Origin of the sequence: Clostridium lundense DSM 17049 (genome assembly GCF_000619945.1) — a bacterium.
Lineage (GTDB): Bacteria > Bacillota > Clostridia > Clostridiales > Clostridiaceae > Clostridium_AO > Clostridium_AO lundense.
In genome coordinates this window covers 403,700-461,370 of record NZ_JHVC01000001.1, presented here as the reverse complement: position 1 = coordinate 461,370, position 57,671 = coordinate 403,700, and the positions used below count along the sequence as shown (strand labels likewise).

Genomic DNA, 57,671 nt, shown 5'->3' with positions numbered 1-57,671 from the left:
AGTTTATACAGTTTGATTCTTCTTCAATTTCAGCTATCTTTTTAGTTAAGCAAAGAACTCCTGATGTTCCCTTTGCTGCTGGTACATCTAATGAATACATTGCCATACCCATCATAGGACCACCAGATATAACCTTTAATGGTTCTTCTGAGAATCCACCTGCAAAATCTACTAATTCTCTTACGGAAGTTCCGATTTTGAATCTAATATTTTTTGGTTCTTTTATAGCATCACCAGTAACAGTAACAACTCTTGATGTTAAAGGTTTACCATTTACAACTGCATTGTAAATTTCATAGATTGTATCTACGTTTTGAACTATACAACCTGCATCTGCTGGAAGTCCACCTGATGGTACTTCTCTCTTAGTGATGGCATAAATTAACTGTTTTTCAGCTCCCTGAGGATACTTTGTTTTAACAGTTGCTACTTCTATATTTGGTATATTTTTAACAGCTTCCTGCATAACTTTGATAGCATTCGCTTTGTTATCTTCTATACCAATATATCCTTTAGCAGTTGGGAATAATTTTAAAACAATTTTTAATCCCTCAACGATTTCATTAGTTTTTTCAAGCATCATTCTGTGGTCACATGTTAAATATGGTTCACATTCAGCTGCATTTACAACTATGAATTCTATCTTTTTATCTGGTGGTGGGGCAAGTTTTACATGAGTTGGGAAAGTAGCACCACCCATACCTACTATTCCTGCTTCTTTAATAGCGTTAAGGATTTCTTCATTTGAAAGCTTATTATAGTCTTTCTTTTCAGTTGGAATTTCCTCATACTGTCCATCATTTTCTATGATAACAGCTGTGGACTTAACACCATTAAATAATGTAACTGGAACTACATTTTTTACAGTACCAGATACGCTGGCGTGGATATTAGCTGAAACGAATCCCTTAGCTTCACCTATTTTTTGTCCAACTAAAACTCTGTCTCCTTTTTTAACTATTGGTTCAGCAGGTGCACCAATATGCTGTGACATTGGAATAACAATATCTCCCTGTGGTAAATACTCTTCTATTGGCTTATTTTCAGTATAGTGTTTACCATGAGGAGGATGTACTCCGTTTTTAAATGTTAATAATTCCATAAAGACCCTCCTATCTATTAATCTTCAATTAAATTACCAATATTAAATTTGGTCAATTTATAATAACGCCCAACTTCAATATTAAATTGTTATGCGAATCATGTCAAGAGTTTTTAAATATTTTTAAAATTTATACACTGGAATGTAAAGCATATATTATTAAAGATATTATTATTCTACAAAAATGTGCAAACTCTTCTAATGTATATTAATTTGAATATAGATTTTGTCATATGCAACCGTGAGAATAATCTATTATTTCTAACTATTTAAATTATTGTGGTGAACAATTCTATTTCCTATATAATTATGTCAAATGACCATTATATTACTATAATATCTATATAATAGCATCAGTAACTTTCAAAAATATTTTTTGATAATTGAATGTTTTATTTAATGTCAATTTCATATTTTTATATCTGTTTCTCCAAATTTTACTGCATTACCACCTAAATAAATAGATTCCCCTTTAATTAATATTTGAATTATTCCTTTTTTATCTACTATCCATCCTTGTTCAACAGTAAACTTCTCCAAATCATTCTTCCAGTACTTTTTTAAATATGATCCTAATGCACCAGCAGCCACCCCTGTGATTGGATCTTCATTTACTCCAAACAGTGGATTAAATTGTCTAGTATGAACTAAGTTCTCTTTATTCACCGTATCAAAGGTAAAAGGATAAAATCCTTTAGTATTTGTTATCTGCGAAATTTTCTTTAATTCATCAAATTTTGGTTTTATATTAAATAAAGCTTCTCTATTTTTTACAGGAATCATAATTTTAGGAGTTCCTATAGAAGCAGATTTTATAGGTAAAGAATAATCCCTTTCTTTCTTAGTAATACGCAAAGCTTCTAATAATATATTCTCATCTATATCTATATCTTTTATAGAAGCTTTGGCACCTTCCATAAATATTTTATCTCTATCAATTATCACATTAAGCTTACCTGACTTTGTATGCATGTATACTTTTCCTTCAATATTCTCCTTAATATTTATATATTTAAAAGCTGATATAGTACCATGACCACAAAGATTAGTTTCAACCTCTGGTGTAAAGTATCTTAATTCATAATTAAAATTATCAATTTTTCTTATAAAAGTTGTTTCTGAAAACTGCAACATATTTGCTATTTTAAGCATTTCTTTATCATTTAGTCCCTCATTTAATACAATACCAGCGGGGTTCCCCTGATCCTTAAAATCTGTAAAAGCCTTAAACAAAAATGCCTTAACCATAATAAAACATCTCCTTTGTAAAATATAACTCTTCATTACATTAATCCACATTTTAATATATTAGTCAATATTTTTAATATACCAATTCAATTTAAGTCTAAAAAGTGTTATAATACCGTTGAAAATACATTTAGTTTATAAAAATTAAATATTTTAAGATTGGAGAATAGCATGGATACTAATAGAATTCTTTATATAGCAGCTTTTGCCGGAGAAATAATGCTCCAAAGCGGAGCAGAAACCTATAGAGTAGAAGAAACTATTCTAAGAATTTGTATTTCCTATGGCTTAAAAAATGCAGATAGTTTTGTAATTCCAACAGGAATAATTATATCTGTTACAGATACTCATGGTAATATTACTTCTAAAGTCATAAGAGTTAACATGCGAACTGTGGATTTAGACAAAATATCACAAGTTAATGATTTATCCAGAAAAATTTGTACTGAACAATTAACTTTAGATTCTGTTGAAAAGTCACTAACACATATACTTAACAATAATAAATATAGTAATAAAACTTTAATTATTGCTTCTTCCATAGCATCCGGATTCTTCACATTACTTTTCGGAGGAAACTTTAAAGATTTTCTTGTTTCATTATTTATAGGCGCTACTATTAAATTTATTTCTATAATATTAAGTAAAATAGAAACAAATACTTTTTTCATAAATGCTATTGGTGGTGCCACATCTTCTTTCATTGCTCTTTTAAGCACATCTTTAGGTATAGGCAACAATACAGACAAAATAGTTATTGGATCACTAATGCTTCTAGTTCCTGGTCTTGCAATAACAAATGCTATAAGAGATACTATAGCTGGTGATTTAGTAGCAGGCTCAGCTAGGGCTATTGAAGCATTTTTAGTAGCCATTGCCATTGCTGTGGGCAGCGGTATTATATTCACCTTATGGATAAAATATTTTGGAGGGTCTTTTATATGAATTGGGATATAGTTATTTTTTCCTTCTATTCATTTATTGCCTGTTTTGCCTTTGGAATAATTTTTAATATAAAAGGAAAGAACCTTATATTTGCTGCTGTTGGCGGTGGCTTAAGTTGGTTTATCTATTTAATATCACTAAAAAGTAATATGTCTAACAATTTATCCTTTTTCAATGGTACTGTAGTTGGCGCTATTTATTGCGAAATAATGGCTAGAGTTTTAAAAACGCCTGTTACTACTTTTATGATTTGTACCATTATTCCATTAGTTCCTGGTGGTGGTATGTATTATACCATGCTTGAAACTATTAGAGGTGATATAAATAAATCTTTAAGTACAGGATTAAATACTCTTATAATTGCTGGAGAAATCGCCATAGCTTTAGTATTGGTATCCTCTATTACAAGACTTATAACTTACAAAAAAAGAAATAAATGAGCAAAATAATTTTGCTCATTTAATAAACATATTTAATGTGCTTAATAAATCTTCCACTTTATCTTGAGGTTTTCCATCTTCTTCTTCGATAAAACATTTTTTTGCATAGTTTTCTAATACTAACGTTCCTACTTTATTAATAGCTGCTCTAATAGCTGCTATTTGAATTAATATTTCTTTACAAGTAGCCTCATTGTCCACCATTTTTTCTATTCCTTTTACTTGACCTTCTATCCTTTTAAGTCTATTTAAAATATCTTTTTTTACTGCACACTCTTTTGTCATAATATCACTCCTATATAAAAATACCCTTACCTGGTATATCTGAATTATATCATTTATTGTACCCCTATTCAATGATATTTATTCTAATATGTAATAAAATGAATAACATCCCTATTTGAAACATATTATTCATATATAAATATGTTTTAAGGTGAGATCTATAAATGAGTAAAAAAAATTATATACTATTAATTATTATAAGTTTCTTATTTATTTTTACTTCCTGCAGCAATGTTTCTATATTAAATAAGAATAAAAATAAAAAAAATAATTTTTATTATACAAATATAGTTGCTAAAAATGTAACACTAGAACACAATTATAAGTGTACTATAGTAGATACAAACTTCTATAAAGAAAAAGAACTAAATAGTACAGACTGTACTGTTGTAACTAATTTTGTAAAAGCTTTAAATACAAAATACTTTATATCTAAACCAAAAAATTTACCAAATAAGCCCATTTATAAAATGTTTTTAACATTTAAAAAGGATAAATTCGTAATAAACGTATATAATCAAAAATATGTATCAATCCATCCTTGGGATGGATATTATGAAATGGATTTTATAGACATGAGTAATATTCCTTCATCTTATAATTTGTTTAATCTTTGTAATTATATCATTCCAAGATAAAAAGTGTAATGCACTTTTTTATCAAAGTACAGAGCATAGATTCTATAATCTATGCTCTGTTATCTTTACTCTAAAAAGCACTTCACACTTTTTTATTAAGCTTCCATTAAAAAAGCGTAGTATCCTCTCATTGTTTCATATATATCCGCTTTACTTGATACTTCCCAAGGAGCATGCATATTATGTAAAGCTACTCCGCAATCTATAACTTCCATTCCATATTCCGCAAGAATATAAGCTATAGTTCCTCCACCACCTTGGTCAACTTTTCCTAATTCTGAAGTTTGCCAAGATACATTATGCTTTTCCATTATGCTTCTTATTTCTGCTATAAATTCAGGGTTAGCGTCGTTGCATCCAGATTTACCTCTAGCTCCTGTATATTTATTAAATACTATTCCTCTTCCAAAATAAGCTGAATTTTTCTTTTCCATTACTGATGGGAAGTTAGGATCAAAAGCTGCACTAACATCTGAAGATAACATCTTTGAGTTTGTAAGTGCTCTTCTTAATTTTAGTTCATTATATTCACCACAAAGATCCATAATTTCTGCTACAGTATTTTCAAAGAATCTTGAATGCATTCCTGTAGCTCCGACACTTCCTATTTCTTCTTTATCTACTAATAAAGTAACACAAGTTTTATCTGCAGACTGCATTTTCATCATAGCTTCAAAAGAAGTATATGAGCAAACCCTATCATCTTGACCATAAGCCATTATCATGCTTCTATCAAGACCATAATCTCTTGCTTTTCCTGCTGGAACTACTTCTAATTCAGCTGATACAAAATCTTCTTCTTCTATCCCGTATTTTTCATTTAAAAGTCTTAACACATTTAACTTAACTCTATCTTTAGTTTCCTTATCCTCTGCTGGAATGCTTCCAACTAAAATATTTAAATCTTCTCCTTCTATACCTTTTGCTAGCTTTTTGTCCATTTGATCTCCAGCTAAATGAATTAAAAGATCTGATATTCCTATAACAGGATCATTTTCATCTTCACCTATCACTACATCTACTACTGTACCATCTTTTTTAACTATAACTCCATGTATTGCAAGAGGTAATGTAACCCACTGATATTTTTTTATTCCACCATAGTAATGAGTTTCAAATAATGCTAAATCTGAATCTTCATAAAGTGGATTCTGTTTTAAATCTAATCTTGGAGAATCCACATGAGCTCCTAATATTTTCATTCCTCTTTCTAAAGTTTCTTCCCCTATTAAAAATAATGCTAAAGTTTTATCTTTATTATTAGCATATACTTTATCTCCAGCCTTTAGCTTATCTTCACTTTTAATAACATCTTCTATATTTTTATAACCATTTTTTTCTGCTAAGGCAACAAATTCTTTTACACATTCCCTTTCTGTTTTACATCTGGACATAAAATCTTTATATCCTTCAGATAGAGAAAATACCTGATTCAAATCATCCTTTGAGTATTTTTCCCACGCATATTCATATTTTTTTGTTAAGCATTTTTTATTTTCAGCCATATCTTCTGCTCTAATTTTTTAGAGCATCTTCACCTCCATGTCAAATTTTACTATATACATTTTATCACAAAAGAACTATTTTTATAACCATTTTTTCCTTACAAATAACCAAATAAGAGAAATAGTTATTAAAAGCATAATAATAACTACATAATAGTATCCATAATCTGAGTTAACAAATGGAATATGTTTTACATTCATTCCATACATACTTGTAATTAAATTTAAAGGTAATGAAATGGTGGCTATTATAGTAAATATCTTCATAAGTTCATTAGTTTTATTAGCTATTTCTGATTCAAAGGCTTCTCTTACTAAGGCTAAATCCTCTACTAAACTTTCTAAAGCCATCATCAATTTATCTATTTTATTATTTAAACTTTGAAATTGATTCATAAATTCGTTATCAATTATTAAATTGTCATTACTTATTAAACTATCACCAATATATCTTAATGGATTTAAATATTTTCTTATTTTATATACTTGTCTCCTTAAACATATTAGATCATTTAATTGTTCATGCTTGGGATTTTTTAACACTCTTATTTCTATTTTATCTGCCTCGGCCTCTAGTTCTGATATAACTTGATAATTTTTAACTATAATTCTATCTAAGATATAATACAGAAGAACAGATGGATGTGGACTCTGTTTAAGCATACAGCAATTTTTATATCCATTTAAATCATTAAATAAATCCTTAATTAAATCTAAATCTTCCTTAAAGGAAGTTATTATGTAATCTTTCCCTAAAAAGATATATAACTCTCTAGAATGTACTCCTTCATCATAGTAATCTAATATGTTAAACACTATAAATATGTATTCCTGTAAAAACTCAATCTTTGTAGCTTTATCAAAATCCTTACAATCATCAATGTTTTCTTTTCTTATAGAAAAAACATTTCCAATACTATCCAATTCATCAACATAACACCATATCCAATATTTACTTTTTTCAAATTTATCTTCATTTTGTATCTCATTAAAATTATCTAAAACATCAAATACTTTCATTAATAATATCACCCATTAGATATTATGTCATCAATCCTTACATCTAATTCACCCATAGGAACCTTATCTATTATTTGCACATCATAAGCTATGGCAACTTTAGGAACGTCTTTTCTAACTTTGACTAAAAATCTGTCATAAAACCCTCCTCCATATCCAATTCTGCCACCTTCCTTATCAAATACAGCTCCTGGTATTAATACTAAATCTATATCTTTTTCTAAGATTTTAATATTCTCTTCACCTGGCTCTAATATTCCATATTTACCTGGTTTTAAATCAGAAAATTTATTAATTATAGCACCATACATTCCATCCTTTTTAGATATTACCTTAGGAACACTAATGACTTTTCCATCTTCTAGTGCCTTTTTAATTATTTTATGAGTATCCACCTCTGTTTTGTAGCTAACAAATATAAAAATACTCTTTGCTTCTTTATAATATTTACTCTCTATTACCTTTTTAAAAATTTCTTCATCATATTTTTTTCTTTCACTTAAAGAAATAGTATCTCTTATTTTTAATATACTATCCCTTATTAACTTTTTATCTTCCACTTTTCTCTCTCCTTAAAGCCTCTTCATCCATTCTTGAATTTATAATATCCACTGGTGTAGTATCTGAATTAAGTGTATATCTATAATTTACTGCTGCTGCTTCTATTATTACTGCAATATTCCTTCCTGGTCTTATAGGAACTGTCATCTTTTTTATAGGTATATTTAAAATTTCCATAGTTTCGTCATCTACACCAAGCCTATCATAATCATGATCATTTTTCCACTGTTCTAAATTCATAATAAGTCCTATAGTTTTTACATCCAATACTGAACTTAATCCATATAAAGCTGGCACATCTATAATACCCATGCCCCTAACCTCCATCATGCCGGATGTAATATAAGGTGATCTTCCCATTAGTCTTCCATCTATTTCTTTAATATCTACTGCATCATCAGCTACTAATCTATGACCTCTTTTTATAAGTTCTAATGCAGTTTCACTTTTACCAATACCACTTTCTCCAGTTATTAAAATACCAATACCATACACATCCACTAATACTCCGTGAAGCCTGGTTTCCGGTGCAAGTCTTTCATCTAAGTAATTGGTAAGCTTACTTATAAATCTAGTAGAAATACTTTTTGTTCTTAAAACCCATCTATTATATTTTTTAGCACTTTCAATAAATTCCTCGTGAGGCTCTAATTGTCTAGTTATAATTATACATGGAGTTTCAAATTGAAAAAACTTCTTAAGCCTCTTTTTCCTAAGCTCTGAATGCATTACATCTAAAAAACTCCACTCAGCTTTTCCTATAAGCTGAACTCTATCATTAGCAAAATAATTATAAAAACCTGAAAATTGAAGTCCTGGCCTATTTATATCACTAACAGTTATCTCTATATTTTCTTTTCCTTTATTTATAATCTCTAATTTTAAATCCTTTATAATATCTTCTACAGTTACCGCCATAGTTTTCCTCCCATTCTAGCAATATATTTTTTATTATAACATAATTATATTATTTACACTTATTGTGTATATATTAATTAAAGGAAATATAACATATTAGTAGAATTGTTCTATAAAGGAGATGGTAAAATGAAAATAGCTATTATTGGTGGGACTGGTGTGTGCAATAGTTTTTTCATGGATAAGAATGAAAACATTGAATTAAATACTCCCTATGGAAAGGTTCAATTAACAAAAGGTTATAGAGGAGATAAAGAAATTTTCTTTTTAGAAAGACACAGTAAGGGTCATAAACTAATTCCTTCAAAAGTCAATTACAAGGGAAATATATATGCATTAAAATCCTTAAATGTAGATTATATAATATCTACCGCAGCAGTAGGAGGCATAAATAACTGTAATGTAGGCGACTTTATCATATTAAACGATTTTATTGATTTTACTAAAAATAGAAGCTGTACATTCTTTGATGATGTAGACTCTGGAGTAGTTCATGTAGATATGACTGAACCTTACTGTAAAACTTTAAGAGCTATGCTAATTGAGGCATTTCAATATGCAAAAGCGCCACTTGTGAAAAACGGTACATATGTATGTACAGAAGGTCCAAGATTTGAAACTCCTGCAGAAATTTCTATGTATAAAAAATTAGGAGCTGACGTGGTGGGAATGACCAATGTACCTGAAGTTATTCTTGCTCGTGAATCATCTCTTTGTTATGCTACAGTCGCCCTAGTTACTAATTATGCATCAGGTATATCCAAAACAAACCTTACTCATAAGGAAGTTAGTGAAAATATGTTGAAAATGATAAATACCTTAACCAATGCCTTCAGCTACCTAATAGACCACGCAACCATAGATAAGCTATGCACTTGTAATCATGCTTTAGATGAATTAAATACATTAAAATAAGGCTATGAAAAAATCATAGCCTTTAATTTATACTATTAGATTACTTCTTAATAACTGATGATGAGCATTTACAAATCTAATAGTTCCTGTCTTAGAACGCATAACAACCGAGTGAGTAGCTCCCCAGTTATTTTTTGAATAAACTACTCCCTTTAACAAATCGCAATCTGTAATACCTGTAGCAGCAAAATACACATCATCACTTTTCACTAAATCATTTATATATAATACTCTATTTACATCTTCTATACCCATACTTTTGCATCTTTTTATTTCTTCTTCATTTTGAGGTACCAATTTAGCCTGCATGTCCCCTCCCATGCATTTTATAGCCGCTGCAGCAATAACTCCTTCTGGAGCTCCTCCTGTTCCTATCATTAAATCAACACCTGTATCTTCAAATCCGCAAGCAAGCACTGCTGCTATATCGCCTTCAGAGAAAAGCTTAACTCTTGCCCCTACTTCTCTAGCATCTCTTATTATATCCTCATGTCTTTCCCTTTCTTGAACAATAATTGTAAGCTCAGATACATCTTTATTTAATGCCATAGCTACATTAATAATGTTATCTTTATTAGATTTATTTATATTTATTGCTCCCTTTGCACCTGCCCCTACTGCAATTTTCTTCATATACATATCTGGTGCATGTAATAAACTACCTTTAGGCCCCATAGCTACTACAGCTATAGCATTAGGCAATCCTTTTGCTATAAGAGCGGTCCCATCTAATGGATCTACTGCTATATCCATTTCTATCATATCTTCTTTTCCTATTCCTAGCTTCTGTCCTATATATAGCATAGGAGCATTATCCAACTCTCCTTCTCCTATAACCACTGTTCCTCTTACTGGCAACATAGAAAATGCCTTTTCCATTCCATCCACTGCTGCTTGGTCTGCTGCAATTTTATCTCCTCTTCCCATATATTTCGCTGAACAAAGCGCTGCTGCCTCTGTAACTCTTACTAATCCCATAGCTATATCTTGATTTATCATTATGAGTACCTCCCAAAACATTTATATAAGATAAATTAACTAATTATATATTTAATGTGATACAATATTATTAAAATGATAACATTTATTACGTAAATATTATATCACATTTGTGGATTTAAACAAGTTTTTTTAATTATAGCTGCATATATTCTGTATTAATCTACATTAATAGTTGAATGTGCTATCTAAAAAAAGCTAAAAACATAATGTTTCTAGCTTTTTTAACTGTTTATTTTAAATTTTTTCTTATTTTCACTCCTAATTCATAGGCTTCTTTTAATTTTTCTTCATTTTTTTCTACAGGCATAGTATCAGTATTAACAGCATATACTTTTTCCATATCTTTTGCATCCATGGCAGCAAAAGCATGCTTTAATACAGCTTCTAAAGGCTGGAACATATTTATCCAATAAACTCCACCAGTGCTTAATACTACGGCTTTTCTATTTTTTAAATTTTCCCTATCTTTTCTTATATACTTCTTACTCCAATAAATCTGTAATCTATCAATAATGGCTTTCATTGGTGCAGTTACCGAAGAAAAATACATAGGACTTGCTATAACAATAACATCACTATCATTTATCTTAGCATATATCTCCTGCATGTCATCTTTTATAGCACACTGTTCCTTTGTATAACAATACTTACAATCTACACATGGAGACACTTTTTTATCATAAACATTAACGATATCAACTTCTCCCCCGATGCCTTCTATAAATTTATTAACTAAATTATAGGTATTACCCTTTTTATTAGGAGAAGCAAAGAAAATTAAAGTTTTCATAAATTTTGCCCTTTCCTTACACAGTTAATTTAAAATTCTTATGAATATTATCTTATAAATTCAATTTTTCTAATACTTCTTCAATCTCTACATCCTTATTCTTTGGATAAAAAATTGCTATAAATTCTGTATAATCTGGTTCTTCTGCATCAATCTCATAAGATGTAAATTGGGCTTCTAAATCTAAATCTTCCATTAAATCTTCAATTATTTGTCCTACTGTATCAATAGCCAATTCGCTTAAATATGGTATAAAGAATTCATTACTCCATTTTTCACTTTCTCTTTCTTCTTCGCTTTCATCATCAGCATAAGCTTCTGCTGCACTGATCTCATCATCATCAAAGTCATAATAAAATCTTAATGCAACTACTTCTTTATCATCATATGATAACTCCTCCACCTCGCTAAGATCATTGTCTAATAAATATTCTACAACTGCATTTCTATCCATATTTTTTCCTCCATCCTTTTATTTTAAAGAAGGGCTACAAACTTTTCTACAAACTCATCTGCTCTTTTAAAATCTTCTTTACTTGGAACAAACTTAAATTTTAGTCCTTCTTCTACTACATTTAATTTTAAAGACCTTAGTCTCTCTGTGATCATTGGTACACCTTCACCACTCCAGCCATAAGATCCAAAAGCAGCAACTGCCTTACTTCTATTAACAATTGGACTTACTTCAGATAATACATCCCAAACAGGCTTAACCGCATCTTGATTGATAGTAGGAGAACCTATAATAAATCCTGCTGATCTTTCTATAGCACTTATTACCTCTTTAGTTCCCATAGTGGTAATCTCATGAACTTCTGATTCAACACCTTTTTCTATTAATCTATTATTAATATGCTTTGCCATTGCTTCTGTATTTCCATAAGCAGAAATATAAAGCACTACAACTTTTTTCTCATTTCCTTTAGATAAAGTAGACATTTTTCTATATAACTCTAGATATCTATGAATATTTTCCTTACTATGAACTGGACCATGACTAGTTCCTACTAAATCAAAATCTAATCCCTTTATTTTGTCTAATCCCATTAAAACAAATTTCTTAAAAGGCGACATTATAACATTATAGTAATACACCATTTCATCTTCATAGTCTTCTTTTTCTCCTGCTACTATATCCTCTTTTGGGCTATAATGACAGCCTAAAAAGTCACAGGTAAACAATATTTTTTTATCTTCAACATAAGTAAACATTGTATCTGGCCAATGTAAGTTAGGCGCTTGAATAAATTTTAATGTAGTTTTTCCTAAAGATAATTCTGTAGGAGCTACTAAAATATTTAACTCCTTATTTGTTATATCTTTAAGATAAACTGAGGCTGCCTTAGAGCATATAATTTGAGCTTCTGGATAATCACCAATAAATCTTGCCAGTATTCCACTATGATCTAACTCAGTATGTTGAACTATTATATAATCAATTTTTCTGTTACCTATAACTTCTTTTATATTTCCTATAAATTCTTCATAGTATCCATCTTTAACCGTATCTACTATAGCCACTTTTTCATCATCTATTAAATACGAATTATACGTAGTTCCTTGTTTTGTTTCCATTATTATATCAAAAACTCTTAACTCTGGATTCTTTACTCCTATCCAGTATACATTATCTCTCAGTCTTATACTACTCATCTGCCACAACCTCCTTATTTTTTATTTTAAATTTTACATTTTTATTTTAACATATTTTTCAAAAATAATCTAAAACAATATTTTTTTCTAACTGCTTCCCAAAAATTCATATCAAGCTAGATTTGCTTCCATTATAAAAAATATATTCATAATGAAGTGCCCTAGTTAAAGCTACATATAAAATTTTTCTATCCAATTCATTATCACCATAGTTATCTTCATTGCAATTATATATTATACTACAATCAAACTCTAATCCCTTGGTCATATAAGCTGGTATTATTATCTTACTGTTAGTTATGGACTTGCTGGTATCTTTAACTACATCCCATTTATTAGAACTATATTTATTTAAATGAGTTTTTAGTTTTTTGCATTCATTATAGTTTTTACATATGATAGCTATAGTATTCTTTCCTTCTTCTTGTACCAATTCTACTATCTCATCTAGCTTTTCACTAAACTCCCTGTTATTTTTAAACTTTGCAACTTCTACATCTTTACCATGCCTAAAAACTGGTATAGCAGACTCTATACCCTTGACTAAAACTTTTGAAGCAAAATTAATTATTTCTACAGTAGATCTATAGCTCTTGTTAAGGGTTATAAAATTCACTTCCTCATTAAATACATTATGGATAACCTGTGGCCAATTATTTATTCCCTTATAAAAATATATTCCTTGAGCTAAATCTCCAACTAAAGTTAATGAATTTAATTCCACCATATGCTTCAATGTAGCCATTTGAAATTCACTATAATCCTGAACCTCATCTACTACTATATGCTTATATTTAAATTTTTCTGGCACATCTTCTATTTTAAATTTCAAATATAACATTGGTGCTAAATCTTCACTATCTATTATACCTTTACTTGAATTTTCTATTATCTCATTTAAAATTTTTTCAATGATATCTTCACTTATAAATAAGTTGTCTTTAGGTACGAATTTATCTATATTCTTTAAAAAATCTATATATAGATTTTCTGTTTTTACCTCTTTCCACTTTTCAAAATATTCATTGAAACAAACATTACTCATCTTTACTATATCTTTTCTCTTATTATCTCTCTCATCATATATTTCTATTAATCTTTTTCTTCTTTCTTCTCCATCTTCCATTTTGTTTTTAACTCTTGCAACTTTATATTCATAATAAAAATTAACCTTATCTAAGATATTACGTATTTTATCTTCTATCTTTAAAGTAAAATATCTTTTTATTTCATCTTTTCTAATATTTATAGGCATTTTTTTCAAATCTTCAATAAAAAGTCTTTTTATTTCTTCCTTATTAAATAACACATAATCATATACTTTAATATCCTCTATTTTTTCCCCATCTTCTTTTTCTATGTATTCAATATAAATATCTATTAAAGCTTTAAACTCAACACTTCCTTTTATTCTACTTATAGTAATTAATTCTTCCAATTCATTTTCTTCTTCTAAAATTTGAGACAATTTATTATCTTTTGTAATTATCTTTTCTTTTATATTTAATATTTCACAAACAATTTCTTCATATGTATTTTGTTTTATACTATCTACACCTAAGTTTGGTAACACATCGGAAATGTAATCTAAGAAGACTTTATTCGGAGCTATTATTAATATATCCTTAGATAGTAATTTTTCCTTATATTTATACAAAAGATATGCTACTCTATGTAATGCTACAGTTGTCTTTCCTGAACCCGCAACCCCTTGTAGTATAAGTGGTATATTTTTCTCACTTCTTATTACTTCATTTTGTTCTTTTTGAATAGTAGCTACTACTTCCTTTAACTTACTACTTCCACTTTCCTCTAAATTTACTTTCAAGAATTCATCAACTAATGCACTACCTTCTTCATCATTTCCTCTAAGTATTACTTCATTTATTCCTTCATCAAAAGCGTCTATTAGTTTTTCTTCTCTTATTATAAACTTTCTTTTTAAGGAAAGTTCTCCTATAACCAATCCCATAGGAGCTCTATAATAACATTCCCCAAAGGTTCCACCATAATATAAATCTGCAATAGGAGATCTCCAGTCTATAACCCTCTCTTCACCAGTATTTCCATCTCCTAACCCAAATTTTCCTATATAATAGCTTTCTACATCCCTCTTTTTCTCTCTAAAATCTATTCTTGCAAAATAGGGGCTTTCTTTTCCATCAGAATACTTTTCTAAACTTTTAGAAGTTATCTTATAAAGCTTTTCAGCAGTTTCTAGTTCCTCATTATATTTTCCTTTAGATTCCCTTCTTAAACTATCTATTCTTCCTTTTAAATTACCTTTATTTTCTTCTACTCTTCCAATTTCATGATTCATCCAATTGATAGTATCTTCTAAATACTTTTCTTCTATTAATCTTTCTTTTTCTTCTATTGCCATCCATTCCACCTCCATGAAGCACACTAATGTAATATTGTACTTTTTAGGCATATTTATGTCAATACTAAAAAAGAAGCTTTGCCCTATTTTTCATACAATAGGCAAAGCTTCTTTTTTAAACGCTTTTTATTAACTTCAAATTTAAAGCTTTAGATAGAGCTTGTACTATAGCAAAAGCTATTATTCCGTCCACAATATGATGAAGGGTAGAACCTACTCCTACAGTAATAATTATCTTCTCTAAAGTAATACCAAAAGGTATCACAATTAATGCTTCTAACATGCCATGCAATGGTGCAGTTATAGCTACCATTTTTCTATAGCTTACTCCTTTTTTAATAAGTATCGCTCCTACAACACCAACAAAAGTATGCATAAAAGCTCTTGCAGCCACATAAGAACCTTTCGTTATTAAGAAACCTATTCCTGAACCTATACCCACCATTGCAGCAGATGCTGGACCTAAAAGTATAGCTAAAAATAATGGAACATGAGCAGCTAATGTTGCTGTAAATGGCCCTAATTGTATTGATAGAAAACCAAAAGCTATTGGTATTACTATTGCTAGAGCAGTTAATAGAGCAGAATATACAATCATTTTTGTATCTTTCATAATTATACCTCCGTATTTACTAGTGTATATACAGAAGTATACATTATATTTCATACATTGTAAATATGTTTTATAAAATAAAAGAATATTCTGTTTAATAACAGAATATTCTGAACGTTTTTATTATACTAATTCTTTACTATACAACCTCACAACATTCATCTTCTTCTAATGCTCCTATATCATAGAATGTCCAATTTCCATTTAAATCTTCATAAGCCTTACAATATATGCTGCCTTTTTTAAAGTCGTATCCTATTTTATTAAGCTCTTCATGATTCTCTTTACTATTTCTTACATCCTCTAGATCTGATAAACTTACATCTATAATATTACCCTTATTAGTTTGAATTAAAGCTCTAAACTTTGGAAAATTAGTTTCTTCTTTTATATAATATAAATCCACTATCTTTAAAACCGTACATTCTTCTAAGGATAGCTTGTCTTTATATAAATTCCATCCCTGTGCTAATGATGTATAATCACCTACTTTAAATACGCTTTCTCCTATCATACATGCTTTTACTTTATCTCTTGCTGTCATCTTGACCCCTCCCCAATTTATTGATTTCTTTGTTAATATATTTCTATGATGATATTATTATACTATGCTTGTTAAATATTTGTCAATAACATTAATAAAAATTTTCTGAATTTTTTTATATTAATACAATTTTATTCACAATAACTTGTATTTCAACAAATATATTACAAATTATATGGCGTTTTTAGAAAATTGAAGTCATAAATATAAGGTTGAGGTAGAACTACCTCAACCTTATATTTATCTATTCTTTTCTTCCATCATACTTTTAACTTTCATTAATCTTGTAAGATTTCCTCTTTCATTTTCATCCAACTTCATTACTATATATTTTATTGTTTCTTGGAGTTGTGGTATAGTCATGTATTCTAGAGCATTTACTCTTCTTCTTGTCTTCTCTATTTCATCTGCCATAAGTTGACATGACTTTTCTACTTGGGCTAGTTCCAAAAGCTTTGGAAGTATACCATAAAGCTTCTCTATAGCTGTATCAAGCTCACCTGAGGTATTAACAAATCCATATGGATAAATACTTCCCTCATCTTCTTCCATTTTTCTTTTAAATTTCATAACCGGAACATTTACGCTCATTATATTTTTCCTATCTACCTCCAAGGATATGCTTTCCTTAGGGAAAACTATAGCTTCTTCCAAAAACTCAGAAGACATTACAGCTCTAGCCATTACAAAATTCTTAAGAGATTTTTGTAATTCATGTTCTACACTTTTTCTTATTTCATTATTATATTTTATTAAATCAATAAATCTTCTCATTAATTCGTCTTGTTTGTCTTTTAAAAGCTTATGTCCTCTAGTAGCTGTTACCAACCTTTTTTTTAATTTTGTGAGCTCCATTCTTGTAGGGTTAACATTTAATCTCATTGCTAATCATCCCTTTAATTATTCAACTTTATTGTTGTTTTCAGGTAAATATTTTTCTAAGTACTCATCTCTAATTCTCTTAAGCTCAGTCTTTGGTAAAATAGATAACAGCTTCCACCCTAAATTCAAAGTTTCCTCTATAGTTCTATTAGTAGTAAATCCTTGGGAAACATATTCTTTTTCAAAGGCTTCTGCAAATTTAGCATAAAGTTTATCTGCATCAGAAAGTGCTGACTCACCAAGTATGACCGCTAACTCTTTAGCCTGTTTACCTTGTGCATAAGCTGCAAATAACTGGTTCATGGTATCTGCATGATCCTCTCTAGTTTTATCCCTACCAATACCCTTATCTTTTAATCTTGAAAGGGAAGGTAATACATCTATTGGAGGCATAACACCTTTTCTATATAATTCTCTACTAAGTATTATCTGCCCTTCGGTTATATATCCTGTTAAGTCAGGAATTGGGTGTGTTTTATCGTCTTCAGGCATAGTTAGTATTGGTATTTGTGTAATCGAACCTTCCCTTCCCTTTATTCTTCCAGCTCTTTCATATATGGTAGCAAGGTCTGTGTAAAGATATCCTGGGTATCCACGCCTTCCTGGGACTTCTTTTCTTGCAGCAGATACCTCACGTAAAGCCTCACAATAATTAGTCATATCTGTAAGTATAACCAGTACGTGCATTCCTCTTTCATAAGCTAAATATTCTGCTGTAGTAAGTGCCATTCTTGGAGTGGCAATTCTTTCAATAGCAGGGTCATTAGCAAGATTCATAAATAATACCGATCTATCTATTGCCCCAGTTTTAGTAAAATCATCTATAAAAAATTGCGCTTCCTCAAATGTGATTCCTATAGCTGCAAATACAACTGCAAATTTTGAATCAGCTTTTAGCACCTTTGACTGCCTTGCAATTTGAGCAGCAAGTTGAGCATGAGGTAATCCTGACCCAGAAAAAACTGGTAGCTTTTGTCCTCTAACCAATGTATTAAGACCATCTATAGCTGATATTCCTGTTTGAATAAATTCAGAAGGATAATTTCTAGATACAGGATTTATAGGAATTCCACTTATATCTCTTCTCTCTTCTGGTATTATCTTAGGGCCATTATCTTTAGGTCTTCCTAGTCCATCAAAGACTCTTCCTAACATATCTTCTGATACACCTATTTCAAGTGGTCTACCTAAAAACTTTGCTTTACTTCCCTTTATATTTATACCAGCTGATCCCTCAAATAATTGAATTAATGCCTTATCCTGATTTATTTCAAGAACTCTACCACGCCTTATTTCCCCTGTTTGTATTTCTATTTCTACTAATTCATCATAAGTTACATTTTCCACTCCTTCAACTAGCATCAGTGGGCCTACTACCTCTCTAACTGTTCTATATTCCTTAAGCACTTACGATCCCCCCTTTGCTAATGAGTTCATCCATATCATTTATAAGTTCCTCTGATATATTGTCCATAGCAGAAATTTCATCTTCTGATATATATTTTGCTCTAGCAATTTTATCTCTTATTTCTAAATTTAATATATCTTTTAAGTATACCCCAGCTTTTAGAGCCCTTTCAGCTTCCTCTCCAAATTTTAATACAAGCTTTAACATTTTATATTGTTTTTGTAACGAAGCATAAGTATCCACATCATGAAAAGCATTTTGCTGAAGATAGTCTTCTCTTATTGACTTAGCTACTTCAAGCTTTAATCTATCATCTTCAGATAATGCATCTATACCTACAAGCCTAACTATTTCCTCTAAGTTTGCTTCATCCTGAAGTAATGACATAGCTTTTATTCTTAGACTATTCCAGTCATTAGCTACATTTTCATTCATCCACTCTCCTATTCTGTCTATATAAAGTGAATAAGAGTTTAACCAATTTATTGCTGGAAAGTGTCTTCTATATGCCAGTTGAGCATCCAATCCCCAGAATACTTTAACTATTCTTAAAGTAGCCTGAGTTACAGGCTCTGATAAGTCTCCACCTGGTGGTGATACTGCACCTATAGCTGTAAGAGTACCTTCTCTTTCATCTTTTCCAAAGCATATGACTTTTCCTGCCCTTTCATAAAACTCTGCAAGTCTTGATCCAAGATAAGCTGGATATCCTTCTTCTCCTGGCATTTCTTCAAGTCTACCAGACATCTCTCTTAATGCTTCTGCCCAACGAGAAGTAGAATCTGCCATTAAAGCTATAGAATAACCCATATCTCTAAAATATTCTGCTATTGTGATCCCTGTATATATAGAAGCTTCTCTTGCTGCCACAGGCATATTTGAAGTATTTGCAATAAGAACAGTTCTCTTCATTAATGGCTCTCCTGTTTTAGGATCCTTTAACTCAGGAAATTCATTTAAAACGTCAGTCATCTCATTTCCACGTTCTCCACAACCTATGTAAACTACTATTTCAGCATCTGCCCATTTTGCTAGCTGATGTTGAACTACTGTCTTACCGCTACCAAATGGACCTGGTACACAGGCAGTTCCTCCTTTAGTTACAGGAAAAAATGTATCTATTACTCTCTGTCCTGTAACCATTGGCTCTATAGGATTCAATTTTCTACTATATGGTCTTCCTCTTCTTACAGGCCATTTTTGCATAAGAGTTAATTCTTTTATTTCTTTATCTGTTTGTATCTCTCCAATTTTATCTAGTACAGTATAATCTCCTTCATTTAAAGAAATTATCTTTCCCTTCACTCCATGAGGTACCATTATCTTATGATCTATAATTGAAGTTTCTTTAACTATTCCTATTATGTCTCCAGTTTCAACTTCATCCCCCACAGTTTTTATAGGGGCAAAATGCCAAATCTTCTTTCTATCTAACGCTGGCACATCTACTCCTCTACTGATAAAATCTCCTGCCTCTTCTTCAATAGCATCTAGAGGTCTTTGTATTCCATCAAACATACCTTCAATTAATCCTGGTCCTAATTCTACACTAAGTGGAGCACCAGTAGTTACTACTGGAGCACCTGGCCCAAGACCAACTGTTTCCTCATATACTTGGATTGAAGCTCTGTCTCCCCTCATTTCAATTATTTCACCAATAAGACGTTGATCTCCAACCCTAACCACATCAAATAAATTTGCTTCTTCCATACCTTCAGCTATAACCAAAGGTCCCGAAACTTTTACAACTCTACCAGTCTTCAAGTCCATCTACCTACCTTCCTATAAAATATTCACTCCAACAGCCTTTTCTACATTGTCGTTAATTCTTTTCATTCCAATATTCAGTGAACCTTGATTACTTGGAATGAGTATAATGGCAGGAAGAATCTCTCTATTGTATCTCTCAATGGTTTCTTCCAAATCTTTAGCTACTTGTTCAGTAATAAATATAACACCATATCTATTTGCTGCCATAGTATCTACTGTTTTTTTAGCATCTTCTACATCATCAACTGGAAAAACATCAATACCTATAGCTTTAAATGCTAATACAGAATCCTTATCCCCTACAACTCCTATTTTATACATAAACATCACGCAGCCTTTCTCTTATAACTTCTGGTGCTATATTATTTAATTTTCCAACCATTATTATTCTGAGAATTTTTATTTCAGTTTCCTTGGCAATTATGTAACCTATTAAAGGTTCCACTCCAAAGCTTACATATTTGGCTTTTTTAACATATTCCATAAGATAATTTTCCGAAAGCTTTTCAAAATAACTAATATTGCCTGTATCACTATAATAGTCTAAACCTGACCTTATAATTTTTTCATAAGGCGTATAAGATAACTTATTAACTATACTATCCACAGATTCTAGTTCATAGCTAATTAACAGTTTTTTATCTATGGTTCCGCCTTCTATTAATATTTCCTCTAAAAACTTTCTTTTTTTATTTTGTTTTTTAGCCCTTAATAAAGTTTTTATATTAGTTAAATCTATAGAAACTTTTAAATATTCACTAATAAACTTTTCATTAATTTCTTTAGCTTTAGAAAGCATCTCCTCATACATAAAGCTATCTAATATTATATCTATCTTTTGTGGGTCCTTTTCTTCTTCAAAGGATTTTTTCGCCCTCATAATTCCTTCCCTCATAAAGGAACTAAGATCTTTATAATCTTCATTTAAAATAAATTGTTTTAGTTCCTCTTCTGGGATAGTTCCAACAGGAATTAAAAGATAGGATAAATCCTTATTAAGCGCCTTTCCTTTCATCATTACCTTTATATTATGATAATCATATCTTAAAGCCATAATATGAATAATACTTTTTTCCGGAGATAAGCTATACATAAGATCATATAATCTTTTTAATTCATCGCTTAATAATATCTCATAATCTTCCGGCTTTTTTATATTAACCATATAATTCGAATATTCAGTCTCCGAAAGTACTTTTAAGGCCTCTTCTGAGGAAGAACTATCTATCATTCTGTCTATTTTTGCTTTATCAAGGAGCTTAGTTTCAAATACCCTAATTCTAGCAATTGCATGGGTAAACTGTAAATGTTCCATTTAACTAACCTCCTAACTAAATAGCATCTTTATTATACGAGGCTCTAATTCGTCCCTCAAAGAAAATATTAAAGCTTCAAAGGTATTATTAATCTCTATACCATTTTTTGATAGTATAAATCCACCAATAAAATCTCTTTTTTCTGAGCTAATTTTTATTTCACCTTTTCTGCCATTTTTCTTTAGCTCTTCATTTACTTTATTTATTAGCTCTTCTTTTATATATTTATCATTACTAGACAATATTAAATTCTCATCACCATCTATATTAAGTGATAATAAACTTTCTTTAATAAAGTCTAAATATACTTCCTGAGGAAGTTTATTTAATTTATCTAATGCTTCAACATATACTTTTTCTATTACTTGCCCTTTTGTTTCTAACTTTCTATTGCGAACAAACAAATGGGCATTTGAAATAATTCTTTCTTTTCTACTATTTCCTTCTATATGTGCTTTTTTAATTATTTCTTCTTTTTCTTTTTCTGCTTTACTTACTTGTTGGCTTATAATATCTTTCTCTTGCTTTTTAGCCCCTTCAATAATCTCTTCTGCCTTACCATTGGCATCTGACATTATTTTAGAAATTAAATTGTCTAAATTAGCCACGGAGAATCCTCCTTTACCATTTATTTAAGTCACTATTTATTAATACATTCCTATAAAATTATGAAAACTTATAGCCTTATTCCAACTATCATTATTATAGAAGTAACAAGTGCAATAACTGCATATGTTTCAACCATTGCTGCAAACAATACTCCTTTAAACATGTGCTCTGGTTTCTTAGCTAGTATTGATATACCTGCTGCTGCAGTTTTAGCCTGTGCTATAGCAGATTTCCAACCTGCAAATGCTATTGGTAATGATGCTAGAAATATAAAGAAGCCTGCTCCAATTGGTACTACCTTTGCTCCTCCACCAAGTATTCCTATTTTGTTTAGTATTATAAGGGTGGTAACAAAACCATAAAAGCCCTGTGTACCTGGTATAACTTGTAAAATAAGTGCCTGACCAAATTTGTCAGGGTCTTCTGTTATAAGTCCCGAAGCAGCTTCACCAACTAATCCAACACCTCTTGCTGAACCAATACCTGGGAGAGCTGTAGCTAAAAAAGCACCTAATAGTGCAAATAACATTCCTCCGTTTTGTACCATAAATTCCATGAAAGTTTTAAAACTCATTTAAAATTCCTCCTAATCCTTTATTATTTTATTATATTTATATATTTATTTTTAGCTTTGAATGGAGTAAATTGTTTACCCCCTCCGCTATAAAATTTTCCAAAAAACTCTAAATATTGAAGTCTACATGCATGAACATATGCTCCTAGAGCATTTATTGCAAGATTAAATATGTGTCCTCCAAGGAATATAATTATTCCAAAAATCCATGCAAATATGCCCTTTCCTAAGAGACTAATCATTAAATTAAATGAAGATCCTATAAGTCCTGTAGCAAGCCCTAGAGCCAAAAGTCTTGAATAGGATAAAACGTCTCCTAAATAACCTGTTATTCCATATAATCCAAACAACCCGCCAGCTATTTTGCCTACTATTCCCTTATTACTTCTTCCTTGAGTAGCTACCAGTCCTATTGCTCCAATAATAGCCATATATTTTCCTACCACAGCTAAAGATGAGAAACCACTAGAAGGTCCTGTTAAAAGTAACATTATTCCTGTAAGTGTTAAATACCAAAATCCTACATCAAATAATGCATCCATTACCTTACCAGATCTTATTAACTCATAAGCTTTTATTCCTAGACCTACATATAAATGTATAATACCCATTATTCCTGCTAACAAAAGAACCGATATAGGGTTTGCTGCTGGATCTAACCACAGGGGCTTTATTCCTCCAGGGAAAAATAATTTTGGCGCATCTCCAAAATAACTTCCATAAATCATTCCCCATATAACAGTAGATATACCTATACTTTCAAATAGCCTCATAAACTTTTGAACTGATTCGTCTAGTGGTAACAATCTTAATGCTAAAGCTGATGCTATAAACATTATTGCACCATATCCAGCATCGGATAACATCATCCCAAAGAATATAAAAAAGAATGGTGCCAATAATGGTGTTGGGTCCACCTCATTATATTGTGGCAAACTATATATTGAAGTAATAATCTCATAAGGCTCCACAATACTATTATTTTTCAGTAATATAGGTACATTATCTTCAGGGGATGGTTTCATAAATTCAATAGAATACTCATTGCCACAACATTGTTTTATAATGTCTTCAAATTCTATTTTCTTTTCTTCTGGAGTCCACCCTTCAAATAGTAGCACTTTATCAGTTTTTAAAAAGTTTTCCCCTACTCTTGCTTTGTTTTCTTCCATTTTGTAATATTCATATACTATTTCTAATTCTTCTATTTTATCTTTATATTCTTTTATTTTGTCTACAATATGTAGCTCTTCTTTCTTATAATTTTCTATTCTCTTTTCATAATCTTTTATTATATCTCTAGGAGTGCCACTATACTTTAAATCAACTTTACTTAATCCATACTGTTTAAATAAGTCTTCCGATTGTTCTGCAAACATTTTATGGTATATTATTAATAAATTTATTTCATCTTTTACTACACCTAATTTTTCAATATATGACACACTTATATGATTATTGAAATTTTCCAAAAACTCATCAGCTACATTTTTATTAATAGTACCTAAAAAATAATTTGACGAATGTATACTCTTTAAATCATCAAAAGAAGCATCAAGTTTTATCCAGGGTCTTAATATCTCTATTTCACCTTCAAGTCTGCTAATTTCATTTTTTAATTCATTCAATCTAACATCGTATTTTTTCAAATTTTCATATGTAACTAACCAATTAATTTTTGAACTTAGCTCTTTAACCTCATCGTATTTTAAATTTTTTTTACCCTTTTTTATGGCTTTAAATCCCTTTTCTCTCTCTATAAATCTATTCATAAATTCCAAAGAAAACTTTACCTTTACTAATTCTTCATCAATTTCAGAAGCCTTTTTATGGTCACCAGCACCTTTTAAAAATTCTAATTCCTCTGTAATTTTTTCTTGGAGATTTATAAATTGCACTCCCTGAAATTTTTGTAAATTCTCAAGAAGTATTTCCTTTTGTGAATCAAAAGCCAATAATGTAAACTTACTCATTTTAACTATTGCCATTTATATTCACTATCCTCTCAACCACTAAATTAACAGCCTCCTGAATCTTTTCCTTAGAAATACTAATTATTTCTTGTACTTCTTTTTCTCCAGCTTGCTTTATTCCCTCTGCTTCTTTTTCACCTTCCTCTATAGAAGAATTTATAATCTTTTTTCTTTGTTCATTAGCTTCTTGTATTATATTTTTATATTCTTCATTACCATTTAATTCTCCATCTTTTATTATATTTTTACTTTGTATTTGAGCATTTTTTATTGCCTCTTCTCCTTTCAATTCTGCATCCTTAATACTCTTTATTGCTTCCATTGTCAAAATATCGCCCCCTTAAATTGTATTTAGTATTTGAGGATAATAACTATTAGTTACTATTATACTACTAATAACGATAACTTATCAATAAGTATCAGCTATTATTTTTATATTTGCGGGAATTTTTAGTATATTTATTTTATAGTTTAAATTATAACTAACTTTATTGAATATTTCAACAATTGTTATAATTTAAGCTATTTTTTCATATTTTATTATTTAATTATACTTTTAACCACATAGTTACATCTCTAATTGTATTTATATCATTTTCTTTGAAAAGTATGTAAAATTCTCCTTGTATAACTTTATCATTATTGATAAAGCTAGGTATATCTATCTTAAATTTTTCAATATGGTAATTATTTATAGTTTTATTCTTTTTTAATATATCGCTACTTATTAGATTATCTTTAATATTTTTTTCACAAGCCTTATCTTCTTCCCTATGTAGAAACTGCGGTAACCACTTTTTCTTATTGAACTTTAAATAATCAAATTTTATAATTTCATTTAAAATTTCATTACTATCACCTAGTATTTCCCTATTAAATTCTAAAAATACTTTATAATAATCTGCGGATGATATGTTTCTTGAAAAATAACCCTTATTATAGAAAAAATTCCCTAAGCTATTGTAAAAGCTATATGCACTATTAAATCTATAAATAAAATATTTTATAATAGTATTGAATTTTCCTGAATTATAATATTTATCTACCATTTCTTCGACTCTTTTTAATTGAATTAATTCTTCATAACTTATATCTCTTGTTTTTAATATTTCATATGGTGGATAAGGTGAATAAACCATTCCCCATTTTTTCTCTTCTTCTCTCATAGAAGAACCTTTTAATAGTTTTAAAAATCCTAACTGAATTTCTTCTGGATGTATAGAATATAAATCATTAAATGAGTTGATAAATGAATCATAACTTTCTCCAGGTAAGCCCGCTATAAGATCAAGATGTTGCTTAATATTTTTAATTTTCATAAGCTCCTCAACCTTTTCTTTTATATCATTAAAATTTGCTGTTCTATTAATGTTTTTTAACACTTCATTATTACTAGTCTGTACACCTACCTCAAATTGGAATCTTCCTTTTGGTGCTTTCTTTAACAATTCTATTTCCTCTTCATTAAGTATATCTGCGGATATTTCAAAGTGAAAAGTTGTTTCTGTATCCTGTTTAATTAGGTATCCCCATATTTGTGAAGCAAACCTTGGATTACAGTTAAAAGTTCTATCTACAAATTTAACTAACTGTACTTTTTTATCCATAAAAAATTTCAATTCTCTTTTTACTCTTTCTATATCTAAAAATCTCACTCCGTGAATAGTAGAAGATAAACAGTACTTACAATTAAAGGGACATCCTCTTGAAGCTTCATAATAAACAATTTTATTATTAAAGTCCTCACCTTCTTCATAAGGGAAAATTAATTTATTCATATCCATCAATTCTCTTTTACCTGTATACAACATTTTCCCATCATTTTTATAAAAAAGTCCTTTAATATTTGCAAGTAAATTTTCACTACATTTATTAATCATACATTCTATAAGTTCCCTATAAATATTTTCTCCTTCTCCCTCTATAACATAGTCACAACTAAAATCTTTTAAATAGCTCATCCCATCATAGGATACTTCTGGTCCACCAAACAATATAACTATATTTTCATCAATAAGTTTTATAAGTTTTGAAATCTTCTCCACATATTCAATGTTCCATATATAGCATGAAAAAGCTATTACATCGGGCTTTTCATTAATTAATTCATGAACTATTCTTTCAATCCTATCATTAATAGAAAACTCTTTTATAATACATTCATAATTTAAATCCTTTGTATAAGCTTTTAAGTATCTTACAGCTAAATTACTATGAATAAACTTTGAATTTACTGCAGTTAATATTACCTTCATATTTCATTCTCCTTAATTTAAATATTATTTTTCTTTTGAGCTTTAATATAATATAGACCTTTTTTTTCTTTTAAATCTGTTACAGTAAAATATTCTCCTAAAAGTTTTAATATAGTTTCTTTGGAGTTATCCTCAAATATATTTATATCTCTTATATTTATTTCCTTTACCTTCTCTTCTGGAAGTAAAATCTTTATTTTATTTATAAAAATCTTACTATATCCCTTATCTATATCCCATATATAAATATAACCATCTTTTTTTAAATAATCATATATATCTTTAAACAAGTTTCTTTTATTAAGTTTAAAGTATAAACTACTTAATGTAAAAAACAGCACACAAGAATCATAATATCCTTTTTCTATATTTTTCTCCTCTTCTTTTCCATTAATATATTCTACTTCTAAATCCTTATTAAAGTATTTATGTACATTATATATCACTCCATTATTATTAACTCCTATATCTAAAACATTGCCTTTAAAGAGTTCTTGTTGTAATTCTAATTCAATTTCCTTATTCAATCAAACTTCACCACCTTTACTTAATAATCTATAAAAATTTACTTATACTTGTTAGTATACATTCTTGCAAAGACAAAAAAATCCTCCAAAATAGAGGATTTTTTATTTATTTTTAATGTTTTTTCTTTTTGATAATTTCATAATAATCTACCATAAGTCCTGCTGTAGTTCTTTCAGCCTCGTGTAATATTGCAGAAGCAACATTACTATATCTCTTCTCTCTATCCATTATACTTAAATTTTTCAAGTAGGTATTATTAGCTAAAAAAGCATTATTAATTATATAATCATCTAATTTTTTATATCTTACTACTCCTTCAGTTGCCATAAATGAATAATCACTCATTAATTTGCTTATAATCCATAACTCAAATCTTCTATGACTTTTTAAAAGTTTATTATTTACATGCTGTGGTACAGTAACATCTTGAACTAAATGGCAAGCAGCACCAAAATAAAACATAGCTGTCTCAATATTATTTCCTTCTAAATAATCTAAAGATTTATTGTAGTATTTTTTGCACTCCATTAAAGCGTCTGAAAATCCGTATAGTCCCTTTCCTTTACTGAAGTGATAAAAATGATTAGAACTTTTAAAATCCTGATCTGCCCAGGTAATACCATTATTAATATACATTATATTTTTCTTATAAAACTCATATTCTTCTATGTAACCATCATTTTTTAATATTTCTAAAGCTTGAATAATAATAAATTTGTGTACCGTACAATAAGTCTTTAAAAATTTCTTTTTTAGGGGATTCACAGCATGAAATAATCCTCTTAATGCACTACCATAGGTTTTCTCTATTTTATTGCTCATTTTTAATATGATCTCCTTTTAAATATATAAAAATCAATTTTTTCACCTATATATTATAATAAATATATTTTCTAAAATTATACTACTATATATAATAAATAAATTTATATTTATTATACTCAATTTACTTTTTTAGTGTTAAATGAATATGATCTTCTTCTACATCTGATAGAATATTAAAGATTTCTGTTATTTTAGAGGAACAAACATCTTGTGAGTATTTATTATAATACTGTACTGCATGCTTTTCCCTTTTGTTTGCTAAATCCATTAAAATTGAATCTTCTTCATATTTACTATAATCCATTTTCTTAAGGATAGGCAATTCTTTAAATCCGCCTAATGTCTTATGAATTTTTGCATGCATAAATTCTATATTAGAAAGAGCCTCAAACATCTTTTTTATTTCTTCATTCTTAGCTAATTTTGAAGCCTTCTTATAAAAATCCCCATTGAATACCTCTAACTTCATAGCATGATCTAATATTACAGAAGTAACTTCATCTAATTCTTCAATAGTTAGATTAACTCTGTTCTCTTCCCCCTTACTTATCTCCTTAATATATATACTATCAGCTCCACAAAATGGACAGTGTCTAATATTATCTAGAGAATTACTATATAAAAATGCCTCTTTATTAAATTCATAGTTCTTATCATTTATTATCATACCGCAAATATTACATATATAATTAATCACTTTATCACTCCCAATTAAAACCGATTATTTATGTATATTTTACATCAAACAAATATAATCTTCTAGTATAAATTAACCACAAAATGTGAAGGAAACATTCTTCAAATAATATTTTTTAGCTTATTCTTAGGCTTTGGTGTTTCTTCATTAGAAAAAGAGAAAAAAGATTTTTTGCTAAAAGTTTTTAACTATATTAATGATGTATTAATATTTATTATAATGAAAGTAATGTACATAGCTCCAATTGGAGTATTTGCCCTTATGGCAGACGCCACAGGTACTTTTGGTTATGCAATATTAAAGCGTATATTTGTTCTTTTCATCGTTTATTTAGGAGCTTTAGCTCTTCATAACTTTGGATTTTATTCATTAAATATTAAACTATTTTCCAAATTGCCTTTGAAAAAGTTTTGGTCTAACATATATAAACCTGAATTAGTAGCATTATCTACAGCTTCTTCTATGGCAGCTCTTCCTGTAAACATGGAAACCTGTGAGACTGATCTTGGAGTTTCAAAAGAAACCGCATCTTTTGTTCTTCCTTTAGGAGCTACTATAAATATGGATGGGAATGCTATTTACTATGCCCTAGTAAGTTGTTTTTTTGCTCAAATGTTTGGAATGCACTTAGGTATTTCACAGTATATAGCTATAATTTTTACTGCTACTATAGGTTCAATTGGACAAGCTGGTGTACTAGGTCCTACTCTTCTAGTAGTTGCAGTGCTGCTTTCTGCTAATATTCCTGTAGTAGGGTTACCAATATTATTTGGTGTAGATAGAATTTTTGATATGTTAAGAACTGCTGTTAACATTACAGGAGATGCTTCCTGTGCTATAATTGTAGACAAACTAAAATAATTATAAATTTAATAATCATTAATCAATTTTAAGAAGACGGCTTAATTATAATAACCTCTATCTAATATTAAAAACTAATTTAGATAGAGGTTATTCTTTATCCAATGACTAATCCTTCAAAAATGTACAAACTCTAAAAGTATATATTGTCAACATCTATTTTTAATGTTTTAGTCTACATTTAATTTTAATTTTCTAATAATATTTTACTTATAATATCCATTCTTAGATTTCCTAGTACATTAGATATTTTAATCTCTATAACTCCATTCTTATAAAATCTATCCTCATTAGCATGTACAATTCTAGTTACTTTTTCCTCTAATTTTTCATACTCCATAAGATCCTCTAAATATAGATCTACTAGATCCTTTAAACATATTGCTAACTCCTTTGGATTTTTATAAAGTGTTCTCATTTTATTTTCCTCCATAGTTTATTTCACTAACTATTTATCTACAAAAAATAATTATATCATATTTCATGATATAAAAAAATAAATAAACAATCTTAATATTTTATATATAATCTAAACTCAAAATATCCCCCTCTATTTCCCAGTTAACTCTTTTAAAAAATTAGGCGATAATGTTTATATTAATTATCATATTATAAGGAGGAATACACATGAAAAAAAAATTCATTGCATTTGCTTTAGCCCTTGTACTATGTAATATACCAATTAAAGCTTCTGCTCTGGTATCCACAACCACTAATTCAAATCTTATAACTTATACCGTAGTAAGTGGTGATTCATTATGGAAAATTTCTACTATATATAAAACTTCTATACAAAATATTATGCAGATTAATAATCTAACTAATACTTCAATAATGATTGGTCAAAAATTAATCATTCCAGATAATAGAGTAACTACAATAAATTATACGGTAGTAATTGGAGATAATCTTTGGTCAATAGCTAATAAATATGGTACAACTATGGATACTATAATGAAAAGTAATTATCTTCAAAGTACAAATATAATGCCTGGCCAAATCTTAACTATACCAGTAAATTCAACTACTGTGGTAACACCTATTGGAATAAGTATGGACAAGCCTCGTTTAAATAACAATTATGGAGATATATATAATTGGGAAAATGGTAGAAGATTATTTACAGTTGATACTATTGGCACTTTAAAAGATTTAAATACAGGAGTGTGCTTTAATATTAAATATTATGGTGGTTCAAATCATGCAGATATAGTTCCTCTTACTAAAGATGATACTGCAAATATAAAAAAGATTTTCCCAACTTGGACTTGGGCAAATAGACCAATGTTATTATGCTTTTCCCAAGGAGGAAAATCCTATGAAATGGCAGTAAGTATGGCTGGTATGCCTCACTCTACAACCAATATATATGATAATGGTGTAGATGGTCATTTTGACTTATATTTTCATAATAGTACGAGCCATAATACAAATGAACTATCACCAAGTCATGAAAAAAATATTCGTTTAGCTAATGGACAATCTTTTTAAAAAGTGCATAGCACTTTTCTAGAGCACAGATAATAGGGAAAATTCCTCTTTATCTGTGCTTTATACTATATAAAAAGTTTTTTCTCAATGTTTTTATTTTGTAATATTTAACTTTTCTCTGAATAAGTATTTATTGTTAATAATTTTTGGAGTTTTATATTATGAAAAAAGACACCTTTTTTAGGGATTCTTTTATATTAACCTTATCTAATCTTACTACTGGAATTCTTGGATTTACCTTTTCTATAATACTATCGCATAAACTAGGTGCTGAAGGTATGGGATTATATGGACTTATAATGCCTATATATAATTTATTTATATGTTTAATATCTGGTGGAATGATTGCTGCTATCTCCAAAGTATCTGCTGAGTTTATAAATAAAAAAGATTATAGAAATTTAAATAAAACTATAGATACATCCATAGTTTTTGACATAGTATGGTCATTAATTGTAGTTTTCTTTGTTTTTATAAACTCTGATTCTATTAGCAAATACATAATAAAAGATATTAGATCCGCTAATGCATTAAAAATAATTTGTCCTGCTATGGTATTTATAGCTATATCTTCTATATTAAAAGGATACTTTTATGGTATATCTAAAATTAAAATACCAGCTTTTATAGATATATCAGAAAAGGCCTTAAGAATAGTGTTTATAGTGGTAATAACTACCATATTGTCATTAAATGAAATAAAGGATACAGTAACTTTTGCATATATAGCTTTACTTTTAGGAGAATTTACAAGCACATTTTTTTTATATTTATTCTATAAAATAAATAGCAATAAAAACCCTTATAGTCCCTATTCCCAAGAAGGTAGAGCTCAATTATTATTTAATGTTCTTTCTATATCTTTCCCTCTATGCTTAAATGGATTTTTATCTACAGGGCTATCCACCGTTTCTACATTGTTAGTACCTAGAAGATTAATTCATGCTGGCTTTGATTATAGTTCTGCTTTATCTACTATAGGCAAGTTTACAGGTATGAGTTTAGTTATAGTTTTTTTCCCAATGCTTGTTGTAAATTCTATGTCAACTATTTTAATTCCAGATATATCTCAAAGTGTTAGCAATAAAGACTATTGGGGCACAGAGGATAGGATCAAGACTGTATTTAAAATAAGCTTTTTATTAGGACTTTCAACTATGCTTTTATGCACAACTATTCCAGATTCTTTAGGTATGTTATTTTTTAAAAGAGATGACCTTGGAAAATACATCTTATTTTCTTCTTTAGCTGCCCCTTTTCTATATCCATCAGCTACTACCTTTGGTATATTAAACGGATTAGGAAAGCAAGGAAAATTGCTTAGAAACTCTCTAATTGTATCCATAGAAGAAATAGTTTTATTGTTTATTTTAGTTGGAATTCCAACCATAAATATATATGGATATGCATTAACTATTACAATTACTTCTTTAACTACTATATTTTTAAATATTTATGAAATAAGAAAAACTTATTTTATTGATATAAATGGAAGTGAAATTTTAATAATTCTACTTACTTCCTTATTAATGTTTTTTGTACTTAATATACTTAAAAATGTGCTTCCAAATAGCCTATATGTATTTAAATATATAGTTATGATAATCACTAGTTTTTCATTAATATTTATAGCAAACATTATGATTAAAGAAAGTAAATAAAAAAGAACTTTACACTTACTTATATAGAAAAGTGAAGAGCAAAAGTGAATAGTGAAGGAAGCTTTTCTTACATTATCAATACTATCATTACTGAAAAGCCTTATTATTTTTATCTATTAGTTAAAAATAATCTTCCTTAACTTTTCACTCCAAATTTCTAGTTCTTCACTTATCTATCTAACTCTTTCCATCATAAACTTTGGTATTACTTTCATAAATTTCGATGGAAAATATCTGAAATCAGCCATAGTAACTCCCCCTGTGAGTATTAAACAGAATAAATAAGCATAAATTCCTAATACTATAGATATAACTGTAGCTAAAGCATTAATTAAATATGCCATCCCCACAAAATTATAAAGTAAATTTATAGAAGTATATGTGACATAAACTACAATACTCATAACTACTGCTGAAAGTGCTGGTTTTAATCCATGACTTAACATTTTAAATTTTATACTTAAAGATTTTTTTAACATTCTACTATTTAAAATTATCGGAATAGTATATCCTATGATGCTACCATATACCGCTCCAAGTATATTAATTTCTGGGATAGATATTAAGAAATAGTTAGCTAATAACTTACATGCTATACCAATAACAGAATAAATAGTGGCAGTATACAGCTTTCCAATACTTTGTAATATAGTAGTTTGAATTTGCATTATAGACATTAAAACAAGTACTATTGAACCATACTTCATTAAGAATGAACCTTCTCCAAATTTCAACATAGAAAATATAGGTTCACTTAAGACTGCTAGTCCAAAAGCAGAAGGAATAGCTATTAAAAAACATAGTCTAAATGCATATTTGATTTTATCTCTTACCTGTCCTTTGTCTTTTAGTGCAGCAGCACTAGATATAGAAGGCAGGATCGCTACTGCTAAAGATGTTACTATAGCAATAGGTACATTTAAAAGTTGCTGGTATTTCACAAGATAACCAAATAAGGTAGAAGCATATTCGTCTGGTATTCCTCCAGCTATAAGTCTTGCCTTTGTGTTTCCTACATCTATTAGATTCCCAGCATAAGTCATACCCACACATATAGTAATTGGTACACCATAGCTAATAACTTTTCTTAATATTTGTTTTGTACTCAGTCTTCTTATTTCCATTTCATTATAGCCTTTAGGCACTTTTATCTTTTTATGCCTTTCATAGTACATTATTAAATAGGCAGCTGACACAAAAGCCCCTAATGAAGTCCCTATAGTTCCACCAGCGCATCCAGCTTCTATTCCATATTTCATAAGTAGCGCTGCAAATATTAATGTGAAAATAGTATTTATAATTTGCTCCATTACTTGAGAAACCGCTGTAGGAACCATATTTCCCCATCCTTGAAAGTATCCTCTATAAGCTGAGGCTATAGATGTAAATAATATAGCTGGTGACAAAGCAAGGATTGATAAGTACGCTTTATCATAATGCACAGACTGGGATAAGAATCTAGCAGATATTATCATTAAAATAGTCATAGAACTACCTATTAATAGTAATATAAATCTTGATATTTTAAAACTTTTTACTGCATCCTTATAATTCTTTACCGCTGTTAATTCAGATATCAGTTTAGATATAGCTACTGGAATTCCCGAATTAGTAATTACATATATAAATACATATACAGAATAAGCTGCTCCATATACTCCATATCCCTCATCTGTTATAATACTCTTTAAAAAAGGTATGTATAGCAAGGATAACACCTTAACTATCATACCTGCTGCCGATAATACAGCAAAACCTTTAGTAGTTGATTGGTCCTTCATTTTTAATTCTCCTTATTCATTAAAACTTAAAAACATCATTTTTAATTTTCTTTAAAACAGGAGGCAGAGTTTCAGCTATTGTTTTATTTTTCATGTAATTAAATTTTTCTGGACAATCTTTAAATATCAACTTGTATGCATAAAGATATTGATAGTCTATACCATATTTATTATAAAAGAAACTATTAATTTTACTTTTACCATATTTGCTATCTCCTACTATAGGATTCCCCAAATGATTTAAATGTGCTCTTAGCTGATGACTTCTTCCAGTTATTAAATCTATTTCAATTAGGGAATAAAGACCACAAGTTTGTAATGTTTTGACTTCCATAGCAATTTTTTTACTTCCATTAACTTTCTTATCATGAATAGTAGATATATTGTTTTCATTATTTTTTAATATATATGCTTCATAAATTCCATCTTTAATCTTTCCAAGTACTAACGCCTGATAATATTTGTTTATCTTTCTTTCCCTCACCATTTCATTTAATAACTTTAAAGCTTCATAATTTTTACCAAATATAACTATACCAGAAGTATTTCTGTCTAATCTATTACAAGAAGCTGGTGTAAAGGTCACTTCATTTTCAGGAATATAGTCTCCTTTATCACATAGATAAGTCAACACATAATCAGTTAAAGTTGGTTCCCCTGCCTTTTTATCGGAATGAACTAAAATTCCTGGCCATTTTTCTACCAATAACATGTTTTCATCTTCATAGGTGATTTTTATTTTATTAAAATCCTCAACTTTAATAAATTTTTTATCTTTCCCTTTTTCAGTTACAATTTCTCTAGTTTCTACTACGTCTCCTAAATTTAAAGAATATTTTTCTTTAATTTTCTTACCATTGACTTTTACATCACCTTTTCTAATACTTTTATAAATAGCACTTAGGGGTACATCCTTTAACCATTTTCTTAAAAACTTATCAATTCTTTGTCCTGCTTCATTATTTCCTATTTCAACTCTCATTTGAACACTCCTTCAAAAAAATTTTGCATATAATTATTGTGATAATTACCATTTAAAATTTATGTTATTTAAAAAGTCAACTGCCAATTGACATTGTATAGCTACACCAATAGGTAAACTATCTTCATCAATATCAAATAAGCTTCCATGGGCAGGATTTACAATCCCTTTTTCTTCATTTTTTACCCCTAGATAATAAAACAATGATGGCCTTTCCATAGAGAAGTAAGCAAAGCTTTCTACTCCCATATTAGGATTATCTAATTTCACTAAATTATCTTCTTTTACTATCTTTGAGGCACTATGTAAAAACAAATCATACATATCATCATTATTATATAAACAAGGATAACTTTCATCTATAGTTATTTCACATTTTCCTCTCAAAGAATTAGTAACTCCTTCTGTTATTTCTAGAATTCTTCTCTTTACATACTCCCTATCTTCACTGGTCATAGTTCTTATAATACCTGAAATAGTAACTTCTTCTGGAATTATGTTTTGCGCAGTACCTCCATTTATAGAACCTATTGTTAACACTGCTGGATGCTGAGGAGGTAATTCTCTACTTACTATAGACTGTAAGTTTACAATAACACTAGCACTTATAAAAATTGGATCAATAGTTGTATGTGGATTTGCTCCATGTCCTCCCTTTCCTTTTATCTTTATAGTAAAGGGATTAGAAGCTGCATTTACTACACTTTTTTTTATGCCAACTTTTCCACAATTAATATTCTCATCTACATGTAGCCCAATAACTGCATCTACCTGAGGATTTTGTAATACTCCCTCTTTTATCATAATTTTAGCTCCCCCAGTAGTTTCCTCTGCTGGCTCAAAAAATAATTTTACATTTCCATTTAATTTATCTTTCATATTATTCAGAATCAATGCTGTTCCCAAAAGTATTGCAGTATGTGCATCGTGACCACAAGCATGCATTTTTCCTTGAATTTGTGAAGCATAGCTACAATTTTTATTATCTTGTAGAGGAAGAGCATCCATATCTGCTCTTATAGCTATAGTTTTTTCACTTTTTCCTTTAATCACAGCACAAATTCCTGTACCCGCAGTTTCTGTATATTGAATTCTATTATTATTTAAAAATTCCTTTATAATGGAAGATGTCCTTTTTTCCTCATAACCAAGTTCTGGATGCATGTGAAAATCTCTTCTCCAATTTATTATGGTATCTTTTATATTATTTGCTTCCTCTAAGAAATCAAAATATTTTTCTTTCATATTAATTCTCCCATCTTGCTTCTATTTGATCACCTGGTTTTAATAAACTATTATAATTTGCACTTTCTCCATTTAATCTTAATACCAATGTTCCCTGAACTCTAGTTAAATCCATATCTATATAATTAAAAACATCTACAAAAACATACTGCTTCTTTCCCTTTAAATTAAACTTTTCTCCATTTATAGTAACTTCAAATTCTTCATCACTATTAGTATTAGTTTTATCTTCATCTATTGTTACTACTTTCTCTATTTTTTCAATTTGATCTAGATTTTGTATATTTTTATCAATAGCTACTTCCTCTACAATAATTTTTTCATCTACTTTTTCATCTACTATTTCATCTACTATTTCACTGTTATTTATTTTATATATTCTATCTCCTTCTTTTATAATATAATCATCATTTAATTCTATTCCATTTAAATAGTATTTGTATTGTACTGAATTTTGTTCAAAATATTTTATAAAATCTCCTAAAGTTTCTGCATTTATTATTTGTACACTATCATCATCTTTAATATCTTCTTCTATACTAACCCTTTTGCCATTAATTATTCCTACGGGCTGAATACTATGTATTATATCATTTAAATAGAAACTTATGGAATATAATTTTTGAATATAATCCATAATTCTAACATGAGGATCCTTTCCATCTCTAGCAAAAGTAATTTGTATATTTTGTCCTTCTCTAATTTCTGTGTCAATATTTTCTAATTTGCCATCTATTATTATCTCTGCATTAGTGGCTAAAGAACCAAATGCAACTCTTTTAATATCATTTAGAGTGAATTTTATATTTTTACCATTCTTACCTATAAGCATTTTAGGGTTAATACCCGCCTGAAGCATGACATCCATAACCGTATGTTTATGTGAATTAAATAAACTTATTATATTTCCATTTAACATAACATCAATAAAGTCATGTCCTAATTTTTTTATAGATATTAATGCAATACCCAATACTGTAACACCGATACTTCCCAAATCATTATTTTTACAAATGCAATTTGTTACAGAATCTCTTCCCTTTATAGCAACCCTCTGAATAGGAATATTTAATTTATTGGCTAAAGCCTCTTTTAATCCCAAGGTATGGGCTCCTCCACCTACTAAAAAAACAGCATTAGGTGATTTTCCTCCATTTAATTCAATAATTTTTTCTCCTATTTCCTGGGATATTTTTTGCACTACTGGTTTTACTATGTTTTTTATTTCCTGGGAACTTATCTCATTTTCCAATCCTAAAATATCTATATATTTTATTGTCTCATTATCTTTACACTGTCTTTTTATACCTTCAGCAGTATTAAAATCTACTAAACAATTCTGTGCTATAATTTCTGTAACCTCATCACCAGCTAAAGAAACCATTCCATAGGCACTTATAGTGTCATCTTTACTTATAGCAATATCTGATGTACCTGCTCCTATATCTACCAAAGCAAGATTTAATAATCTCAAGTTTTGAGGTATAGCTGCTTCCATAGCCGCTATTGGTTCCAAAGTCATATTTACTACCTTTAGTCCCACTTTGTCCATAACTGAGTATATACTATCTACTACAGATCTAGGAAGAAACGTAGCTATTACATCTGCTGCTATTTCCTCTCCCTTATGAGATATTAAATTACTAATTACATAGCTATTTAAATAGTAGTTTATAACACTATATCCCACACAATATAATTTACCATCTGTGTTTTTGTTTATTTCTTCTTCTGCTTTTTTTATACCAGTAAGCTCTAAACTTCTAACTAAATCTTTATCTATTTCTCTATCATATTCTAAATTAATTTCAGTATTTACTACAATAGTTTTTAAAAATCTTCCAGCAGCAGCAATGGATACATTGGATAATTGAATATTTAATTCTTCTTCCAATTTACATTTCACCTTGTTTACAGTCTTTGCTACTAATGAAATATCATGAATTTGCCCATCAATCATAGCCCTTTCTTCATGTTCTATGTATACCTCTCCTATTACATAAAACTTTTTATCCTTTACAGTTCCAACAGTTCCTATAACAGATCTAGTGCCTATATCTAAGGCAAATATTATATCCTGCATATTTATATTTGTATCTATCATAACAATTTACCTCTTTTTTTTACAATTTAAAAGCTCATATTCTTAGAATATGAGCTTAATAAAATTATATAACATTATTTTCAAACATTCAACAAACTACTCCATTAACTTTATCCTACCACAGTTTTCATTTATGTATGGTAAATTCTTCACCACCGCATAAACATACTTAAATTTTGATTCTTCTTTCTTATATAGGCTTTCCATTGTTACTTCATTAAAATATAATATGTTACACCAAAAGTCAATAAAATCCTGCTTATCTACAAAATGATTGATTGCATTATCATGTACGATAAATCCAGTGCTGTATTTTTCAACTATTTGAAGATCTTCAACTTTATCTTTTGAAATAATATCTGTTACATCATCCCACATCTGTTTGAAAGCTATCATAAACTTCCCCTCCTAACATATTTGAAAGCCAGAAAACAAACTCACTATTTAGTATATCATATATTTCTTTTATGTCAATTATATAACATAGTATATACTTATTATTATATTACATTTCTCATATAAATACGTATTTTTTCTGCATTTTTTATTATTTATAATTATCTTTCTTCATATTTCTACATATTTATTCTTTCTTTATTAGATTGTTCAGCTTTATAATATTTGTATAAAACTTTCTAATCATTTTATTAGAAAATACTAAACTTATTTTATCCTGTTCAACCTTATCTACTACAGCTTTGCCAAGATACAAATGTTCCACCCTATCACCTTTTTTATATTCATAGACATTATTATGTGATAAATTACACTCATTTATAAATCTAGAAGGTAGTATATATCTCTCTTTACTTTTTTCAGGTACAAAAACAATTACATTTTCTATAGCTCTAGTAATAGCTACATAAAACAATCTTCTTTCTTCTTCCATATCTGAATTCATATCCTTAGTATATGGTATATTTCCATCATTACAATTTATTATAAAAACATTTTTAAATTCCATTCCCTTTACTCCATGAATTGTACTAATGGTTACCCCTTCTTCTCTAGAACTATTTTTATTATGTACCTTTTTTATATAATTTATAAAATCTTTAATAGAAGAAAAGTCTTTAATACATTCTTCTATGCTATTAATTAAATATAAAAATTCTTCCTTGTCTACTTTATATTTATTACTATAGTATTCAATATAATCAATATATCCTATATTATTTAATATATAGGATATACTTTTCTTAAAAGGAATAAGAGCTAATTTATCTATTTGCCTCTCTAAGAACCTTATTGTCTTTAGATTCATTATAGAAATATCCTCATTGCATACTATATCAAAACAATTATCTCTAACATTGTTATCTAACAATTTATTTATAATTATTTTACTTATATATCTAAAAGGTCTATTTATAATTCTTATAAAACTTTTTTTGTCCTCCTTGTTTAAAGCTAACTTTAAATAAGCAATAATATCTTTATATATAAAATGATCATATATATTAAATTGTCCTTGTAGTAATTTAAAAGGTATATCATTTTTTAAAAAATTATCCATTACAGATATAGATTCAATATTTCTTCTGTATAAAATAGCAAAATCATTATATGAATAACTTTTTTTATTCATTAAATATCTTATACTATCACATATTTTATTACACTGATCTTTTTCATCCCTTACAAATACTAAATTAGTTTCTCCTAAAAAATCATTATACGAAATAATTTTTTTGTTGTTTCTCAAATTATTATTTTTTATAAGTCCTTTGGATAGTTCTACTATACTTTTTCCACTTCTATAGTTTTTATATAAAAATATCTTTTCTCCATGAATAAAATATTGATTAAAATTCACCATACATTCAGGTTTAGATCCCCTAAATCCATATATACACTGATCTTCATCTCCTACTGCAAACAAGGAATTATTTTTATTTAATAGCCTCAATATATTTATTTGTATATTATCACAATCTTGAAATTCATCCACTAAAATATATGAAAATTTTTTTCTATACTCATAAAGAATATTATTATTTTTTTCTAAAATATTTCTGCATCCTATTTGTAAATCATCAAAATCTAATAAACCATTATTATTTTTATAATTTTCATATTCCAAATAACAATTATAAAAAATCTCCTTTGACACTATACAATTAATTTCTTCTATCTTCGAATTATTATTTTTATATAAAGAAATGCAATTCAACACTCCTTTAATTTTTTCTTCATTAAGGTTATTTATATAATCCTTTAAAATCTCTTCTAATAAATCATACTTTTCCTTTTCATTTATTAGTTTTATTTTTTTAAATTGGGTATATAATATTCTATAACAAAAACTATGAAAAGTTCCAAAAAAAGGTGTGTGTTTACTTTTACATATATTCTCATATCTTTTCTTCATATTATCTGTTGCAGCTTTTGTAAAGGTTATTACAGCAATATTTTTAGGTGATACTTTTTTTTCCTTCACTAAATATATTAATCTATTGATTATTACACATGTCTTTCCACTACCAGGTGGTGCTACTACTAAAACATTATCTCTATCTATAGTAACAGCTTTTTTCTGATAGCAATCTAATTTTTCAAAATGCAATAATAATTCACCCCTTTTAATTATGCTTTTTTCTATATAAACTTGTAATAATTTCAACTTAGGTTTAAAATATTAATAACTATATTAAATTATTAACCAATTTTAAAAATCAAATCATAATTAAGGAGTAGTTAATATGGAGTATATAAAGAACTTTAATGTAAGAAATGAACGAAATCTGACCATGTTAGTTGATTTTTATGAACTTACTATGGGAAATGGTTATTTAGAAAATAATCTTGGAGATAAAATTGCTTATTTTGATATGTTCTTTAGAAAAGTACCTGATGGAGGCGGCTATTGTATAATGGCAGGCATTCAACAATTAATTGAATATCTTAATAACTTACGCTTTACTGAAGATGATATTCAATATTTAAAAGAAAAAAATATTTTTTCTAATAAATTCATAGACTATTTAAAAAATTTTAAATTCAGCTGCGATGTATGGGCTATACCTGAAGGCAACCCTGTATTCCCTAATGAGCCTTTAGTCACTGTTAGAGGTCCAATCATTCAAGCTCAATTTCTTGAAACTATGATATTGCTTTCAATTAACCATCAAACTCTTATAGCAACTAAAGCCAACAGAATATGTAGAGCGGCTGATGGTAGACCTGTTATGGAATTTGGTTCAAGACGTGCTCAAGGTTATGATGGAGCAATATATGGTGCTCGAGCAGCCATAATAGGTGGTTGTAACTCAACAGCTTGTACCATAGCAGAGCAAATGTTTGGTGTGCCTTCTGCTGGTACTATGGCACATAGCTGGGTACAACTATTTCCAACAGAATATGAAGCTTTTAAGTCTTGGGCAGAGGTATATCCAGATAATTGTGTTCTTTTAATCGACACCTATAATGTATTAAAATCAGGTATTCCTAATGCGATAAAAGTATTTGACGAAATTCTAAAACCTGCTGGACATAGACCCCAAGGTGTAAGAATAGATAGTGGTGATATTACATATCTGTCTAAAAAATGTAGGGAAATGTTAGATGAAGCAGGATATAATGATGTTAAAATAATAGTATCCAATTCCCTAGATGAATACATTATAAGATCCGTACTACGTCAAGGAGCTCCAATAGATGGCTTTGGTGTTGGCGAAAGATTGATTACTGCTAGATCAGAACCTGTTTTTGGTGGAGTTTACAAACTAGTAGCTATAGAAAATGATGATGAAATAATTCCAAAAATAAAAATAAGCGAAAATGAAGAAAAAATAACTAATCCTGGATTCAAAAAAGTTTATAGAATATTTGATAAAGAAACGGATAATGCCCTAGCAGACTTAATTACTTTAGATGAAGAAAAACTAGATACAGAAAAGCCTTTAGTTCTATTTGATCCAGTTTTTACATGGAAAAAGAAAAAAATTAAAAATTACTATGTAAAAAATTTAATGGTTCAAATATTTGATAAAGGTAATTTAGTATATGAATGTCCTGAAGTATATGAAATAACTAAACTTGCAGAAAAGGAAACTGAAAAACTTTGGCATGAAGTATTAAGATTCGAAAATCCTCATAACTATTATGTAGACCTATCTTCAAAGCTTTGGGCATTAAAACAAAACTTAATAAATAAATATTCAAATATTTATGATGAAAGTGAAGAATAAAAAGGAAGGGTTAACCCTTCCTTTTTTATCTGATGACTACTCGCTTTTTACTTCCATCTTCTTCAAAATGGAAGTATTATATCGGCTGTCCCTGAATAACGCTTTCTAAACTTCAGAGGGAGTAAAAACTCCCTCTGAAGTTTAGAAAGCTGTTTATAAATATTCTTCTATCTTTATATAGCATTTTTTTATAAAATCTAATTCTTTATTACATATTTCATAATCATCAAAACTTTCTATTTTTTCAATTTTATAAGTTTGTAATGACTTAAACGGACAAACCCCATCATTCTCCTTATAATTGTACAGTGCACAATCATTGAAGCATTCAATTCTATCATCGTGCGAAGATAAAAAAGGACATTCTGTCATATTCCCCACCCTTTCCCAAGTTTTGTTAATTAATATTATACATTATTGTCCCTAAAAAATGAATAGATTTCAGCGTAATTAACTAAATTTTCATAATTTTTATACTAACACTATTAATATAATCGTAAAAAGGTAAATATAATTAACAATTAAGGAAATAATACTATTAAAATATTTTTATGAGGTGATAGTATGTACATAACCAAAATATCCCTTTCATATTTTTTTCTCGGTATCGGTATACTTTCAGCTGTATTTTATGTATATTTTAAATTCATAACTATAAAAACTTCTTCTGAAGGTAAAGACAAAGATAAAATTGTAGGTGATATGAAGGATTTTGAATCTTGGAAAGACAGAAATAATAAAATGAGTTATTTATCATTGTTTTGGGCAGTTGTATCTATATTAACTTTTATATTTTTAAAATTTTATTATAGCGCTGGCCTATTATCTATATTTTTCCCATTCATATATTTAGCTGCAATTATAGTTTCCATAGTACTATTTTTACCAAAGAAGAAAATTGCAAGATAAAAATAAATGGGCGAGCTTTTATACCCGCCCATTTATTTTTATTTGAATTTTTTCTAGGATTATTCATTGTGTTTACAAAGTGCTATTAAAACTGTTCATTAAACTATAACATCTAATGTTCACCATTTTTTTGTGCTACATTTTTTAAAATTTCCACAAAAGATTTTATTATTAATGCAGTAAATCCCCATATTACATACCCATTGTATTGATAAAAATATTGATTCATCTTTCCTGCTCTAAATTTATAATTTTTTCCTCCTATTATCAAATGATAGGGAAAATCTTCAGGAAAATCCTGTACAATCTTCACTTCATAGTTTGTAGGTTCATTTTCCATAAAGTATTCTAAAGGCACTTTAAATACATGGTTTACTTCTTCTTTATTAGGATAAATCTCCTTTCTTTTTAACTTACAAACAAACGGATATATTATCATATTATAAGGACTAACAAAGTAATCCATTTCTCCTATCATCTCTATATCATCTTTTTCAATATTTAATTCTTCCATAGCTTCTCTTATAGCTGCATCCTTGGGCTCTTCTCCTAATTCTATTTTACCACCTGGTAGAGAAATATCTCCAGGCTGATGGCTTAAATTTAATGCTCTTACTTCAAATAAAATATACAATTTACCTTTTTCTTCAATAATAAATATAACCACTGAACTTTTTTCATAATCACCTAATATTTTAACCTTTCTCTCTGAAAATAACTTTTTTATTTCATTTAACATTTTATGCTCACCACCACTATTATCTAACTTTTAATATTAATTATATAATAGTATTATATTAAACACTATTATTTATTAGTATATGAGATACTTTTTTAAATTTGTCAAATTAAAAACTCCATGTTATACTTTAATAGGTATTGACCCTTTTATGTATTATATAAAAATTTATTTTAGAAATTGGAGAGATGAAAGTTGAAAAAGAAGGGATTTTCATTATTTTTAGCAATTTTTATGGTACTATCTCTAGGTACAAGTGTTTTTGCAGAAGAAAATAAGCCTAATATTTATGGTAAAGCTGCAGTTACTATGGATATGGATACTGGAGAAATAATATATTCCAAATCTATAGACAATAAAATGTATCCTGCAAGTACAACCAAGCTTATTACTGCTCTACTTTTGGCAGAAAATAAAAATAAAGGTGATCTACTAAAATATACTAAAGATGCAAAAGCTCAACCCGAATACTCAATAAATTTAAATTTACATCCTATAGCTATTGGTGAAACTATGACTGCTGAAGATGTTATGGATGGACTTTTGCTATTCTCTGGAAACGATATAGCTTATATGATTGCAGATAATGTAGCTGGCAATTCTGCAAATTTTGAGGTTCTTATGAACAAAAAAATACAAAGCTTAGGTTTAAAAAACACTCATTTTGTTACACCAAATGGATTACATGATCCAAATCATTATACTACAGCTTACGATTTAACTGTTATAGGAAGAGCAGCCTTAAAAAATTCTTGGGTAAATGAATCTATGAATAAAAAAACTAGTACTATTAAAACTTCAACTGGTACAACTGTTATAGTAGAAAATAGAAACAAATTATTAGGACAAGATGATTGTGTAGGCGGTAAAACTGGCTATACATCTAATGCAGGAAGATGCCTTGTTGCTATGTTTGATAGGGATGGTAGAAAAATCATAGGTGTAGTAATGAACTCAGTTTACGATCAAAAAGATTCTTTTGTATTTAATGATATGAAAAAAATCATAGATTGGAGTTATGCTGCTAAGAAAACTGTTTTATATCCAAAAAACTCTATAGTAAAAACTGAAAAATTAACTTATAAACCATTAGTTTTCTTTGGACCTACAAAAACTATGGAAGTACCAATAATGGTTAAAGAAGATATATCCTATTATAATAATGATATTAACAAGCGAGAAATGAAACAAGAATTTAATGTTCAAACATCAAACATATGGAATATAAATGAAAATAAAAGTATTGGTACACTAACTATAAAAGAAAGAGAAGCTGCTCAGAAATTTAATCTCTATACTAATATTTCTAAGGCTTCTATACTTAAAGCAAATATACTACTTTATATTGGAACATTTATAGCTATACTTGCGGCTATATCATTTGTATTCATTATTATAAAAACTATTAAAAAGAGTAAAAACAGAAAAAAAAGAAATAAATATATTTAAAAAATAAGGGAGTATTAAACTCCCTTATTTTTTTAATATTTCTTCTTTAAATTGTCCATTTTCATAGAAAAGTTCCCCGTCTGCGTAAACCTTTCCGCCACTTCTCATATCACACAACATATCCCAATGAATTGTGGAACTATTTTTCCCACCAGCTTCTGGCATAGAGTCTCCAATAGCCATATGAATTGTTCCTCCAATTTTTTCGTCAAATAACATATTTCTTGTAAACTCTTTAATGCCATAATTTGTTCCTATAGCAACTTCTCCAAAAAATGAGGCTCCTTCATCAGTAGATAATAAAGTTTTTAAAAGTTCTTCTCCTTTTTTAGCATATGCCTCCACTACTTTACCATCTTTAACTTTAAGTTTAATGCCTTCTATTTCCTTTCCCGCATATATTCCCGGAAAACTAAAAGTAATAACTCCATTTATTCCATCTTCTACTGGTGAAGTAAATATTTCTCCATCAGGAAAGTTAACTCTTCCATCACAATTCATCCACTTTCTACCCTCAACACTAACCTTTATATCTGTTCCTTCAGATATAATATGCAGTTCCTTCTTAGTATCTAAATATTTAATCCATCTTTCTTGTTCTGCACTAATTCTTTTCCACTCTTTCACTGGATCCTCATAATCTAATAAGCCTGCTCCATATACAAAATCTTCATACTCTGATAAACTCATTGAAGCTTCTTGAGCATCAGCATATGTAGGAAATTGGGTACCACACCATCTCAAAGTCCCATTTCCCATTTTTTCAGAATATATTTTTCTCCAAGTTGAAGAACCTTTTACTGAAGCCTTTATTTTATCTCCATCTATATTAGAATTCACCCTTGTATTTAAAGTTCCCCAAGCTGTTAACCATACATCAGCTTTTTCTATAGCATTTTTTTGTATAAGTTTTTCTTCTTCTAATTGCTCCTTAGAAGCATATTTTAATTTTGCATAATTTACCTCACTAGAATCTATTAAGGTCTCCACATGTGCTCCAGCTTTTATTGCTTCTTTTACTACTTCTATCATCCATGGTATTGCCACTTCTTCACTTTGAACTAATACAAAATCTCCTGGTTTTACCTCTGCTGAATAATTAACTAGAAGCTTCGCTAATTTGTTTAATCTTTTATCTGACATACCCTTCCCTCCACTAAATAAATTTTATTTCATAACTAGTATTGTTTCTAAAAAACTTCATTCAAGATTAAGAATCACCTGATGAATTAAGATACTCTCCTAAAGTTTTTAAACTCAATTTTTCTCCAAAACTCACAATTGATACTCCTAATATTATCACTAGACATCCAATTACCTGCTCTATTGTTACATTTTCATTCAAAAAAATTTTTGCTCCTATTAAACTTACAGCTGGTTGTAAATTTATATGAGTAGTTAATGTAGTAGCACCTAAGTTTTCTAGACAATATACATAGATAGCATATCCTACGCAAGAACATATTATAGATAAATATAGTAGATTCATAATTACTTTAAATGATGGAATGTGCGTAGGTAAAAATAGTATAGAAGGCGATAAAAACATGCAACCCCATATAGATTGATATGTTGTTATAGTTATACTTTTATAACTTCCTTTAAAACTACTAGTAAGAATTGTATATAACACCCAGCATAACGCAGCTCCTAAAGCCATCAAATCACCTTTAGTACCACTAGAAAAAAGACTTATTTTTCCTTTTGATAATACTATAATAAATATTCCTATAACACTAAATATTGTTCCAAATATCTTTGGAACAGTTAATTTTTCCTTAAACAATAACCTTTGGGTTATAAGAGTGAATATAGGTATAGATGATATTAAAACTGCCACATTTGAAGCAGTAGTATAATACACTGAGTAATTCTCAAAGAAAAAGTACATAGCTACTCCAATCAGGCCACTTAATACCATTTTTACCCTATCCTGTTTTAAAACCTTTTCTTCTGGAAATTTAACTTTTAATATTATAAAAAGTATTATAGATGCAATAAAAAATCTGTAAAAAGCTGCTTGTATGGGATTAATTTCACCTACTACTATTTTAATGCTTATAAAAGATATTCCCCAAATAATCATTAATGCTATTGCTAAAAACCTAGCTAGTTTTTTATCTGACAATACAACACCCCCCTACTGTTTTTAGGATAACAATGAACATTTTATGTTTTCTTACTACACCTGCATATATAATTTTACCATAAAACTTATTTTATGTAACTTGTTAATAAAATAAAAGCACCTAAATATAGGTGCAAAATTATCTATTCCCCATAAACTTTTTTAAATATACAAACTACATCTTCAAATTTTGCTGACCTAGGATTTGTTATAGTGCATTTATCTTCCATAGCTATTTTACTTATAGAAGGAATTGCTTTATAATATATCTCCTTATCAATACCTGCTTTTTTTAGGGAAGTAGGTATATTAAGATTAACCATTAATCCCCTTATATATTCAACTAAATTTACTACTCCTCTTTCCACTGTAGAAGATGTTAACTGTAAGAAATTAGCTATTTCTCTATACTTCTTAGAAGCATAATTATAATTAGAATTTTCTAAATCTGAATTATATTCTATTATATATGGTAATAAATATGCATTAGCTCTTCCATGGGATATATGAAATTCCCCGCCTAATGCATGAGCCATACCATGATTTAGTCCTAATGAAGCAGAATTAAACGCTATTCCTGCAATACAGGAAGCATTATGCATTTTTTCTCTAGCCTCCATATCAGATCCATCATTATAAGCTCTAAGTAAATATTTAAATACCAATTTAATGGCCTTCTCTGCTAATGCATCAGAATAATCTGTAGCATTAGTAGCAACATAAGCTTCAATTGCATGAGTAAGTACATCCATCCCCGTGTCAGCTGTTATCGCTTTAGGTACAGTTTTTATAAGCTCAGGATCCAATATAGCTACATCAGGTATTAAATCCTCTCCATAGATTGGATATTTAATTTTTTTCTTTTTATCTGTTATTACCGAATAACCCGTTACTTCAGAACCCGTACCACTAGTAGTTGGTATAGCTATAAATAAAGGCTTTTCTGTATGTTTTTCATATACTCTCCTTAATGCAGTACCAAATGCAGAAATACTTTTGGCTGCATCAATAGAAGATCCTCCACCTAATGCAATAATTATATCTGGTTTAAATTTCAATATTTCCTTTATCCCCATATTTATAATCTCTATGGCAGGATCTGACTGAATATCTGAAAAAACACAAAAATCTATATTTGTGTTCTTAAGTAGATTGGTTATACTATTAATAGTCCCTGATTTAACCATAAAAGGATCTATAACAATAAAAGCTTTCTTTCCTTTTAAATTATTTATATATTGCAGTGCATCTCTTCCAAAATAAATTTTCGATTTAACATTAAATTCATTCATGACTATCCTTCCCTTTATCAAATAATCCTGAAAGAGTCCACCATAACACAGCGCCTTTTTCTAGTAAAGGTAGCTGCATTGGTAAGCCCCTCTCCAGTTGGACCTGCTATAGTAAAAGTTGTATGTCCTTCTCCTCCAAATCCTATTCCTGCATAGGAAGGAGCATTCTTTACAAATATAGTTGTATTTATTGCTCTAGCCATTTTAGTAAGATTGTCTACATTTTTTGAATGAATCATAGCAGTATGTCTATTCCCATGTTCGTCTTCCACTGCCAGTTTTAATGCATCATTAAAACTTTTTACTTTTACAATAGGAAGTATAGGCATCATCAGTTCTTCTTGAACAAATGGATGAGAATTATCCACTCTACAAATTAAACACTCTATTTCTTTTGAAACATTGATACCAATGCTTTGAAGGATGATAAAAGCATCCTTCCCAACATAGCTTTTATTTATAGTATATTTTTTCTTACCATTTTCTATTTTTTCTACAAGAACAATTCTAGCTAATTTTTCTATTTCCTCTTCATTTAACTCATATACATTACCATCTTTTTTCATTTCACTTATTAAATTTTCATACACATCTTCTACAACAATTACTTCCTTCTCTGCTATACATGGCAAATTATTATCAAAAGTACATCCTTTTATAATATCTCTAGCTGCTTTTTTAATATCCGCAGTTTCATCAACTACTACTGGTGGATTTCCGGCCCCTGCTCCTATAGCTTTTTTCCCAGAAGAAAGAACTATTTTTACTATACCGGGACCTCCAGTAGCTACTAACATTCTTACTTTAGGATGATTTATCATATCATTAGTTGATTGTATAGATGGCTCTTTAATACTTGTTATTAAATTTTCTGGTCCTCCAGCTTCTCTTATAGCTTTATTTAATATTCTAATAGTTGTTAGACTGCATTGCACAGCTGATGGATGCGGTGAAAACACCACTGAGTTTCCAGAAGCAATCATACCAATTGAATTACATGCTATAGTAGCAGCTGGATTTGTGCATGGTGCTATGGCTCCAATTACCCCATAAGGAGCCATTTCAACTAATGTAAGTCCTTTGTCTCCTGTGTAAGCATCTGTTTTTAATACTTCTGTGCCTGGAGTTTTTTCTGCCACTAATTTCATTTTTAAATATTTATGATCAACTCTTCCCATTCCTGTTTCTTTAACACATAATGAAGCAATATTCATGGAATTTTCAAGTATTGCTTTTCTCATGGAAACAATTAATTTTTCTCTTTCTTCTATGCTCATCTGAGAAAGCTTAAATTGAGCTTCTTCTGCAGCATTAATTGCTTCATCCATATTATTAAAAATACCCTCACTAATTTCTATATTTAAATTTCTATTATTCATTTCCTTTAGTACTCTATCTATTATTAAGGAAATCTGATTATCCTTTAATTCCATAGCTTTGAACCTCCTTAAAAATTTCAGCTCCATATTCAGCTACAATGGTATCCTGCTTTACTGTTCCTCCACTTACTCCTATAGCACCAATTACTTCCTCTGCTATCTTTAATGGAACTCCTCCTCCAAAGGTAACAATGTTAGCCATATTACCTATACCATATAATTCTCCTTCTGGCTTTGCTAAATGATAAAGTTTATCTGTGTTCATTTTAAGAACAGCCGCTGAATAAGCTTTATTCCTAGCAATTTCAATACTAGCTAAAAGAGCATTGTCCATACGCTGAAGCATTATGGGATTTCCACTATTATCAGTTATGCAAATTACCGTAGACACATTAATTTCTTCACTCTTTTTTATACACCTATGAACTATATACTCTGCTAATTCTCTATTGATTTTTTTATTACAGTTAATAATAAATTTAATTTTTTCTGTTGATTTATCTAATACATAGTTATAGTCAATAAGCCTTGCTAAGATATATATTAAATCAGAAAGTCTATTTAAGTATTTTAATAAGTTTTTATTTAATTTATAACTGTCTTCCAGTGATACTGCATATCTCTCTGCTTTTCTAACAATTGCTCTACTAATATCTAAAGCAGCTGATTCTTTAGTTCCACCAGGTATAACAAAACTTTTTAAGGCAATCTTCTCTTTATCTATTTCATCAATAATTTTTTCTAAATTGCATACAAGCTCCTCTGTTATTCTCTCCTTATAGTCTTTTGTTCCTATGGATGCTAATTCTGCTCCAACTTCAAACAAATCTTTTTGAACATGGATTATTATATCCTTAATCCTTTCATCCACTATAAGAGCTTTAGCAAACCCTAAATATGAATTAGCCTCATCTACAGTTCCATAGGTCCAAACACGGCTATCATTTTTTTTAGTCTTTTCTCCTCCTAATAAAGAAGTTGTTCCCCCATCCCCTTGCTTTGTATATATTTTCATTTTATCATCCCCATTTTAGGAATATTATTAAATGTTAAAACCTATCAATCTATATATTTTATAATTATATTATTGTTGTATATAAAATCTTTAGCTAATGGAGTTATTATTACATTTCTCTTAATATATATTTCATTTTGTCTATTTAAACATGACATAATATCATCTACAGTTAATATATTGGAATTAAACTTCAAGCTTTTATCTTTTACTTCAATGTTTTGCACTTCAACTGACTTACTTTCCCCATCTTTCTTTTTTTCTAAAATCATATTCATATGAAGTAATTCTTCATATACTCTATTTTTAAGTTCCACTGATTGTATAAATTTTACCCCCATACTTTCTAGTACATTTTCATAATTTAAAATAAATTTATTATAACAATTGTTTTGGCTGTAACCTAGAGAAATATTTACTGGATTATCAGGATGAAAACTATCACTAAGTGCTATAATATTTTTATTCATCATAATAGATTCACTTATTCCTACTGTAAGTAAGTTATCTGAAATACCTAAAGCCACCTTTGCCAATGTATTTCTTGTTAACACTGGTATTAATATTAGTTCTGATTCATTAATTGCTGATGTCATACTGTTTTTATCTTTTATAATTTTTCCTTCTAATTTATTGATGAATTCCTCTGGTATTACTCCATTAGCTGCCTCTGACATTACTATTTCATAATTGATGAATTTAAAGGATGCTAGTGTATTAAATATATGTTTTATATTCACCCCTCCACCACTTATAAAAAGCAATATCTTTTTATTCATAGTAGAAAGTACTTGGACTATTATATTTTTTATTAATTCATCACTATTCAATAAATCACCCCTTTACAATTCTGCACTCATGTCAATGTGCATAGGAGTTACTAAAGTAAAGTCTTCCATGTGTTTTATTGTCATATTCCATTTTTCCCAACATATTATCACTCATCTAATCTTGTAATTCTTACCATATCTCCATTTTTTATTTCACAGGCATTTGCTTCATCTGTATCTATATGAAACTCTAATGCAGAATCTTCACTTACTCTTACTAAAACATTTTTAAATATTACCCCTTTTCCATTTAAAGTTTCTATCTGAACATACGCCCCAGATGTTACCCCAAATTGTTCAGCATCACAGGGCAGCATGTGAACATGTCTTTTAGCACAAATAACCTTATCCTTAAATACCTTCATTCCTTTAGGCCCTATAACACATAAAGTCTCCGAATCATCTGTATCCTTTGAATTTCTAACAGGAGGGTTAACCCCTAGAGCATAAGCATCACTTCTAGATATTTCAATTTGACTATAACTTCTTACTGGTCCAAGTATTCTTACTTTTTTCAAACATCCTTTGGATCCTGCAATCGTAACAGTTTCCTCTGCAGCAAATTGACCTGGTTGTTTTACTAAGTGTTTTATAGTAAGTTTATATCCTTTACCAAAGAGGATCTCTAGATCTTCTTTAGTAAGGTGAATATGCCTATTAGATATTCCTACTGGGATAACAAAACTTCTATCCTTAACTTTATGTTTATATACTATATCCCTTACCATATCATCCAAAATATTTTTTTCTATATCTATCATAGTAGTCACCCTTACTCTTCATTGTAGTGTATACATAAATTTCTTGATTGACCTTTTTTCCTAGTACAAAGAGGATCATGACATATATTGCATATTTGGCCTTCTTCTTTTTCATCTTCATTTAATAAATTACAACCTTCTCCTAAATCAGAAGATTGTATTTCCTTACTTACACCAACAATATCTTCTTTGATATTATCCGTGATATCTTCTTTGACATCTTTTTTAAAATCTTCTACTTCTTCTAAAGACTCAACTGTACTATTTGTAACTTCTTTGTTATTTTCACAACACATCATAGAATAAACATTTTCTGATGGTCTTGGTATTAATAGGGTAGTACATACTTTATTGATTCTAGATGCACTATATTTTGCAGTATCTAGTGCAGATTTTACCGCTGATACATCTCCTTGTATCTTTATTGTAACCATGCCATTACCCTTTGTTAACTCATAACCAATTAGTTCTACATTAGCAGACTTAAGAGCTGTGTCCGCTGCTTCTATAGCTGCGGCCATACCAATGGTTTCTATAAACCCGAGGGATTTTATACTCATCTAATTCCCCTCCCTATGATAACTTTCCTTTCAGTACTTCTATTACACTAAGCTTTATACTTTCTACTAACTTTTTATCTAAATCAATAACTAAATCCTTAAAAGGCATAATTTTATATAATCTAGCTGCATTACATCCTATTCTTCTGCTCTTTTCTCTTTCATAAAAAGACAATTCCCCATAAAAAATAGGTTCACTTTCTTTTAACTTGTTATAATGCATAACTATGGTTCTTTCATACATTCCAATTCCTATACCCATTCTAGATTCCTGTGAAGCAGTGTATCCTCCCTTAATTAAGTCCTCTTTTTTAAAATCTTTATAAAATATTTCAAAAGGTAATCCTTCTTCTTCTATACCTGCTAAAATTTCTGTAAGAAGACTCTTGTCACCATTGTTTACATATATATTGATACTAGGTTTTTCACTATTAATAATCATTTCAATTACTCCTTATCTTATTGTAATAAGATATTACAAGGCCTGTTGCTACAGCATTTCTTGGACCTTCAGAGCCTCTAATATTTCCACTACCACAAACTATGCCATAATGAGATAATTCATCAGATATCATTTCAGGTATTTCAAAATCCATAGCTGATCCTCCTACAAGTACTGCAAAATCTATACCCCTTATGTCATTATTAGGAGCTATATCTGTTAGGGCTCTAATTACATTGGACACAAAAACCTTTTTCTTTGCCTCTCTTCTCACTATTCTTATTTTTTCTAAGGAATGTTTTGTTGGAACAGGAATCATTTCATTATCTTTTACTACTATATTTCTTGCAAAAAGAGATGCATCTAGAGGTTTTTGAAAAAAGCATACACTTCCATCTTCATAACGTAAGTTAAAAAGGCTTTCTACTTTTGCTAAAGGATACATTTTTATATCTTCCGCCAAGCTATAATCTTCTAACCCTAATTCAGACTTTATAAGCATGGTTACCATTTCTCCTGCACCAGCATGATGAATAGATTTTATTACGTTCCCCTTGCTTATATATGCTGAATCTGTAGAGCCTCCTCCCATGTCTAAAATTACAAGAGGTTTGTCTGTACCTGGGGTAGTTAGAGCCCCAAGTACAGCCATATTAGCTTCTACACCTGCAATTATTACCTTTACTTTAGTTTCTTCTTGAAGTTTTCTAGCTATATCCTCCATAGGCAATCTATTAGTTTTTACCATAGCTGCTAAAGCTACTGCATTTTCTAAAGCAAATTCCCCAGCTACACCACCTTTAACTTTTTGAGGAAGAAATGTATCTACAGCTAAAATATCTTGAATTTTTATATTACTAGTACATTGATGGGTAAGTTCTCCCATAACTTGTCTTACCCTCTCAATCATACCTCCTACATTCGTTCCTGATTCTCCCGTTACATCTGTTAATGGCCAAACCTCTTTTAAGGCTTCCATTATTTTATTAGAGCCATCTTCTATACCTATATCTTTCTTTCTTGAGCCCAATAAAATTAGCTTTCCTGCAGGTATAATTCGCTCTTTAACTTCTCCTTCAGGGGTTCTAATAACTACTGCCGATCTATTGCCTATTAGTGCCCTTGAAATAGGAATAACATGTTTTGTTTCTTCAGGAGAAAGATTAAACACAGTGGCAAGTCCATAAGGATTTGACAATACCTTAATTGTTTCTCCTGGAAGGGCTACTTCTATTGCCGCTATCATCCCCATTGGCACTTTATCAATATAAGCTACTTCATCTACTATAGGTATTTTTTTTACTAACCTATTACATATTATTACTCCATCATCACCTTGAGCTATAGCCCCATTTATTTTCAAACCTTTTTCCATAGCCCTATTAAGCTCTTTAGCTGCTCTTTCAAAATATATAGATTTAGGTATAACACATATAACTTCTTCAGATGAAGATATGTTAGGTAGCTCATCTAAATATACGGTTTTTCCTATTCCTAACCCTATGCCACCAGGGGTATCAGGATTATGGCCTATCATAGTAGACTCAGTAATTATTGTCTCAGTTATGGTTTCCATGGCTACATCTCCAATTACAGGAGTAGCTTCATTTATACAAATAGTGTCTAATTTAGATATGTTAATCTTCAACTTATCACATGCCTCTTTAAGAGCAAGTATAATACCAGCCACATTATCAATTGTTCCTTTAATTCCTGAAGTTTTCCTTATGCTACTAGATAAAAAATTCAGCCCTTTTTCTATATCAGCAATAGCTACCTCTGTAGTAGAATTTCCTATATCAACCCCTGCTATGAATTTCAACTAAATCACCTCTTAAAGTTTATTCTTTTAATCTTCCCCTCTTTTCATAAACTTCAGCTGCCTGTCTAACCAAATAAGCATTTAATTTTGCTCCATACTTTTCCTCTAACTCCAAAGCTATATTTAAAAGTTCTTCTTTAGTTGATCTATATGGTCTCAATGCATTATATATTTCAAGGACTCTATTATCTGGCACTAATGTGAGTTCTCCAGCTCTTCTTAAATTTCTACCAAACTGATATCTTCCAACAGATTCAGCTATTTGAGCTTGGTATAATAGTACTGGAGCTGTTATCTTTATATCATCTGGTTTTACTTCACCATCTATTACTTTATCCATAGTAATAGATGTAATATTTTTACCAGTTCTAGTATTAAGTAATTCTTTTCTATTCTTTAACAGAGGATAATCTTTTACTGTAAGCTTTTCCCCTTCTTTTTTCACTTCATTAATCTCTTCCTTGCATTTTACACCAGTATCTAATGACTTCAATACTTCATTCACAATTTGTTCTATTAGAGTATTATCCATAATTTCACCCCTATTCAAATACTAATTCTACTTCTATAGGCTTTCCATGAGGTACTACCTCTTTAGTCTCTTTTATATGAAGTACTGCTGCAATAGCTT

Annotated in this window: 58 protein-coding genes (2 of these 58 running past the window's edge); 10 read left to right on the top strand and 48 right to left on the bottom strand. The window is 29.1% G+C overall.

Annotation, left to right across the window (positions count from 1 at the left end; genetic code table 11):
- Nucleotides 1-1,102, bottom strand: the 5' portion of a protein-coding gene (gene rsxC, locus T514_RS0102155) for an electron transport complex subunit RsxC (protein ID WP_027623269.1). The gene continues 206 nt to the left of window position 1, outside the view; 1,102 of the gene's 1,308 nt are visible here — the first part of the coding sequence; the start codon lies at nt 1,100-1,102; its stop codon lies beyond the left edge, outside the window.
- A 408-nt stretch (nt 1,103-1,510) separates the two neighbouring features.
- Nucleotides 1,511-2,350 (bottom strand): PhzF family phenazine biosynthesis protein, encoded by an 840-nt coding sequence (locus T514_RS0102150; protein ID WP_027623268.1) that lies wholly within the window; start codon nt 2,348-2,350, stop codon nt 1,511-1,513.
- A 171-nt stretch (nt 2,351-2,521) separates the two neighbouring features.
- On the opposite strand from T514_RS0102150, the gene T514_RS0102145 reads away from it, so the two are divergent.
- Nucleotides 2,522-3,295, top strand: coding sequence for a threonine/serine exporter family protein (locus T514_RS0102145; protein ID WP_027623267.1), 774 nt, complete (start codon nt 2,522-2,524; stop codon nt 3,293-3,295).
- Complete coding sequence (locus tag T514_RS0102140) at nt 3,292-3,735, top strand: threonine/serine exporter family protein (protein WP_156939770.1); 444 nt, start codon at nt 3,292-3,294, stop codon at nt 3,733-3,735. Before T514_RS0102145 ends, T514_RS0102140 begins: the two co-directional genes overlap by 4 nt.
- A gap of 15 nt (nt 3,736-3,750) precedes the next feature.
- Here the strand turns inward: T514_RS0102140 and T514_RS0102135 are convergent, their stop codons facing one another.
- On the bottom strand, nt 3,751-4,020 hold the full coding sequence (locus tag T514_RS0102135; RefSeq protein ID WP_027623265.1) for a metal-sensitive transcriptional regulator: 270 nt from the start codon (nt 4,018-4,020) through the stop codon (nt 3,751-3,753).
- A gap of 164 nt (nt 4,021-4,184) precedes the next feature.
- Here T514_RS0102135 and T514_RS0102130 point away from each other — a divergent pair, with 164 nt between their 5' ends.
- Complete coding sequence (locus T514_RS0102130) at nt 4,185-4,658, top strand: DUF4883 family protein (protein ID WP_027623264.1); 474 nt, start codon at nt 4,185-4,187, stop codon at nt 4,656-4,658.
- 95 nt (nt 4,659-4,753) lie between these two features.
- On the opposite strand, the gene T514_RS0102125 is transcribed toward T514_RS0102130, so the two are convergent.
- The 4 genes from T514_RS0102125 to hprK all read right to left on the bottom strand — a co-directional run bounded on the left by T514_RS0102125 (nt 4,754) and on the right by hprK (nt 8,662).
- Nucleotides 4,754-6,163, bottom strand: a complete 1,410-nt coding sequence (locus T514_RS0102125; protein WP_027623263.1) for an aminopeptidase — start codon at nt 6,161-6,163, stop codon at nt 4,754-4,756.
- 81 nt (nt 6,164-6,244) lie between these two features.
- Nucleotides 6,245-7,183: a magnesium transporter CorA family protein gene (locus tag T514_RS0102120; RefSeq protein ID WP_027623262.1), complete on the bottom strand. Its 939-nt coding sequence runs from the start codon at nt 7,181-7,183 to the stop codon at nt 6,245-6,247.
- Between the two features lie 8 nt (nt 7,184-7,191).
- The gene (locus T514_RS0102115) at nt 7,192-7,743 is read right to left on the bottom strand and encodes a 5-formyltetrahydrofolate cyclo-ligase (RefSeq protein ID WP_027623261.1); all 552 of its coding nucleotides are present in this window, start codon (nt 7,741-7,743) and stop codon (nt 7,192-7,194) included.
- Nucleotides 7,733-8,662, bottom strand: a complete 930-nt coding sequence (gene hprK / locus T514_RS0102110) for an HPr(Ser) kinase/phosphatase (RefSeq protein WP_027623260.1) — start codon at nt 8,660-8,662, stop codon at nt 7,733-7,735. Before hprK ends, T514_RS0102115 begins: the two co-directional genes overlap by 11 nt.
- A gap of 129 nt (nt 8,663-8,791) precedes the next feature.
- On the opposite strand from hprK, the gene T514_RS0102105 reads away from it, so the two are divergent.
- A complete protein-coding gene (locus T514_RS0102105) occupies nt 8,792-9,577 on the top strand; it encodes an S-methyl-5'-thioinosine phosphorylase (protein ID WP_027623259.1) in 786 nt (261 codons plus the stop codon).
- Between the two features lie 27 nt (nt 9,578-9,604).
- Here the strand turns inward: T514_RS0102105 and glpX are convergent, their stop codons facing one another.
- The 20 genes from glpX to T514_RS0102005 form a co-directional block, all read right to left on the bottom strand.
- Nucleotides 9,605-10,576 carry a class II fructose-bisphosphatase gene (gene glpX, locus T514_RS0102100; RefSeq protein WP_027623258.1) on the bottom strand — a complete coding sequence of 324 codons (972 nt, stop codon included), beginning with the start codon at nt 10,574-10,576 and terminating at the stop codon, nt 9,605-9,607.
- Nucleotides 10,577-10,808: 232 nt separating this feature from the next.
- A complete protein-coding gene (locus tag T514_RS0102095) occupies nt 10,809-11,369 on the bottom strand; it encodes a flavodoxin family protein (protein WP_027623257.1) in 561 nt (186 codons plus the stop codon).
- Nucleotides 11,370-11,421: 52 nt separating this feature from the next.
- Nucleotides 11,422-11,823, bottom strand: coding sequence for a hypothetical protein (locus T514_RS0102090; protein ID WP_027623256.1), 402 nt, complete (start codon nt 11,821-11,823; stop codon nt 11,422-11,424).
- A 23-nt stretch (nt 11,824-11,846) separates the two neighbouring features.
- Nucleotides 11,847-13,022: an FprA family A-type flavoprotein gene (locus T514_RS0102085; protein ID WP_027623255.1), complete on the bottom strand. Its 1,176-nt coding sequence runs from the start codon at nt 13,020-13,022 to the stop codon at nt 11,847-11,849.
- 106 nt (nt 13,023-13,128) lie between these two features.
- On the bottom strand, nt 13,129-15,405 hold the full coding sequence (gene helD, locus T514_RS0102080) for an RNA polymerase recycling motor HelD (RefSeq protein ID WP_027623254.1): 2,277 nt from the start codon (nt 15,403-15,405) through the stop codon (nt 13,129-13,131).
- 115 nt (nt 15,406-15,520) lie between these two features.
- Entirely contained in the window at nt 15,521-16,018 is a 498-nt protein-coding gene (locus T514_RS0102075; RefSeq protein WP_027623253.1) for a hypothetical protein, read from the bottom strand.
- A gap of 139 nt (nt 16,019-16,157) precedes the next feature.
- Nucleotides 16,158-16,562 carry a hypothetical protein gene (locus T514_RS0102070; RefSeq protein WP_027623252.1) on the bottom strand — a complete coding sequence of 135 codons (405 nt, stop codon included), beginning with the start codon at nt 16,560-16,562 and terminating at the stop codon, nt 16,158-16,160.
- 240 nt (nt 16,563-16,802) lie between these two features.
- The gene (locus T514_RS0102065) at nt 16,803-17,444 is read right to left on the bottom strand and encodes a V-type ATP synthase subunit D (protein WP_027623251.1); all 642 of its coding nucleotides are present in this window, start codon (nt 17,442-17,444) and stop codon (nt 16,803-16,805) included.
- 18 nt (nt 17,445-17,462) lie between these two features.
- A complete protein-coding gene (locus T514_RS0102060; RefSeq protein WP_027623250.1) occupies nt 17,463-18,851 on the bottom strand; it encodes a V-type ATP synthase subunit B in 1,389 nt (462 codons plus the stop codon).
- On the bottom strand, nt 18,844-20,622 hold the full coding sequence (locus tag T514_RS0102055; RefSeq protein WP_084284235.1) for a V-type ATP synthase subunit A: 1,779 nt from the start codon (nt 20,620-20,622) through the stop codon (nt 18,844-18,846). Before T514_RS0102055 ends, T514_RS0102060 begins: the two co-directional genes overlap by 8 nt.
- 12 nt (nt 20,623-20,634) lie before the next feature.
- Nucleotides 20,635-20,943: a V-type ATP synthase subunit F gene (locus T514_RS0102050; RefSeq protein ID WP_027623248.1), complete on the bottom strand. Its 309-nt coding sequence runs from the start codon at nt 20,941-20,943 to the stop codon at nt 20,635-20,637.
- Nucleotides 20,936-21,937, bottom strand: coding sequence for a V-type ATP synthase subunit C (locus T514_RS0102045; protein ID WP_027623247.1), 1,002 nt, complete (start codon nt 21,935-21,937; stop codon nt 20,936-20,938). The genes T514_RS0102050 and T514_RS0102045 overlap by 8 nt, the downstream gene beginning before the upstream one ends.
- Before the next feature lie 12 nt (nt 21,938-21,949).
- The gene (locus T514_RS0102040) at nt 21,950-22,546 is read right to left on the bottom strand and encodes a V-type ATP synthase subunit E (RefSeq protein ID WP_027623246.1); all 597 of its coding nucleotides are present in this window, start codon (nt 22,544-22,546) and stop codon (nt 21,950-21,952) included.
- Between the two features lie 68 nt (nt 22,547-22,614).
- Nucleotides 22,615-23,121 carry a V-type ATP synthase subunit K gene (locus tag T514_RS0102035; protein ID WP_027623245.1) on the bottom strand — a complete coding sequence of 169 codons (507 nt, stop codon included), beginning with the start codon at nt 23,119-23,121 and terminating at the stop codon, nt 22,615-22,617.
- 23 nt (nt 23,122-23,144) lie between these two features.
- Complete coding sequence (locus T514_RS0102030) at nt 23,145-25,109, bottom strand: V-type ATP synthase subunit I (RefSeq protein ID WP_027623244.1); 1,965 nt, start codon at nt 25,107-25,109, stop codon at nt 23,145-23,147.
- Nucleotides 25,096-25,416, bottom strand: coding sequence for an ATPase (locus T514_RS0102025; protein WP_242850547.1), 321 nt, complete (start codon nt 25,414-25,416; stop codon nt 25,096-25,098). Before T514_RS0102025 ends, T514_RS0102030 begins: the two co-directional genes overlap by 14 nt.
- Nucleotides 25,417-25,642: 226 nt before the next feature.
- The gene (locus T514_RS0102020) at nt 25,643-27,349 is read right to left on the bottom strand and encodes a B12-binding domain-containing radical SAM protein (protein ID WP_027623242.1); all 1,707 of its coding nucleotides are present in this window, start codon (nt 27,347-27,349) and stop codon (nt 25,643-25,645) included.
- Between the two features lie 17 nt (nt 27,350-27,366).
- Nucleotides 27,367-27,876, bottom strand: a complete 510-nt coding sequence (locus tag T514_RS0102015) for a hypothetical protein (RefSeq protein WP_027623241.1) — start codon at nt 27,874-27,876, stop codon at nt 27,367-27,369.
- A gap of 112 nt (nt 27,877-27,988) precedes the next feature.
- Nucleotides 27,989-28,699 (bottom strand): phospholipase C, encoded by a 711-nt coding sequence (locus tag T514_RS0102010; protein ID WP_027623240.1) that lies wholly within the window; start codon nt 28,697-28,699, stop codon nt 27,989-27,991.
- Between the two features lie 124 nt (nt 28,700-28,823).
- Entirely contained in the window at nt 28,824-29,369 is a 546-nt protein-coding gene (locus T514_RS0102005; RefSeq protein WP_156939789.1) for a ferritin family protein, read from the bottom strand.
- A 126-nt stretch (nt 29,370-29,495) separates the two neighbouring features.
- Here T514_RS0102005 and T514_RS23705 point away from each other — a divergent pair, with 126 nt between their 5' ends.
- A complete protein-coding gene (locus T514_RS23705) occupies nt 29,496-30,260 on the top strand; it encodes a dicarboxylate/amino acid:cation symporter (RefSeq protein ID WP_084284232.1) in 765 nt (254 codons plus the stop codon).
- 187 nt (nt 30,261-30,447) lie between these two features.
- Here T514_RS23705 and T514_RS0101995 read toward each other — a convergent pair whose 3' ends face one another.
- Nucleotides 30,448-30,678 carry a TIGR04540 family protein gene (locus tag T514_RS0101995; RefSeq protein ID WP_027623238.1) on the bottom strand — a complete coding sequence of 77 codons (231 nt, stop codon included), beginning with the start codon at nt 30,676-30,678 and terminating at the stop codon, nt 30,448-30,450.
- 209 nt (nt 30,679-30,887) lie between these two features.
- On the opposite strand from T514_RS0101995, the gene T514_RS23700 reads away from it, so the two are divergent.
- Complete coding sequence (locus T514_RS23700) at nt 30,888-31,751, top strand: LysM peptidoglycan-binding domain-containing protein (RefSeq protein ID WP_051541711.1); 864 nt, start codon at nt 30,888-30,890, stop codon at nt 31,749-31,751.
- Between the two features lie 161 nt (nt 31,752-31,912).
- Nucleotides 31,913-33,412 (top strand): stage V sporulation protein B, encoded by a 1,500-nt coding sequence (gene spoVB / locus T514_RS0101985; RefSeq protein WP_027623237.1) that lies wholly within the window; start codon nt 31,913-31,915, stop codon nt 33,410-33,412.
- 173 nt (nt 33,413-33,585) lie between these two features.
- On the opposite strand, the gene T514_RS0101980 is transcribed toward spoVB, so the two are convergent.
- The 6 genes from T514_RS0101980 to T514_RS0101955 form a co-directional block, all read right to left on the bottom strand.
- A complete protein-coding gene (locus tag T514_RS0101980) occupies nt 33,586-35,193 on the bottom strand; it encodes a putative polysaccharide biosynthesis protein (protein ID WP_027623236.1) in 1,608 nt (535 codons plus the stop codon).
- Nucleotides 35,194-35,212: 19 nt separating this feature from the next.
- Complete coding sequence (locus T514_RS0101975; RefSeq protein ID WP_027623235.1) at nt 35,213-36,175, bottom strand: RluA family pseudouridine synthase; 963 nt, start codon at nt 36,173-36,175, stop codon at nt 35,213-35,215.
- 45 nt (nt 36,176-36,220) lie between these two features.
- A complete protein-coding gene (locus T514_RS0101970) occupies nt 36,221-37,420 on the bottom strand; it encodes a M20 metallopeptidase family protein (protein ID WP_027623234.1) in 1,200 nt (399 codons plus the stop codon).
- Between the two features lies 1 nt (nt 37,421).
- Nucleotides 37,422-39,524 (bottom strand): cell division protein FtsA, encoded by a 2,103-nt coding sequence (locus T514_RS0101965; protein WP_027623233.1) that lies wholly within the window; start codon nt 39,522-39,524, stop codon nt 37,422-37,424.
- 96 nt (nt 39,525-39,620) lie between these two features.
- Nucleotides 39,621-39,920, bottom strand: coding sequence for a hypothetical protein (locus T514_RS0101960; RefSeq protein ID WP_027623232.1), 300 nt, complete (start codon nt 39,918-39,920; stop codon nt 39,621-39,623).
- Nucleotides 39,921-40,107: 187 nt separating this feature from the next.
- On the bottom strand, nt 40,108-42,090 hold the full coding sequence (locus T514_RS0101955) for an ATP-dependent helicase (protein WP_027623231.1): 1,983 nt from the start codon (nt 42,088-42,090) through the stop codon (nt 40,108-40,110).
- 136 nt (nt 42,091-42,226) lie between these two features.
- Between T514_RS0101955 and T514_RS0101950 the strand changes: the two genes are divergently transcribed.
- Nucleotides 42,227-43,714: a nicotinate phosphoribosyltransferase gene (locus T514_RS0101950; protein ID WP_027623230.1), complete on the top strand. Its 1,488-nt coding sequence runs from the start codon at nt 42,227-42,229 to the stop codon at nt 43,712-43,714.
- A gap of 153 nt (nt 43,715-43,867) precedes the next feature.
- On the opposite strand, the gene T514_RS0101945 is transcribed toward T514_RS0101950, so the two are convergent.
- The gene (locus T514_RS0101945; protein WP_027623229.1) at nt 43,868-44,086 is read right to left on the bottom strand and encodes a hypothetical protein; all 219 of its coding nucleotides are present in this window, start codon (nt 44,084-44,086) and stop codon (nt 43,868-43,870) included.
- Nucleotides 44,087-44,278: 192 nt separating this feature from the next.
- Here T514_RS0101945 and T514_RS0101940 point away from each other — a divergent pair, with 192 nt between their 5' ends.
- Nucleotides 44,279-44,623, top strand: a complete 345-nt coding sequence (locus tag T514_RS0101940; RefSeq protein ID WP_027623228.1) for a hypothetical protein — start codon at nt 44,279-44,281, stop codon at nt 44,621-44,623.
- Between the two features lie 112 nt (nt 44,624-44,735).
- Here T514_RS0101940 and T514_RS0101935 read toward each other — a convergent pair whose 3' ends face one another.
- On the bottom strand, nt 44,736-45,362 hold the full coding sequence (locus tag T514_RS0101935; RefSeq protein WP_027623227.1) for an NUDIX hydrolase: 627 nt from the start codon (nt 45,360-45,362) through the stop codon (nt 44,736-44,738).
- Between the two features lie 195 nt (nt 45,363-45,557).
- Here T514_RS0101935 and T514_RS0101930 point away from each other — a divergent pair, with 195 nt between their 5' ends.
- Nucleotides 45,558-46,811 carry a D-alanyl-D-alanine carboxypeptidase family protein gene (locus T514_RS0101930; RefSeq protein ID WP_027623226.1) on the top strand — a complete coding sequence of 418 codons (1,254 nt, stop codon included), beginning with the start codon at nt 45,558-45,560 and terminating at the stop codon, nt 46,809-46,811.
- A gap of 24 nt (nt 46,812-46,835) precedes the next feature.
- Here the strand turns inward: T514_RS0101930 and T514_RS0101925 are convergent, their stop codons facing one another.
- From T514_RS0101925 to T514_RS0101870, 12 genes are all read right to left on the bottom strand, one after another.
- On the bottom strand, nt 46,836-47,954 hold the full coding sequence (locus T514_RS0101925) for an aminopeptidase (protein ID WP_027623225.1): 1,119 nt from the start codon (nt 47,952-47,954) through the stop codon (nt 46,836-46,838).
- Nucleotides 47,955-48,021: 67 nt separating this feature from the next.
- Entirely contained in the window at nt 48,022-48,939 is a 918-nt protein-coding gene (locus tag T514_RS0101920) for a DMT family transporter (protein WP_027623224.1), read from the bottom strand.
- Between the two features lie 143 nt (nt 48,940-49,082).
- The gene (locus T514_RS0101915; RefSeq protein WP_027623223.1) at nt 49,083-50,231 is read right to left on the bottom strand and encodes a 1-propanol dehydrogenase PduQ; all 1,149 of its coding nucleotides are present in this window, start codon (nt 50,229-50,231) and stop codon (nt 49,083-49,085) included.
- A 17-nt stretch (nt 50,232-50,248) separates the two neighbouring features.
- The gene (locus T514_RS0101910) at nt 50,249-51,664 is read right to left on the bottom strand and encodes an aldehyde dehydrogenase family protein (protein ID WP_027623222.1); all 1,416 of its coding nucleotides are present in this window, start codon (nt 51,662-51,664) and stop codon (nt 50,249-50,251) included.
- Nucleotides 51,648-52,625 (bottom strand): cob(I)yrinic acid a,c-diamide adenosyltransferase, encoded by a 978-nt coding sequence (locus T514_RS0101905; protein WP_027623221.1) that lies wholly within the window; start codon nt 52,623-52,625, stop codon nt 51,648-51,650. The genes T514_RS0101910 and T514_RS0101905 overlap by 17 nt, the downstream gene beginning before the upstream one ends.
- A gap of 44 nt (nt 52,626-52,669) precedes the next feature.
- Nucleotides 52,670-53,455 carry a flavoprotein gene (locus tag T514_RS0101900; protein WP_027623220.1) on the bottom strand — a complete coding sequence of 262 codons (786 nt, stop codon included), beginning with the start codon at nt 53,453-53,455 and terminating at the stop codon, nt 52,670-52,672.
- 107 nt (nt 53,456-53,562) lie between these two features.
- Complete coding sequence (locus T514_RS0101895) at nt 53,563-54,216, bottom strand: phosphate propanoyltransferase (RefSeq protein WP_034867844.1); 654 nt, start codon at nt 54,214-54,216, stop codon at nt 53,563-53,565.
- Nucleotides 54,217-54,227: 11 nt separating this feature from the next.
- Nucleotides 54,228-54,776, bottom strand: a complete 549-nt coding sequence (locus T514_RS0101890) for a BMC domain-containing protein (RefSeq protein ID WP_027623218.1) — start codon at nt 54,774-54,776, stop codon at nt 54,228-54,230.
- Nucleotides 54,777-54,789: 13 nt separating this feature from the next.
- Entirely contained in the window at nt 54,790-55,218 is a 429-nt protein-coding gene (locus tag T514_RS0101885) for a glycerol dehydratase reactivase beta/small subunit family protein (protein WP_027623217.1), read from the bottom strand.
- 1 nt (nt 55,219) lies between these two features.
- The gene (locus T514_RS0101880) at nt 55,220-57,040 is read right to left on the bottom strand and encodes a diol dehydratase reactivase subunit alpha (RefSeq protein WP_027623216.1); all 1,821 of its coding nucleotides are present in this window, start codon (nt 57,038-57,040) and stop codon (nt 55,220-55,222) included.
- Between the two features lie 19 nt (nt 57,041-57,059).
- Entirely contained in the window at nt 57,060-57,572 is a 513-nt protein-coding gene (locus T514_RS0101875) for a diol dehydratase small subunit (protein ID WP_027623215.1), read from the bottom strand.
- 10 nt (nt 57,573-57,582) lie between these two features.
- A protein-coding gene (locus T514_RS0101870) for a propanediol/glycerol family dehydratase medium subunit (RefSeq protein ID WP_027623214.1) crosses the window boundary here: on the bottom strand, nt 57,583-57,671 show its 3' end. 589 nt of this gene lie beyond the right edge of the window; 89 of the gene's 678 nt are visible here — the last part of the coding sequence; its start codon lies off the right edge, out of view; the stop codon is at nt 57,583-57,585.

Excerpts from the sequence above, each read along its gene's own strand:
- T514_RS0102150 (WP_027623268.1), bottom strand. The coding sequence starts at position 2,350 with ATGGTTAAGGCATTTTTGTTTAAGGCTTTTACAGATTTTAAGGATCAG.
- T514_RS0102145 (WP_027623267.1), top strand. The coding sequence starts at position 2,522 with ATGGATACTAATAGAATTCTTTATATAGCAGCTTTTGCCGGAGAAATA.
- T514_RS0102140 (WP_156939770.1), top strand. The coding sequence starts at position 3,292 with ATGAATTGGGATATAGTTATTTTTTCCTTCTATTCATTTATTGCCTGT.
- T514_RS0102135 (WP_027623265.1), bottom strand. The coding sequence starts at position 4,020 with ATGACAAAAGAGTGTGCAGTAAAAAAAGATATTTTAAATAGACTTAAA.
- T514_RS0102130 (WP_027623264.1), top strand. The coding sequence starts at position 4,185 with ATGAGTAAAAAAAATTATATACTATTAATTATTATAAGTTTCTTATTT.
- T514_RS0102125 (WP_027623263.1), bottom strand. The coding sequence starts at position 6,163 with ATGGCTGAAAATAAAAAATGCTTAACAAAAAAATATGAATATGCGTGG.
- T514_RS0102120 (WP_027623262.1), bottom strand. The coding sequence starts at position 7,183 with ATGAAAGTATTTGATGTTTTAGATAATTTTAATGAGATACAAAATGAA.
- hprK (WP_027623260.1), bottom strand. The coding sequence starts at position 8,662 with ATGGCGGTAACTGTAGAAGATATTATAAAGGATTTAAAATTAGAGATT.
- T514_RS0102105 (WP_027623259.1), top strand. The coding sequence starts at position 8,792 with ATGAAAATAGCTATTATTGGTGGGACTGGTGTGTGCAATAGTTTTTTC.
- glpX (WP_027623258.1), bottom strand. The coding sequence starts at position 10,576 with ATGATAAATCAAGATATAGCTATGGGATTAGTAAGAGTTACAGAGGCA.
- T514_RS0102095 (WP_027623257.1), bottom strand. The coding sequence starts at position 11,369 with ATGAAAACTTTAATTTTCTTTGCTTCTCCTAATAAAAAGGGTAATACC.
- T514_RS0102090 (WP_027623256.1), bottom strand. The coding sequence starts at position 11,823 with ATGGATAGAAATGCAGTTGTAGAATATTTATTAGACAATGATCTTAGC.
- T514_RS0102085 (WP_027623255.1), bottom strand. The coding sequence starts at position 13,022 with ATGAGTAGTATAAGACTGAGAGATAATGTATACTGGATAGGAGTAAAG.
- helD (WP_027623254.1), bottom strand. The coding sequence starts at position 15,405 with ATGGCAATAGAAGAAAAAGAAAGATTAATAGAAGAAAAGTATTTAGAA.
- T514_RS0102075 (WP_027623253.1), bottom strand. The coding sequence starts at position 16,018 with ATGAAAGATACAAAAATGATTGTATATTCTGCTCTATTAACTGCTCTA.
- T514_RS0102070 (WP_027623252.1), bottom strand. The coding sequence starts at position 16,562 with ATGACAGCAAGAGATAAAGTAAAAGCATGTATGATAGGAGAAAGCGTA.
- T514_RS0102065 (WP_027623251.1), bottom strand. The coding sequence starts at position 17,444 with ATGAGATTAAATGTTAACCCTACAAGAATGGAGCTCACAAAATTAAAA.
- T514_RS0102055 (WP_084284235.1), bottom strand. The coding sequence starts at position 20,622 with ATGGACTTGAAGACTGGTAGAGTTGTAAAAGTTTCGGGACCTTTGGTT.
- T514_RS0102050 (WP_027623248.1), bottom strand. The coding sequence starts at position 20,943 with ATGTATAAAATAGGAGTTGTAGGGGATAAGGATTCTGTATTAGCATTT.
- T514_RS0102045 (WP_027623247.1), bottom strand. The coding sequence starts at position 21,937 with ATGGAACATTTACAGTTTACCCATGCAATTGCTAGAATTAGGGTATTT.
- T514_RS0102035 (WP_027623245.1), bottom strand. The coding sequence starts at position 23,121 with ATGAGTTTTAAAACTTTCATGGAATTTATGGTACAAAACGGAGGAATG.
- T514_RS0102030 (WP_027623244.1), bottom strand. The coding sequence starts at position 25,109 with ATGGCAATAGTTAAAATGAGTAAGTTTACATTATTGGCTTTTGATTCA.
- T514_RS0102025 (WP_242850547.1), bottom strand. The coding sequence starts at position 25,416 with ATGGAAGCAATAAAGAGTATTAAGGATGCAGAATTGAAAGGAGAAGAG.
- T514_RS0102020 (WP_027623242.1), bottom strand. The coding sequence starts at position 27,349 with ATGAAGGTAATATTAACTGCAGTAAATTCAAAGTTTATTCATAGTAAT.
- T514_RS0102010 (WP_027623240.1), bottom strand. The coding sequence starts at position 28,699 with ATGAGCAATAAAATAGAGAAAACCTATGGTAGTGCATTAAGAGGATTA.
- T514_RS0102005 (WP_156939789.1), bottom strand. The coding sequence starts at position 29,369 with ATGATAATAAATGATAAGAACTATGAATTTAATAAAGAGGCATTTTTA.
- T514_RS0101995 (WP_027623238.1), bottom strand. The coding sequence starts at position 30,678 with ATGAGAACACTTTATAAAAATCCAAAGGAGTTAGCAATATGTTTAAAG.
- T514_RS23700 (WP_051541711.1), top strand. The coding sequence starts at position 30,888 with ATGAAAAAAAAATTCATTGCATTTGCTTTAGCCCTTGTACTATGTAAT.
- spoVB (WP_027623237.1), top strand. The coding sequence starts at position 31,913 with ATGAAAAAAGACACCTTTTTTAGGGATTCTTTTATATTAACCTTATCT.
- T514_RS0101980 (WP_027623236.1), bottom strand. The coding sequence starts at position 35,193 with ATGAAGGACCAATCAACTACTAAAGGTTTTGCTGTATTATCGGCAGCA.
- T514_RS0101975 (WP_027623235.1), bottom strand. The coding sequence starts at position 36,175 with ATGAGAGTTGAAATAGGAAATAATGAAGCAGGACAAAGAATTGATAAG.
- T514_RS0101970 (WP_027623234.1), bottom strand. The coding sequence starts at position 37,420 with ATGAAAGAAAAATATTTTGATTTCTTAGAGGAAGCAAATAATATAAAA.
- T514_RS0101965 (WP_027623233.1), bottom strand. The coding sequence starts at position 39,524 with ATGATAGATACAAATATAAATATGCAGGATATAATATTTGCCTTAGAT.
- T514_RS0101960 (WP_027623232.1), bottom strand. The coding sequence starts at position 39,920 with ATGATAGCTTTCAAACAGATGTGGGATGATGTAACAGATATTATTTCA.
- T514_RS0101950 (WP_027623230.1), top strand. The coding sequence starts at position 42,227 with ATGGAGTATATAAAGAACTTTAATGTAAGAAATGAACGAAATCTGACC.
- T514_RS0101945 (WP_027623229.1), bottom strand. The coding sequence starts at position 44,086 with ATGACAGAATGTCCTTTTTTATCTTCGCACGATGATAGAATTGAATGC.
- T514_RS0101940 (WP_027623228.1), top strand. The coding sequence starts at position 44,279 with ATGTACATAACCAAAATATCCCTTTCATATTTTTTTCTCGGTATCGGT.
- T514_RS0101935 (WP_027623227.1), bottom strand. The coding sequence starts at position 45,362 with ATGTTAAATGAAATAAAAAAGTTATTTTCAGAGAGAAAGGTTAAAATA.
- T514_RS0101925 (WP_027623225.1), bottom strand. The coding sequence starts at position 47,954 with ATGTCAGATAAAAGATTAAACAAATTAGCGAAGCTTCTAGTTAATTAT.
- T514_RS0101915 (WP_027623223.1), bottom strand. The coding sequence starts at position 50,231 with ATGAATGAATTTAATGTTAAATCGAAAATTTATTTTGGAAGAGATGCA.
- T514_RS0101910 (WP_027623222.1), bottom strand. The coding sequence starts at position 51,664 with ATGGAATTAAAGGATAATCAGATTTCCTTAATAATAGATAGAGTACTA.
- T514_RS0101905 (WP_027623221.1), bottom strand. The coding sequence starts at position 52,625 with ATGAAAATATATACAAAGCAAGGGGATGGGGGAACAACTTCTTTATTA.
- T514_RS0101895 (WP_034867844.1), bottom strand. The coding sequence starts at position 54,216 with ATGATAGATATAGAAAAAAATATTTTGGATGATATGGTAAGGGATATA.
- T514_RS0101890 (WP_027623218.1), bottom strand. The coding sequence starts at position 54,776 with ATGAGTATAAAATCCCTCGGGTTTATAGAAACCATTGGTATGGCCGCA.
- T514_RS0101885 (WP_027623217.1), bottom strand. The coding sequence starts at position 55,218 with ATGATTATTAATAGTGAAAAACCTAGTATCAATATATATGTAAACAAT.
- T514_RS0101875 (WP_027623215.1), bottom strand. The coding sequence starts at position 57,572 with ATGGATAATACTCTAATAGAACAAATTGTGAATGAAGTATTGAAGTCA.